Genomic DNA, 57,671 nt, shown 5'->3' with positions numbered 1-57,671 from the left:
TCGCCGGTAGTCTCGACGCGTGGCTCTGTATCGCACCTATCGTCCGGCAACGTTCGCCGAAGTCGTCGGGCAGGAGCACGTCACCGATCCGCTCAGCCGCGCCCTCGACGGAAATCGCATCAATCACGCGTATCTGTTCTCCGGGCCGCGCGGGTGTGGCAAGACGTCGTCGGCCCGCATCCTCGCGCGCTCACTGAACTGCGAGCAGGGCCCGACGTCGACCCCGTGCGGCGTCTGCTCGTCGTGCGTGGCCCTTGCTCCGGGTGGGCCGGGCAACCTCGACGTGATCGAACTCGACGCCGCCAGCCACGGAGGCGTCGACGACACACGTGAACTGCGCGACCGCGCCTTCTACGCACCGTCGGAGTCGCGGTATCGCGTGTTCATCGTCGACGAGGCGCACATGGTCACCAACGCGGGGTTCAACGCGTTGCTGAAGATCGTCGAGGAGCCGCCGGAGCACCTCATCTTCGTCTTCGCCACCACCGAGCCCGAGAAGGTCTTGCCGACCATCCGCTCGCGCACCCACCACTACCCGTTCCGGCTGCTCGCGCCGCCGGTCATGCGCGGGCTGCTCGAGAACATCTGCGCCAAAGAGGGCGTCGTCGTGGCGCCTGATGTCTACCCGTTGGTCATCCGCGCGGGCGGCGGCTCGCCCCGCGACTCGCTGTCGATCCTCGACCAGCTACTCGCGGGTGCATCCGACGAGGGCGTCACCTACGACCGTGCCCTCGCCCTGCTCGGCGTCACCGACATCGCACTCATCGACGACGCCATCGACGCCCTTGCCGCGTCCGACGGTGCATCGCTGTTCGCGACGGTCGAGAAGGTCGTCGACGCCGGCCATGATCCTCGACGCTTCGCCGTCGACCTACTCGAGCGGTTGCGCGATCTCATTCTGCTGCAAGCAGTTCCGGACGCGGCCGAACGTGGACTGGTTGAAGCGCCGGGCGACCAACTCGCGCGGATGCAGGGTCAGATCGAGCACCTCGGACCGGGCGGACTCACCCGCTTCGCCGAGATCGTGCACGAAGCGCTCGGCGAGATGCGTGGCACCACATCGCCGCGCCTGCTGCTCGAGGTGATGTGCGCGCGGATGCTGCTGCCATCGGTCTCCGCTGACGACGCCGCGCTGCTCCAGCGCCTCGAACGACTCGAGTCGGGCGTCGCTCCCGCCGGAGGGAACGCCAGCGGTGCAACGCCTTCGCCATCTGCACGCGCCGAGGGTGCCCCCACCGCGGCCCCCGCCCCGCCACCCGTCGACCCGCCCAAGTACGTCCGCCCCTCGCAGCGCAAGACGGCCGACGAGCCCGTCGCCCGGGCCGATGCGGCTCCCGCCGCCCAGGCTGATGCGGCTCCCATCGAGGCCGTGGTGCCCCCCGCTCCGCGCGAGGAGGCTGCCCCGGTCGCCGGCGGCGCTGATTCCTCCGCTGGTCGAGCAGATCGGAGCGCCAGCGAAGGCGTTACACCCGCTGGTCGAGCAGACCGGAGCGCCAGAGAAGGCGTTACACCCGCTGGTCGAGCAGACCGGAGCGCCAGCGGAGGTCGTGTCGAGACCACCCCGCCCGAGTCCGCTGCACCCGCCGAGACCACCCCGGCCCCCGAGCCCGTTCCCGCCGCGGCAGCTCCCGCCGAGCCCACGCGCCCGATGCCGAAGCGCGAAGCGCAAGCGACGCCCGAACCTGCCCCGACGCCGGAACCGGCCGCGGTGGTAGCCGCAGACGACGACATCCCGCTGCCCGACGAGCCCGTCGACGACTACGACGCGCCCGTCCCCGACGACGGCCGACCGTCCACGCCGCGCAGCGTCGAACCCGAACCCGAACCACAACCAGAACCCGAGCCGCAGACCGGCCTCGACGTCGAGACCGCGCGCAAGCGTTTCCAGGAAGTGCGCGCAGCGGTCCGTGAGCGGTCGAAGAGTCTCGAGCCGATGCTGTCGAACGCCGTCGTCGACGAGATCCGCGACAACGTCGTGGTCTTGGCGCATCCCGTCGAGGTGTTGGTCGGCAGGTTGTCGGCGCCGCACGCGGTGAACATCATGCGCGAGGCGCTGCACGAGGTCTTCGGAACCGAACTCGACGTGCAGACCATCCACAAGATCGTCGATGTGAGCGCGCCCGCGAAAAACGCAGCGGGCCAACCGGATCGGCAGCAGCGTCGTGCTCAGACCTTCTCACGGCCGAGCCGCGCTCGGGGCAGCTCGGGTGAGCAGTCCGACGCCGCCGCGGCACCCGAGGGCCCGGCTGAGCCCGAGGAGCCTGAACCGCCACGCCAAGACGACGACATCCCCGACGCGGAGCGTGCGGAGATGGTCGCCGAGGTGCAGAACGCAACCCCCGAGGGACGCTTCGACCCGAACAAGGTCGCGATGGAACTGCTCAAGACCGAGCTGGGCGCCCGGCCGCTGGAGTAGCGCGAACCTCGCGCCGCTACCAGCGGATTCGAGTCGCCTCTATGCGTCCCACCACGGGCGCAGCGGGAGATCGCTCTGACCGTACTCGTCGAGCTTGGTCGCGAGGACGTGGTGGAGCTGAACGATGTTGCGCTCGAAGCCGATTCGGCATCCGGCCATGTAGAGGCCCCACAGTCGGGCGGTACCCTCGGTGACCTCTTCGACGGCCTCGTCCCAGTGCTCGACGAGGTTGCGGTTCCAGTCGCGCAGGGTCATGGCGTAGTGCGGGCGGAAGTCCTCCTCGTGCAGCACCTCGAGCCCGCCGATGTCCTGGATCTTCGAGATGATCTTGCCGGAGCCGGTGAGCTCGCCGTCGGGAAAGACGTACCGGTCGATGAACGATCCGGCGCGTGCGTTCTTGAAGTTGTCGGGCCGAGTGATGCAATGGTTCAACATCATTCCGCCGACCCGGAGCTTGTCGCGGATGAACGAGAAGTACGCCGGGTAGTTGTGGACCCCGATGTGCTCGGTGAGTCCGATCGACGAGACGGCGTCGAAGTCGCTCTCGGTCACGTCGCGGTAGTCGCTGAACCGCACCTCGGCGAGGTCGCTGAGTCCCTCGTCGACGATCTTCTTCTGCGCCCACTCGGCCTGCTCTGCGGAGAGGGTGACGCCGAGCGTCTTGACTCCGCGCGACGCTGCGTAGCGCACCATTCCGCCCCAGCCGCAACCGATGTCGAGGAGACGATCGCCCGGCTTGAGTCGCAGCTTGTCGAAGATCAGGCGGTACTTGTTCTCCTGGGCGGTCTCCAACGACGCCTCGAGGTCGGGGTAGACCGCGCAGGTGTAGGTCATCGACGGCCCGAGGACCCACTCGTAGAACGTGTTCGAGACGTCGTAGTGATGATGGATCACCTCGGCGTCGCGAGTCTTGCTGTGCCGCAGTCCTTCCGCGAAGCGTCGCCAGCGCGGCAGTGCCTCCTGGGGCGGCGGCGCGATCGGCTTGAAATGCTCGATGCCCAGCGATCGGGCGACATGTGCCAACGTCAGAGGAGACGGACGCTTGAATTCGAGGTCGGCGGCCAAAGCGCGCAGCGCCTCGTAGGGGTCACCGGGGTGGGCACCGATCAACTCGAGGTCGCCCGAGACGTATGCGCGCGCCAACCCGAGGTCGCCGGGGGCGGTGACGAGATATGTTGTGCCACGGGCGTTCTTGAGGTTCAATCCGTACTCGGCGTCGGCGGGACCTGCCGAGCTGCCGTCGTACGCCGTGACCCTGATGCTGAGATTTCCGCCGACGAGCGACTCGAAGATCTGCGCCAGAGTCATTTTGCCCTGCGAGGTGTCCGAGGGAGAGGGAGACGCGGGTACGTTGTCCTTGAACGTGGTCATTGCCGTTTCACCGCTTTCGCATAGAGGTCGAGAAGCCGGCCGCGAGGGTCGTACCGCTTCTTCAGGAGTCGATAGTGTTCGCCACCGTAGAGTTCGTCGAACTCTTCGGGGGAGTAGAAGGATTCCGAATACAGCGATTTGTGGCCGTCGAGATCGGCCACCTCTCGCTCGATGAGCTTGTTGGCGTGTCCCGGGTCGTCGGGCGTCACGGGCACCGCGGACCAGAACCCGACGTTGACGTAGGTGCGCTTGGGCTCGAGTGGGTACAGCGGCCAGGGGCGTGCGGCGTCGGCGACAGCCAGTGCCGGCTCGCGTAAACGCAACGGGCACAACCACACCGGCTCGATCGGAATGTTCTCGAGGAACCACTCGAGGTACCCGGTGGTGTTCTCGATGGGAACCTCGATGTCTTGCACCACCCGCTCGTTGGCGGGCAAACCCTTGCGCTTGTTGAGTCTGTCGGCGATGTCGAAGCGCTGGTCGTAGCCGATCAACTTCCAGTAGAAGCTGCTGCGCAGCAACTTCTTTGGCCAGAGCCGTCGAATCTTGGGGTTTTGGGCGCCGAAGGCTCGTGAGCACCAGAACCAGTCGGTGTCCCAGCGCCAGAGGTAGTCGTGGATGGTCAGGCGGTCGCGCTTGATCCCCGATGCGTGCTGGATGGATCGGTAGTAGATGTCCATCCCCGTGTAATCGCCGACCGGACCGGCCTCGTCGGTTTGGCGGCCGACGGTCAGGTAGGCCTCGTCGGCGGTGAACACCACACCGTCGAGATAGTCGACGCGCTCGCCGTCGTAGCTACGCTCGTCGGCGATGGTATTCATTGTCGACTGCAGTGTCGCAAGATCGTGAAAACGTATGTGGCGCAACGTGACATACGGCTCAACGGCTTCTAGCTCGATCTTGAGTCTGACCGAATACCCCAGCGTCCCATATGAATTGGGGAAACCGAAGAAGAGTTCGGAGTTCTCGTTGGTCGGGGTTGCGGTCACGATGGAGCCGTCGCCGGTAAGAATGTCGATCTCGAGCACCGACTCGTGCGGCAAGCCGTTGCGGAAGGATGTGCTCTCGATGCCGAGACCCGTGACCGCTCCGCCGAGGGTGATGGTCTTGAGCTGCGGCACCACCAGCGGCGCCAGCCCGTACGGCAACGTTGCGGCGACCAGATTCTCGTAGGTGCACATCCCCGCGACGTCGGCGGTCCTGGCCGCCGGGTCGACGGAAATCACCCTGTCGAGACCCGATACGTCGAGGCCGGGATGCGGATTCTTGGCGCGTGCACGAAACAGGTTCGACGTCTTTTTCGCGAGACGGACCGTTGCTCCCGGCGGAATTGCCCGATAGCTGGCCAGAAGGGTGGCAACCCCGTCGTCGAATGCCTGTGCCCCCATCTCCAACCGTCCAGAAGTCACTTGGCTAGCCTAGGACCTGATCAGCACGCCCGCCAATCTGCCATGAAGGAGTGCCCGTCGTGGGTGAGATTTCCGCCAGTCAATCGATCGACATCGCCGCAAGTGCCGACCAGGTGATCGGGGTGCTTGCCGACTACGTCGACGCGCGTCCGGCGATCCTTCCCGAGCAGTACCGCGACTACAAGGTCATCAGCGGCGGCCAGGGCGACGGCACGGTGGTGCATTGGATTCTGCAGGCGACCTCGAAGCGTCAGCGCGACGTCAAGGCGACCGTCAGCGTCGTGCCGGACACCATCACCGAACGCGACGAGAATTCGTCGATGGTCACCACCTACAAGGTCACCCCGGCCGGTAGCGGTTCCAAGGTCACCACGACCACCACGTGGAACTCCAACGCCAGCGGCATCGGCGGATTCTTCGAGAAGACGTTTGCGCCCAAGGGTCTCGCGAAGATCCAGGCACAGTTGCTCGCGAACCTGAAGGCGCGGGTCGAGAAGTAAAGGCCAGTTCTGCGGACCGGTTCGCACGATGAGTCCGCAGGACGACGCCCGGACGCCACGACGTCGCGGTCGCGCCCGGCCCTCGCCGCTGCCGGTGCGCGACGGCGTCGACGCGACGCGCGTCGTGGTGCGCCACGGCGAGGAGCGGACCGTCGGGGAGTCGCTGCTGGCCAGCCCGTCGCTGGCCGACCTGACGCTCGACGACCTGCGCGAGCGGACTGCCGCCGGTGAAGTAGTCGACGCAGAGGGCAATCGCGCCGACCTCGACGCTCCCGCCCGTGCCAATACGTCGTATTACCTGTATCGGGATCTGCCCGACGAGATCGAGATCCCCTTCGACCTGCCGATTCTGTACCGCGACGAGAACATCGTCGTCGTCGACAAACCGCCGTTCCTCGCGACCATGCCGCGCGGGCGGCACGTCACCCAGACCGCTTTGGTGCGGCTGCGGCGTGAACTCGGCAACGACGCGCTCGCGCCCGCTCACCGGCTGGACCGCCTGACGTCCGGGGTGCTGTTGTTCACGGCCCGCCCGCAGGTCCGCGCGGCGTATCAGGACCTGTTCGCCCGACGACTCGCACGCAAGGAATACCGTGCGCTGGCACCGCTCGACGACGCGCTGCGTACCCCGGCGACCGTCCGCAATCGGATCGAGAAAACCGCTGGTGACCTGCGGGCTCTGGTCGTCGACGGTGAAGTCAACGCGGTGAGCGAGATCAGTCTGCTCGAGGATGTCGGGTCCGGCCACGGCCTCTACCGGCTACGCCCGCACACCGGACGCACCCACCAACTCCGCCTGCACATGGCGTTGCTCGGCGTTCCCATCGTCGGCGATCCGCTGTACCCCGACGTACGCCCCGACCTCGCCGAACTGCCCGATCGGGGCGACTTCACCCGACCTTTGCGCCTACTCGCGCACAGCCTGGAGTTCGACGACCCGCTGACCGGCGAATCGCGCAGATTCGTCAGCGGTCGGCACCCGGAACAGTCGCCCGTCCGGGGCGGGTGAGCAAGTGCGTACACAATCGTGTCGTCAGCGGAGGGCCATCGAAATTATTGTCGCGGCCCCTCGCTCACGTACGAGTTGTGTACGTAGTGGTGGCCGTTGCGGGCCCGGACATGGGCTCGATCAGCCGCGAATGCGTCGCTAGGCTGACATTCGTGACCATCCACGCCTCCTACGAGCGACACCCCGATCTCGGGTGCGAGGCCGTCGTCTTCATCGACGACGAATCGATGGGCTGCTTCCAGATTCAGCGCGACCTGGTCGGCGACGCCGAAGCGGGTGGCCGTGCAGGCTCTGGAGGTGCAGGCTCCGGCCGTGAAGGCTATTGCGTCACCACGGGAGCCAGTGCGCCCGTCTACGGCGGGGTGGTCGAGTGGCGTCGCGTCGACGACGACCGGATCGAGTTCGCGCTCACCCCGAAGGCGGGCAGGCTCTTCGGCGACAACGTGCTCTCCTTCCAGATCACGCCGGTCGGTGACGAGAGTGTCGACGAGATCATCGAGCATGTCGAGCGACTGCTGCGGTGAGCGCACCGACTACCCTGGTGAACGTGACTCAACCTTTTGACCCCAGTTCCCTGTTCGGCGGCGGTGACGGCGGCGAGAATCCGATGGCGGGCCTGCTCGCTCAGGCGCAGCAGATGCAGGAGAAGTTGCTCGCGGCGCAGGAAGAAATCGCGGCAACCGAGGTCACCGGTTCGGCCGGCAACGGGCTGGTCACCGTGACCGGAACCGGTACCGGCGAGGTCACCGCGGTGACCATCGATCCCAAGGTCGTCGACCCCGACGACGTCGAGACGCTGCAGGATCTGGTCCTCGGTGCGCTGTCGGATCTCGCGACCAAGCGTGACGAACTGACGAGCGCGAAAATGGGACCGCTCGCAGGCGGACTCGGCGGCGGACTCCCCGGCCTCGGCTGACACTTCATGTACGAGGGCCCCATCCAGGATCTGATCGACGAGCTGGCCAAACAGCCAGGCCTCGGCCCCAAGGGTGCGCAGCGCATCGCCTTCCACCTGCTCGCCGGTGAGAAGTCCGACATCGACCGACTCATCGCTGCCCTCGGCCACGTCCGCGACGACGTCACTTTTTGTGCGGAGTGCGGCAATGTCTCCGCGGATCGGCTTTGCCGCATCTGTTCCGACGCGCGTCGCGATGCCACCAAGATCTGCGTCGTCGAGGAGCCCAAGGATGTCCACGCGATCGAGCGGACCAAGGAGTTCCACGGTCGCTATCACGTGCTCGGCGGTGCGCTCGATCCGCTGTCGGGGATCGGGCCCGATCAACTGCGCATCCGCGAACTGCTTCGACGCCTCGCCAATCAGCCCGACGGCGTCGACGTCAGCGAGATCATCGTCGCGACCGACCCCAACACCGAGGGCGAGGCCACCGCGACCTACCTCCTGCGCATGCTCAAAGACTTCCCGGGGCTGTCGGTGACTCGCCTGGCGTCGGGCCTGCCGATGGGTGGCGACCTTGAGTTCGCCGACGAACTCACACTCGGCCGGGCGTTGTCGGGGCGGCGGGTGCTGGCCTGACCGCCATGACACCTGAACTCGATATCCAGCTCGACGAACTCGCCGCGGAAATGGTGTCAGGCATCGTCGCCATCGACGGGCCATCCGGATCGGGAAAGACCACCGTGGCGGACGCGCTCGTCGAGAAGTTGCGCGCTCGCGGCACCGGCGTCGTGCTCGTCCGCACCGACGATTTCGCCACTTGGGACGACCCCGTGGCGTGGTGGCCGGAGATGGAATCCGATGTGCTGCATGCCTTTGTCCGACGTCGCGACTACCGATACCGCCCACGGGAGTGGGTCGACGGTGAGCCACGCGTCGGCAAAAGGGTCTGGTATCGCTGGGAGCCCCTGCTGATCATCGAAGGGGTGTCGGCGGCGCGGCGTCGTATCGCCGACCGCTTGACGTACTCGCTGTGGCTCGACGGCGGCGCTCCCGACGAGCGACTCGAACGCGCTATTGCGCGCGACGGCGAGGCATCCCGGCCTCACCTCGAGAAGTGGCAGCAGTTCGAGCGCGGCTGGTTCGCCGTCGACCGCACGCGCGAGCGGTGCCGGGTGTTGGACTGACCCGCGTACCGTGAGCTCATGGCCTACCGCAGCATCGCGACACTCGACGCGGCGCTGATCCAATGCCGCGCGTGCCCGCGGCTCGTTGCGTGGCGGGAACAGGTCGCCAGGGAGAAGCGTGCGGCCTTCGCCGACCAAACCTATTGGGGCAAGCCGATTCCCGGCTTCGGTCCGGCCGACGCCGCGATGCTGATCCTCGGACTGGCGCCCGCGGCGCACGGCGCCAATCGGACCGGCCGAATGTTCACCGGCGACCAGAGCGGCGACGTGCTCTACCGTGCGCTCTACGACGTCGGGTTGGCCAACAAACCCACTGCGGTCTCGATCGACGACGGCCTGGAACTGACCGGCGTGCGGATCACCGCGCCCGTCCACTGCGCGCCACCGCAGAACAAGCCGACTCCGGCTGAGCGCGACCAGTGCGCGCACTGGCTACACAACGAAATCGACCTTCTCGCACCGACTTTGCGATCGGTTTTCGTCCTTGGCGCATTCGGTTGGCAGGCGGCGCTGACCGGGTTCGCCGGTCTCGGGTGGGAGGTTTCGCGACCCAGACCGAAGTTCGGTCACGGTGCGCAGACCGTGATTCGACGCGGCGACCGCGAACTCACCTTGTTCACGAGTTATCATGTGAGCCAACACAATACGTTCACCGGACGCCTGACGCCCGCCATGCTGCGCGAGGTACTACGCGCCGCGGGCCGCCACGCGGGGTTGCCCGTTGTCGACGACGCGAGCGCGTGACTGATCGAGCCGCTGAGGTGAGCCTTCGTATCGGAGCCGGCGGCCGAGTGGATACGATCGGCGTCAACAACGGTGTCCGCGTCGAAGCGGTGTGCAGCAGAACGGAAGTGACGGCGTCCATGAGCGAGAAGATGCGACGGCTCGCAGGTCGCGATCCCGACTCGACGTGCCGCTGCGGTCATCCCCGCGCAGCCCACGAACACTTCCGATCGGGCACCGATTGCGCCATCTGCGGGCCGGAGAAGTGCCCGCGCTTCCGCCGGGCGTGGTCTCGACAAGCTCGACCAGCGGGGTAGGCGCTCGGCCGGCGGGTGGTCTCGACAGGCTCGACCAGCGGGGTGGGCGCTCGACCTCTCCCGCCGATTGAGCAGGGCGCGAACGCAGTGAGCACCCGTGTCGAAATCAGCCTCGACACGGGGTGGTCTCGACAAGCTCGACCAGCGGCGGCGCTCGACCGGCGGGGTAGCGCTCGACCGGCGGGTGGAGCTCAGCCTCGACGCCCGGCGGCGAGCCGCTCGCGGCGCAGCCGGTCTACTTCGGGCAGGTCCAGCGGCGCTAGCGAGTCGACGCCCATCGCGCGTGCCAAGAGCAGGTCGGCGAGCTGCGGGTTCCTTGCCAGCGCCGGACCGTGCATGTACGTCCCGAGCACCGAGCCCTGCACGACGCCCTCGGTCCCGTCGCCGACACCGTTGCCGACGCCGTGGCGCACCTTCGCGAGCGGCGCGGCGTCGGACCCCAGCGTTGTACCCCCGCGGTGGTTCTCGAACCCGGTGAGTTGATCGGTCAGTCCTGGCATCACCGGGTCGGTGACCACCTCGCCGATACTGCGTGTGGCCTGCGGCGACGTGGTCAGGTCGAAGAGTGAGATGCCGTCGACGCGTTCGCCTGCCGACGTCTCGTACCAGTGGCCGAGCACCTGGATCGCGGCGCAGATGGCGAGCACGGGACGTCCGGCGGCGGCGGCCCGCTGCAGACCCGGGTACCGCGTGAGGTGCCGCGTGGCCAGCCGCTGCGCATAGTCTTCAGCGCCGCCGAGGGTGTAGACGTCGAGCGAGTCGGGCACCTCGTCGTCGAGGGTGATCTGCACGATCTCGGCGTCGACCCCACGCATGCGCGCCCGCTGACGCAGGATCAATGCGTTGCCGCCATCGCCGTAGGTGCCCATGACGTCGGGCAGGACGAGGCCGATGCGCAGCGTCGACGTACTCATTGCTGTCCCTTCCGTGCGCGCTCGGCGCGTTCGATTGCGACGCCGAGGTCGCGGAACGCCGTGTAATTGGCCAGCACCTCGACGCGTCCGGGCGGACACGAGGCGATGGCTTTCATGGTGTCGGGGATGGTGGTGTGCTCGGCGCCCGCGTAGAGCAGTCGGACCGACAGGTCGGCGGCGCGTTCGCCGGCCGCGACCACCTGCATCGTCTCGAACGCCTCGAAGCGCACGTCCCACAGCCAGGAGAGATCCTCCCCGTCGGGGACCTGACCGTTGACGGCGATGACCAGGCCGTCGGCGTCCTGATCGATCATCGAGAGCGCTTCCTGCCAACCCGCGGGATTCTTGGCGAGCAGCGTGCGCACGGAATGGTTGCCCACCTGGTGGATGCCGTAGCGTCCGGCCACCTCGCCGACGGTGCTGACGGCGGCAACGGACTTCGCGGGGTCGGCACCCATCGCGACGGCAGCGGCCACGGCCTGCGCGGCGTTGCCACGGTTGGCGCGGCCGGGCACGCTCAACGTCATGGGGGCCTCGAATCCGTCAGGGCCATAGATCTTTTCGTCGTCGACCCACCACTGGGGCGTCGGGCGGCGGAACGTCGGATCGCCCGTCGAATACCAGTCGACGCCGCTCTGAATCGACGGGTCGGTGGGGTCGCCGGAGGTGCGCGCGATCGGCTCACCGGTGCGCGGGCAGCTCACCGAGTCGCCGACCCAGCTCGCACCCGCAGCCACCCAGACGACCTTCGGAGCGTCGAACGCGGCAGAGGTGATCAGGACGTCGTCGCAGTTGGCGATCACCGTCGTATGGGGGTGGCGTGCCAGGCCTTCGCGGAGCCGTCGTTCGATCATGTTGATCTCTCCGACGCGGTCGAGCTGGTCGCGAGAGAGGTTGAGCATCACCACGACCTCGGGGTCGACGGCGTCGCTCACGTGCGGAACGTGCAACTCGTCGACCTCGAGTGCGGCGACCGGCGCCGTGCGCTGCAAGCTGAGCGTCGCGATGATGCCCGCGTCCATGTTGGCGCCGTCGGCCTGGGTGGCGACCTCGCCGAGTTCGGCCAGGGCCGCGGCGGTCATGCGTGTGGTCGTCGACTTTCCGTTCGTCCCGGTGATCAGCGCGGTCCGTTTTCCGGCGGCGAGACGCCCCATGATGTTGGGGTCGATCTTCTCGGCGACCAGGCCGCCGATCATCGATCCCTTGCCACGCCCCGCGGTGCGCGACGCCCAGCGGGCAGCCGACGCAGCTCCGAGGGCTAGCGACGTACGAAGGGGGACACGGGTGGTCGAGCCACCCGGAGCGGGGACGCGGTCGGGCATGGGGAGAGTCTTTCACAGCGCCCCACGGCGTGCCGTCGGGGCGCAGCGCCCGCGCTGGTCGGGCCGCATCCCGCTGGTCGACCCGCCCCCTCGCTGGTCGAGCTTGTCGAGACCACCCCCACTGGTCGAGCCGCATCCCGCTGGTCGAGCTTGTCGAGACCTCGCCCTCGTGCGGGTAGTCTCGCGGCCGTGAGTCGCGCCTCCAATCCCACGCTGTCCCCGCCGCTACGACCCGTTCGCTCGCTGTTGCGAGTCATCGGCCACGTACCACCGCAGGTGTTCGGTGCAGTGTCGCGATGGTGTCCGGTCAACGCTGACGGCGACCACGTCAGCGTCGAGATGCTGGCCGCGGCGGTGGCCACCGCAGTCCTCCCGGATGCCGACATGGGAGGCCCGACGATCGGCAGGGCACGCAGCGGTTTGGCGCGCGTCGCCGCGCTCACCGCAGAAAAACTCCCGGTGCTTGCCGTCGAGGAGGATTTGGAGTTCGACGGCCCGGCAGGCCCGATCCCGGTGACGCGCTACCGCGCGGGCGTGGAGAGCCGTGGGTTGATCCTGTTCTTCCACGGCGGAGGGTTCACCACGGGCAGTCGCAGGAGTCACGACCCGCTGGCGCGCAGGCTCGCCCTCGACACCGGCGCCGACGTCGTCTCGGTCGAGTACCGGCTCGCGCCGGAGAATCCCTTCCCCGCAGCGGTCGACGACGCTCTCGCCGCCTGGCGCGGTGTGGTCGACGCCGCCCCGGGCTGGGGTGTCCCCAGCGACCGGATCGTCGTGGCAGGCGACAGCGCAGGCGGCAACCTCGCGGCGGTCATCGCGCAGCAAGTTCGTGGCGAGCAGGTGACGCCGCTCCTGCAACTCTTGCTCTACCCCAAGACCGATTCCGTCGGCGAATACGGCTCAACCCGCGAGTTCTCGAAGGGCTACTTCTTGACCGCCGAGCGCATCGCTGACTTCACAGACATCTACGTGCCCGATCCTGCCCAGCGAGCCGATCCACGCGTCTCTCCGCTACTGGCACAAGACCTTTCAGGACTACCGCCTGCACACGTGGTAGTTGCTGGATTCGATCCTCTGCGCGACGAGGGCATCGCATACGCCGACGCTCTCGGTGCCGCGGGGGTGCCCGTCACGCTGCAGCGCGAGGGGGCGCTGATCCACGGGTTCGCCAACATGGCTGCGTTCAGTTCTGTTGCAGATCAAGCGATCTCGCGGTTCACCGCCGTGGCTTCCGACGCCCTACGCTGACGCGGACCGTGCATCAGTAGAGTGGTCGACGGTTCGGGGCGAGTTCAGCTGTTTTACATGGGGGATGTGGCGTGAGGATGCCGAAAAGTGGACGCTCGGTGATCGGGGCAACGGGGATCAGGACGACGGGGATCAGGGCAATGCTGATTCCTGCGGCGGCCGCGGTGGTCGTCGGACTCGCGGGATGCGGCGGAGGCGAGAGCGATTCGACGCCGCCGAGCTCCGCGACTCCCGACGCCGCGAAAGCGTCACCGCTGCAAGGTGATCAGCTCTACCTCGCGGGGCTGAAGCAGCTCAACGTGCGCTTTCCCGACGACGCCGCCGCGGTCGCAGCGGGCAGGCAGGTGTGCGCGAATCTGAAGGCAGGCGACGGCCTCCTCGACGCCATACGCAAGGTAGGCAACGGACTCGACGACGCCGAGTCCGGCCAGGTCGTCGGCCTCGCTGCACAGACCTATTGTCCCGATCAGCTCGGAAAGCTCAGCGGCGTCCAGTCGGAGAGCTGACTCAGAAGCGTTCGTCGGCCTGCGGGATCGACCCCGGTGGTGCCGACTCGTAATGACTCTGCGCCGCAGCCGGATACGGCTGCGGCGGGGTGTCGGACTCCCCGGTCGGATACCCCTGTGAGCCCGCCGGAGGCTGGTGTCCAGGCGGGGGACCCTGATACCCGGCAGGAGGCGCTTGATAGCCGGACGGTGGTCCTTGGTAGCCGGGTGGAGGTGCTTGATACCCGGCAGGAGGCGCTTGATAGCCGGACGGTGGTCCTTGGTAGCCGGGTGGAGGTGCTTGATACCCGGCAGGAGGCGCCTGGTAGCCGGGTGGAGGTCCTTGGAATCCGGGCGGTGGTCCCTGGTATCCGGGCGGTGGTGCTTGGTATCCGGCCGGCGGTCCTTGGAATCCCGGGATTCCGGCGCCAGCGGCCGGCATGCCCGGGTTGAACGAATCAGACACTGTCGCAGCGAGTTCCAGGAACGCATTACGGGTGTCGCGATTCATCTGGTCGAGGTCTATCTGCGCACCGGTCGCGAGATGGTCGTCGAACGGGATGATCTGCACCGCCCGCGTGCGGCCGAGGAAGTGCTGCGTCAGCATGCCCAGATCGATCGGCGCACCTCCCGGCTTCGACGCAGAGATCACCACGACAGCCTGCTGGACGAGTCGCTGATAGCCGTGAGCGTTGAGCCAATCCAGTGTCGCTGCGGCACTTTCGGCGCCGTCGACGGCCGGTGACGTGACCAGAACGATAGCGGTCGCCGAACTCAGGACCCCCTCCATCGCCGAGTGCAACAGACCGGTGCCGCAGTCGGTCATGATGATGTTGTAGTAGTTCTCCAGAATTCCGATGACGTCGAGGTAGTCGTCGGCACTGAAGGATTCCGATATTGCCGGATCACGTTCGGATGCAAGCACTTCCAGACGGCTCGCGGACTGCGATGTATGGCGCCGAACGTCGCCGTATCGGGTGACGTTCGGATCGTTGAGTAGTGAGCGCACAGTCGAACCGGTTTGCTGCGGGACACGTCGGCCGAGCGTTCCGAAGTCGGGGTTCGCATCGACCGCGATCACCCGGTCGCCGCGCAGCGACGCGAACGCCGACCCGAGTCCGATTGTGGTCGTGGTCTTTCCGACGCCACCCTTGAGGGAGAGCACCGCCAGACGGAAATCGCCGGCCATGGGCCGACGGATGCGTGCGACCATTTCGTCGAGTTGTTGCTGCGACTTGCTTTGGCCCAGATTGATCAGACCGCCCGACACGGTGCTCAGTGCACGACGCCATCCGGCCCCGCGCGCCGAAAACGGTATCGCTGCCTGTTGATTCGGATTGCCGACACCGGGCGCTCCGGGGAATTGGGCGCCCGGGTGCATTCCCGGCTGTTGCGCGCCAGGTTGCGGGCCACCCACGTAGGGGCCGCCGTACTGACCGGGCTCGGGATGGTGGGACCACGGGGGAGTGGGCTGCTGTGAAGGCGCACCCGGGTAGGACGTGGCGGGCGCAGGCGGGTTGGGAGCGGCTGGTGCAGGGCCGGCTGGTGCGGGGCTCGGCTGCTGTGGTTCGAAATGCTGATCGGGCGGGAGGTACTGCGCGACCGGCGGTGCTGGCGTCTGTGGCGTCTCGCCCGACCGGCCCGTGTACCAGTTGACCTGCGCGGCGGGTGGCGCGAACTGCGCTTGCGGCGGTTGGGGAGCGTCTGACGGATGCTGACCCGCACCGACCGGCGCGTCGAGACGGCTTTCGTCGTCGTCGTGGCTATCGGACTTCGGCCACGATGACGGCTGCGAGCCTTCGGCGTGCGACATCTCGTTGATCATCCCCTCGTGCGTCCCTCGGTGGGCCCATCGCCCGCCCCCTGATGCTGGTTCGACCACTGAATACTAGGGCGTCTAACAGTTGCGGTCGTGGCGACGTCCTGCGACGACGCCATGTGCAGCGGGGCGGCTATCGATGGCAACGTATCGATCGCGACGGAGCTTTCGGATGGGGAGTTGGTTGCCGCGACCCGTTTTCAGTCATTTTTGGTGGCGCTGCCGACGCCGACCTGGTCTTTTGTGGCGGGGTGGCCGTGGGAATGACTGAAATCGGGAGAGGGTGTGGTGTGGGCGCGTGATCGTGGGGCGGCGAGTACTCCTGCTGCGCATCCCGGTGATCACCAGCGCGGCTCGGCCGATCTTGGGCTGGGTCGGGAGCGTGATGAGCGTTTCGGACAGGGAGTTGGTTGCGGCGACCCGTTTTCAGTCATTTTCGGTGGTGCTGCCTACGCCGACCTGGTCTTTTGTGGCGGGGTGGCCGGGGGAATGACTGAAATCGGGAGAGGGTGTGGTGTGGGCTCTCGATCGTGGGGCGGCGAGCACTCCTGCCGCGCATCCGGCGATCACCAGGGCGGCTCCGCCGATCTCGACGTACGTAGGTTGCTCGCCGAGGAAGAGCCAGGCTGCGGTGATCCCCACGACGGGAACCAGCAGCGACATCGGCGCGACTCGGCTGGCCGGGTAGCGCTGCATCAGCGACGTCCACAGACCTGACCCGGCGATGGTCCCGAGCAGCACCACGTACGCCAGCCCAGCCAGCGCGATGAGACCTGACGTGGAGCCGAGTGTGGCCATGGCGTGGAAGCCTGCGGATGGTCCGTCGACAGCGAGGCTCAGCAAATACAGCGGGAACGGCGGCACCACCGACATCCACAGCGTCATCCGCAGGGCATCACCGGAGTTCGGCGGCAACGCGAGGCGGTTTCCGATGTTGCCGAATGCCCAGGACAGTCCCGCCAGAACGGTGAGAAGGATCGGAACGACGATGCCGACTCCGAGCGAACTGTGGCCCGCGCGGTCGACTCCGATCAGGACGATTCCGCCAACTGCCACTGCGATGCCGACGACCTGCGCCGGCACGAGTCGCTCCCGCAAGAACACGACGCCGAGTAGCACCGTGAACGGGGCAGACGTCTGCAGCACCAGCGACGCGAGGCCTGTCGGCATCCCGATGTTCATCGCGAGAAAAAGGAATGCGAACTGTCCGACGCCGAATCCGAACGCGTACAACAGAAACCATTTGATCTGCATTCGCGGGAACCGCACGAACAGCACCACCGGCACGGCCATGACCGCGAACCGGAGTGCGGCGAAGAAGAACGGAGGGAAGTGGTCGAGGCCCAGGCGAATCGCGATGAAGTTCAAACCCCACAGCACGACGACGGTGAGTGCCAGCATGCGGTCGCGCGTTGTCATGTACTCATGGTCGAGGCTGCGGGAGTGAAGCACAATCGAAATAAAATGCACTAAAGATGTAGGACAGCTTCACAAAATCGCCGCGCCAGCGCGCCGACGGCGTCGAAGGATCGCAGCCCACAACGCAAAACGCCGACGGCACCGGAAGTCGGTGCCGTCGGCGTTGAGGCAGAAGCGTATTGCCGCCTGCGGGGTATTACCGCCAGCCGAGTGCGGGAGCGACGTCGTTGAGGATCGACTCCATCACGTGGGCGTTGTATTCGACGCCGAGCTGGTTGGGGATCGTCAGCAGCAGCGTGTCGGCGGCCGCGATGGCCTCGTCTTCGCGCAGCTCCTCGATGAGCTTGTCGGGCTCCGCGGCGTAGCTACGTCCGAACCGTGCAAGCCCGCCTTCGAGGTGGCCGACCTGATCCTGGTCGTTGCGATCACGTCCGAAGTAGGCGCGGTCCATGTCGGTGGTCAGCGGGAAGATGCTGCGGCTCACCGAGACTCGCGGTTCGCGAGTGTGGCCGGCCTTCTCCCACGCATCGCGGAAGCGCTCGATCTGCTCAGCCTGCAACTTGTGGAACGGGATGCCCGTGTCCTCCGTCAGCAGCGTCGAACTCATGAGGTTCATGCCCTTCTCGGCCGTCCACTCTGCGGTGGCCCGGCTGCCCGCGCCCCACCAGATGCGGTCGCGCAGACCCTCAGAGTAGGGCTCGATGCGCAGCATGCCCGGCGGGTTGGGGAACATCGGCCGCGGGTTCGGCTGTGCGAACTCCGCGCCCTCGATCACCTTCAAGAAGACGTCTGTGTGCTGACGTGCCATGTCGGCGTCGGTCTCACCGTCGGCCGGGACATACCCGAAGTACTTGTACCCGTCGATCACCTGCTCGGGGGATCCCCTGCTGATGCCGAGTTGGAGTCGACCGTCGGAGATGAGGTCTGCGGCGCCCGCGTCCTCAGCCATGTACATGGGGTTCTCGTAGCGCATGTCGATCACGCCGGTGCCGATCTCGATGCTGTTGGTCTTTGCGCCAACCGCCGCGAGCAGCGGAAATGGCGAGCCGAGCTGGCGTGCGAAGTGGTGCACGCGGAAGTAAGCGCCGTCTGCGCCGAGCTCTTCGGCGGCAACGGCGAGGTCGATGGATTGATGCAAGACATCTGACGCCGTCTGGGCTTGCGAACCCGGAGACGCCGACCAGTGTCCAAAGGACAGGAAGCCGATTTTCTTGGTCATGTCAGATATAACCGGACCGTGGTCCATTTATTCCGTGCCGGATGTCGGAAACGGTGGTGCTGCGTGTCTCGGGATAGTTAAGCATCAAGGCCGAATGACAAGGCGTCGTCGTAGCATCGCTTCATGGACGTCAAGCGCCTGCGGCTGTTGAGGGAGTTCGCCGACCGCGGTTCCGTTGGGGCGGTCGCCGACGCGATGCACATGACGCCGTCGGCCGTCTCGCAGCAGTTCAAGGTGCTCACCAAGGAGGCGGGCGTCGAGCTGCTCGAGGCTGATGGTCGGCGGGTGCGACTGACTTCGGCGGGGCAGGCTCTCGTGCTGCGCGCCGACGAGGTGATCGCTGCGGTCGAGCGAGCGCAGGAGGAGATGGCCGCGTACCGCTCGGGTCGATCGCGGGTCCGGCTCGCGATGTTCCCCTCTGGCGCGACACTCCTCTTGCCGACCGTCCTCGACCGTGCCGCCTCCGATGCGATCGAGATCGACGCGTCGCACCTCGACGTCGGCTACCCCGACGCTCCGCCCGCTCTCGCCGACTTCGACGTCGTGGTGACACACCGAGACGAGCGCACGCCACCTGTCAGTTCGCCGCGTGTGCGCGTCACCGAGCTGATGCGCGAGCCGCTCGACGTCGTCGTATCGCGCAACTCGTCTCTTGCAGAGCGTGATTCGGTCGCGGTCACCGAGCTTGCAGACCATGACTGGATCAGCGTCGAGGGCGGCTTTCCCGTCGACGATGTACTGCTGTCGATCTCGGCCATCACAGGCGTCGCGCCGAGAGTCACGCAGCGGATGCTCGACTTCACGACCATCGAGGCACTCGTCGCGGCTGGTCACGGAATTGCCTTGATGCCGCGTCACGCATCACGCCATCCGGGAGTGAAACCACTTGAATTGCAGGGTGTTCGGGCAGCGCGCGTGTACGAGGCGCTGACCAGGCCGCGACCGCGTCGCGCGGTGACATCGGTAGTCGACGCCCTCGCTGCCGCGGCCGCTCGGTACGGCGCATGAGCGCCTTACGCCGAACGTCGACGCCGCGGAAGCGCCGCGAGCAGAACCCCTGCGGCGGTGAGCGTTCCGACGTACACCGCGACCCCCGCCCAGCCGAATGCCGAGTACATCAGGCCGCCGAGCGCACCGACCACGGAGCTGCCGAGGTAGTAGTGGAAGAGATACAGCGACGACGCCTCGGCGCGATGCTCGGTCGCCCGCGCGGACACCCAACCGCTTGCCACCGAGTGCGCGGCGAAAAACCCTGCGGTGAAAAGGAATAGCCCGACGATCACCGACCACAGATGATCCGGAATCGTGATCAACAATCCCACAAGCATGATCGACGTCGCGGCCACGAGTACCCGGCGTCGACCGAGCCGGTCGGCCAGTCTGCCGCCCCACGCCGACGACACCGTACCCGCCAGGTACATGAAGAAGATTGCCGCGACGATGCCCGCCGGCAGCCCGAAAGGTCCACCCAGAAGCCGATATCCGATGAAGTTGTAGACAGTGACAAAGCCACCCATCAGCACGAAGGCCAGGGCGAAGAGCGACAGCAGACCCGGATCGCGAAGGTGCGCAACCAGATTGCGTCCTGTCGTACGTAGGGAGACTGGCTGCGGAGTGAAGAACTGTGAGTCGGGCACCATGCGCCAGAACGCAATCGCGAATGCCAGAGACACCAGCGCGGCAATCTCGAGTGCCCACTGCCAGGACACAAAGTCGACAGCAAAGCCCGGAATGAGCCGTCCGACGAGACCGCCGATCGTCGTACCCGCGACGTAGCGGCCCATCGCACCGCCGAGCGACATGCCGTCGACCTCTTCGGCGAGATACGCCATGGCGACGGCGGGCACGCCCGCGCAGAGCAGTCCCTGCAGGGCGCGGCCGGCCAGGAGTAGCTCGATCGACGGCGCCCACGGAAGCAGTAGTCCGATGACTGAGGCGGCAACCGCGGACCCGACCATGAGACGCACTCGGCCATAGCGCTCCGACAGCGCGCTGGCCGGGATGATCGCAACTGCGAGCAGGCCGGTCGTGAGCGAGACGGCCAGAGCCGACGTCGTCGGCGAGACGTCGAAGTGCGACGAGAGTTGCGGCAGCAGGCCCTGCACGTAGTACAGCGCCATGAACGTCGTCATCCCGGCGGCGAACAGCGAGAGTGTGGCACGTCGGTACCCGGGCGAGCCGGGGGAGTGTTTGACGGGCGCTGGGCCGGTGGTCGCGGGGAGGACGGTTGCTGTCACTCCATCGAGTCTGAGCCGCGCAGTGGTCATTAGGAAATGAATGTTTGACCACTGAGTCATTCAGTAATGAATAACCACAGCTAGAATGGCCTGATGTACGACGACCTGCGCTGGTTTATCGCCATCGCCGAGGCAGAGAACCTGACTGCGGCCGCCGAGCGGGTCCACTCGTCGCAGCCGACGCTCTCGCGCTTCCTGGGCCGTCTGGAACGCGACCTCGGGGTGCCGCTCTTCGACCGCGATGGTCGACGCCTCGTGCTGAACCGGTTCGGACGTGCCTACCTCGACAGGGCGCGTCGTGCGGCGTCGCAGTTGGAAGCCGGGCGTCGGGAGATCGAGGAGATGCGCGCTCCGGCCCGTGGTGCGGTGCGGCTGGCGTTCCTACACTCGTTCGGGCTGGGGTTGGTGCCCGACCTCATCAGCCGGTTCCGGGTGGAGAACCCATCGGCACGTTTCACGCTGACCCAAGATGCGGCGGCGACCGTCGTCGGGCATGTGGTCGACGGCGACGCCGACCTCGCGATCGTCGCGCCCCGCCCGATGCGCACCGACATGGCGTGGGCGCGCGTAGCCGAACAAGAACTCGCGCTCGTGGTACCCCGCGATCACCGCTTCTCGGGACGGGAGACCATAGGTATCGCCGAGGCCGCCGACGAGGAGTTCATCGTGATGCAGCACGGCTACGGCATGCGGCGGATCTTCGACGAGATCTGCGCCGCACACGATCTCACGCCCGCGATCGCCTTCGAATCGTCGGAGCTCGCGACGGTATCCGGCCTCGTCGCCGCGGGGCTCGGCGTCGGACTGGTGCCGGTCGAGGAGTCGGCGCGCCATCCCGGCGTCGAACTCATCCCGCTCGCGGGTGAAACGCGCGAGATCGGGCTGACGTGGTTTCGCGGTCGGCCACTGAGCGACGTCGCGTCGCGCTTTCGGGACTTCGTGCTCGCGGGGAGCACAGCCGACGGGTGAGGCGAGCCGCCGTACGGGCTCCCGCTCACCCGTTTCACTCCCGCTTATTGAAATCAATAAGCGGGAAGTAAGCCGGTGAGCGCGAACCGTGGTGGGGCGGGATGATCTCGTAGGTGACGAGCCACGGGCGCAGCAGGTCGGCGAGCTGACGTCGCTCGAGAGTGGCCCAAATCCAGCGGACCACCATGGTGTCGAGGCCGCGGAGTTCGTCCTCGCGCAGCTTCTCGCGGACCACCGCGTCCTCGGGCGACTCGCCTTCGCGGAGCAGACGGCCGTACTTGGCCAGACCGTCGAACTCGCCGATCAGTTTGCCGTCCCAATCGAAGTCCGTCTCGTACGTGCCGGACGGGCAGACGAAGCGGTGTTGCTGACGCGGTACAGGCAGGTCCGCCTCGTACATCTGTGCGCTGCTCCATGATTCGCCGACGCTCTGGGAGAGGCCGTTCGCGAGGGGAAGTGCCCGCCGAGCGTGTTGCGCACCGCGTCGACGTCGAGAGCCCAGGATCTCCGACATCTTCGCCCGGTCGGCGCCCAATGCCAGAGCCGCCTCGAGGACGGTCATTGCCTGGGCGAAGTCGCCGCTCGACGCGACGTCGACCGCTGTCCGCTCGATCGACGTGACCCGGATGCCGTCGACCTCGGTGACCTCGTCGTCGCTGAGCGGCGCCCCGTGCAGGTGGCGCAGACTGCGGACCGATCCTCCCGATCTGCGGCCGGTCGTGATGTGAACGTGCGAGAGATTCGGTTTGAGCATGCGCAGCCCGTGCATCGTCGCCGCCGACACATGACTGAGCACGTGCGGCGTGTCGCCGCTCAACTCCGACGTGACGACTGCGATCGAGGTGAGCCGGTGCAACGCTTGGGCACCGGCATGGCCGTCGAATTGCGCTGTGCGCGGGACCAATACACCGGGTACCAGCCTGATCAGCTTGCCACGATCGACTGCGGCGCAGAGCTCATTGTCGCTGAACGCCGCTGTCTTCGCGGCGCCGCGTCGGATCAGGCCGAACTCATCGAGCGGGTAGCCGGGGAGACCGATGGTGGAGTCCGTCATGCAGCTTCGACGCCGCGCCGGGCCGCGCGGTTCCGTTCTGCCACGATTCAGGTCGACGTCGACCTTCTCGCTCACCCATTTCCCTCGCGCTTATTGAATTCAATAAGCCGCAAGGAAATCGGTGAGCGGGAAGCACGCCCCCGGGGTCAGATCCGCTCGGACACCCGCCGAGAGGCCAATTGCACTGCCTCCCAAACGGTTGCGAACGGCGGGGCGTACGCGAGGTCCATCTCGGCGAGATCGTCGACGGTCATCTCGCCCCACAGCGCCGCGGCGACGGTGTCGATCCGCTTACCCGACTGCGCTCCGCCGACGATCTGAGCGCCGAGGATGCGGCGGGTCAACTTGTCGGCGGTGAGTAGCACGGTGATCGGGGTGGCCTCGGCCATGTAGCCGCTCGCGGTGTCGCTCTGGGTGATCAGCGTGAGGGCGTCGTGACCGAAGCGCGCGGCGACCTCGGTGTTCATTCCCGTACGTGCGATCTCCAGATAGGTTGGGCCGGAGGAGAACCGGGTGATCGCCGTCGCCAACACCCCTGCGAATCGTTTACTCTCGTCGCCGCCCAGATTGAAACCGCACACCCGACCCTGCTTGTTGGCGTGTGTTCCAAGCGGTGCAAAGATTCGCTCCCCGGTCATCCGGTCGAGAGACTCGCAGCAGTCTCCCGCCGCCCAGATGTCGTCGGCGACGCGCTGATGGTCGTCGGGTAGGTATCCGCCGTGAACGCCGATCGGCAACCCTGCCTCGGCGCCCAGCGAGGTCGACGGCCGAACGCCCAGCGCAAGTACCACGACGTCGGCTTCGATTGTGTCGCCGGAAACCGTTGTGACGGAACGTATTCTGCCACCCTCGGCGTTGGCGCTCGCGACGACGGTATCGGTCAGGACGGTGACGCCTGCGGCGCGCATACCTTCTTCGATGCGGTCGCTCATCTCCGGGTCGAGCTTGCTCATCACCCTGGTGCGCGTGGCGAGAGTGGTCTGGAATCCGCGCTCCGCCAACGCCTCTGCCATCTCCACGCCGATGTAGCCGCCACCGACCACGACTCCTCGACGGCCGGAGCCGGCAATCAGATCGAGCCAGTACCGCGCGTCCTCAAGGGTCTTCGCCGGATTGACACCGTCGATCAGCGTTCCGTCCGCGTCACGCGCCCAGTCCGGGACCATCGCCGAGGCGCCGGTGCACAAGACGAGTTGGTCGTAGGCGACCTCCGACGACTCGTCGAACTCCGACGTCACCGAGACGACCTTCCGATCGCGGTCGATTCCGGTAACCGTCGTTCCCATGCGGAGGTCGACGCCGAGTTCCCGGTGTTGCGCGGCGCTGCGCGCAACGAGATCGGTGTCGGAGTCGACGAGGCCTGCGACGAGGTACGGAATGCCGCATGCCGAGTACGACGTATCCGACGTCTGCTCGAGCGCGATCACCTCGACGCTGCGCCCGGTGACCTCTGCTGTCCGAAGTGCCTGATGAGCGGCACTCATACCGGCGGCGTCCGCGCCAACGACGACGATGCGTTCCACCCGCGTCACGCTACTCGCGTTCGACGATCCGCCGCGCCGGCAAGGGTCAGAGATCGGCGCCCGCGACCTTACCCATGACAACCCCGATCCCCGCGACGACGAGCGGCAACGCGACGAGCACCGAGACCAGGAGAACTAGCATCTGCATGCCTCAATGGTCCGCGCGGTTGCGCGCGTTGTCGCTGTGACCAGGCAAATCGTAGTCGGCCTCACAATTGGTACGGGTGACGCAGTTTTGGTCGGCAGACAGTGATTCGACGCTATCGATGTGGTCGAGATGCGGCGTCCGATCAGGCATTGCTGTCTGGAGATGCGCGCTTGACGCGCTGCACAGCGGGCGGCGCCCATGTCCCGTCGAGCACCTCGGCGCGAGGGGCGTACAGGCGCATCGTGACGCCGAGCGCGGCCTGTGGCGCGGGAAGCCAGTTGTCGGTCTTCTCGCCACCCGGATTCTCGTGCTGCAGATACAAGACGAGCGAGCCGTCGTCGTTGAACCGCAGTTCGTCGCGATCGCCCAACGCGAACCGGTCGAGTTCATTGGCGACCTGATAGCCCTCGGCGTCGTACATGGTGACCGACCAGAAGGCATTCACGGGTGGAAGGCCATCAGCGGGAAACGTGATTGTGTAATCGTTGTGCCCGTCGAGTGGCCGACCGTCGGCGTCGGCCACGACGACTGGATAGATCGCATCCTCGGGAGGGTTGGCACCCAACCCGATCAGCGCGAGCTGTGCTCGCTGAAAATAGTCGTTGCCGTAGACGCCAACCGATCGCGACATGATCTGCCAGCCGTTCACGCGATCACCGAGGCCGGAGATGTCAGGCAGCTTCTTTCTCGCCGACGCGATGCCCGACTCGAGTGCCGCGAGGCCTGCCTCGTCGAATCCCGATGTGTCGAACTCCAGTCCGGGGACGATCCCGATTGCTGCGATACGCGCCAGCACGGACTGATCCGTGAGGTGCGGTGGCGTAGTCGTCAGAACCTCAGCTGCGAGCCTGAAGAACTCGGGAGCAGACAGTTCCGCGACGATGCGCAGTGGTTCGGTGTCCAGGTCGATGGGAGTGCTCGACTCGGGTCGGGTCGGGCCGCCCAACGGGGTGATGGTGAAGCCGTCCTGGAACTTGCCGACGGCGTCGTAGTCGCTCGGGCCGTTGGTCTGCGACCGACCGATGGCCCACACGTACGGTGTCGGGGCCTCGATGATCAGGGCATCGTCGGGGACATCGCCGTCAAATCCCGGTGGTATCACCATGATTCGCGTGCCTGTGTTTCCCGTCGTACGGGATCCCGGAACCGCGAACACGTCGGTCCACATGTCCAGTAGTGGCAGCATGTAGTAGCGACCGTCGCTGTCGGGAAGTTCGATCAGGACTGCTCCACCGGTCAGGTCGAGCCAGGCGGATGAGTACAGCGTGTCGAAATTCGGACGGACGATAGCGCGGAAATCCGCAGTCGGAAACGCCCGCATGTGGTGGAAGGCGTTCGAGGCTCCGAAGCCCGGTTTGCCCGAGGATCCTCGTGCTGTTTGTTGTCGACGGCTGACCTCCATGATGACGAGGGGATACATATAGACGTAGGCCTCCGCTGCCAAGCTCGCGGTATCACCGGTAAGGGGTTTCGATGTCGTCATGGTCTAAGACTCGACGATCGACCCGTGATTTCAGTCATTCGAATCGTATGAGCGCTCATCATCAGGGCATGTATCACCCGATACGGGTGATGTAGTCGCATCGTATTGATGCCAGCATCGGGAATATGACCGAAACCTCTGCCGATGTGCCCGTCGATGTGGAAACGGGGCCTATCGATTACCTTCTCGTCGAATTTCCCGCCGATCACAATCCAGACGGCTCGGCGTTGATACACCTGCTCGATCTTGTCGATCGCAATGTGATCAGCGTGCTGGATCTCGCAGTGATCCGACGAGACGGCGATAGTGTTGCTGCGCTTGCGGTCTCGGATCTCGACGTCGGCGCTGATCTGGACGCCAATGTCCTCGCAGACGCGTCGAGCGGACTGCTAGACGATCAGGACCTCGCCGACGCGGCGTCGGTGCTGGCGGACGGCTGCCTCGGCGTTCTCGTCGTCTACGAGAACGTGTGGGCTGCTCCGTTCGCCACTGACCTGCGGCGAGCCGGCGCTCAACTGGTCGCGTCCGGGCGGATTCCCGTCAATGCCATTCTCGAGGCCCTCGGCACAACCGACGGACCGACGTCGGGCTGACCGCCGGGCTCTGCCTGAAGCGTCATGCCCAGTCCGATCGATTCACCTAAGAACCACTCGAGTGAGAAAGTGCAGGTACCAGCCATGCCAGGACTACTACGCGGGGTCGCCCGAACGGCCGCGGTCGCAGGGACTGCAACCGCGGTGTCCAACAGGGTGTCGCGTCGTCAAGGCGAGCGGTGGGCCAGACGGTCGGCCGAGGCAGCACCCCAGGCCTACGCGGCCGCGCCCGTCCAGAACCCGCAACCGCCGGTTCCCACCGAACAGACAACAGCGCCGGATGACCGAATCGCTGCATTGACGAAACTCGGTGAGCTTCGAAGTTCAGGTGTTCTCACCGAAACGGAATTCGAATCGGAGAAGCGACGTATCCTCGGTCTCTGAGAATCGGCCGATCCGTCAGTGTTCATTTCCAACCACATCGTTAACAGCCAGATCGATAACAACGAGTAGGAATTTCATGACCACCTCATCACCTTCCACGAAGCAGCGTTGGGCAGGCGGGCTATCCATTGTCAGTGGCTGCGTGCTGCTCGTCGTCGGGATACTGGAGTTCCTCCAGGGTGTCTCGGCCATCGCGGCTGACAACGTCTTCGTCGTAGGAACCAACTACATCTATAAGTTCAACCTGACGACGTGGGGTTGGATCCACCTGATCATCGGCCTCATCGTCGCTGCGACGGGTATTGCGGTGTTTTTCGGAAAGACATTTGCACGGGTGCTCGCGATCGTGCTCCTGTCACTCTCCGTGATAGCCAACTTCCTCTGGATTCCGTACTACCCGTGGTGGTCGATCACGCTGATCGCCCTCTCGATCGTCGGAATCTGGGCGTTGGCGGCGTGGAGTCCTGAGACCGACGAGATCTGACGCAGCGCAAGGAAGGTGACGGCGATGACGAGCGTGGTCGATCCCGCGGACGCGGCGACGTGCTATGACGGCCCTGGCCGCAGGACCCGTGCCGAGAGTGTCTATCTGGGGCTGCAGGCTCGGGAGCGGTTGCCGCTCAGCGGAATCGGCGACCTCGGTGACGAATCGGGCCGTGACCCGATCGGTCTACTCCAAGATCAGGCGCGCACCCGGGTTCCGGAACTCGTTCCGGTCAGATACGGGCGAATGGCTGTGTCTCCCTTCACCTTCTACCGCGGGGCCGCGCTTGTCATGGCCGATGACCTGGCTCGAACCGAGAATTCGGGCCTGACCGTGCAACTGTGTGGCGACGCGCATCTGTCCAATTTCGGGTTGTTCGCCACGCCTGAGCGCAAACTGGCGTTCGACGTCAACGACTTCGACGAAACCTACCCTGGGCCGTTCGAATGGGACGTGAAGCGCTTGGCCGCGAGTCTCGTGGTTGCGGCACGCGGCAACGGATTCGACAACAAGACCGCCAAGCGGATCGCCGGTGCATGTGCCCGTGAGTACAGGGAGTCCATCGCGTCGCTCGCGGGACTCGACACGTTGGACGGCTGGTATCGACGCGCCGAGCCCTCTCGAAAACTGGTGAACATCCGCGATCTCATCGATTCATCGACCGCGAAGAACGTGCGAAAGCAGATCGACAAGGCGTGGACGCGTGACGGCCTGTCTGCGCTCAAGAAGCTGACCACCACCGTCGACGGTGAATTGCAGTTCGTCAGCCAACCTCCGCTCATCGTGCCCATCGAAGAACTGTGGGACGCGGAGGTCACAGCGCGTCTGTACGGTCAGCTTGCCGATCGTGTCGACGCTCTTCGCGCGACGCTCGCTCCCCACTACCGCGTGCTGTTCGACAGATTCACATTTGTCCGCATGGCGCGCAAGGTGGTCGGGGTCGGCAGCGTGGGAACTCAGGCGTGGGTTTTGCTGATGGTCGGACGAGACGAATCCGATGTGCTGCTGCTCCAGGCGAAGCAAGCCGAAAAGTCCGTTCTCGCACGGTATCTCGATGGTCCGAAATATGACAACGAGGGCAGGCGGGTGGTGGAGGGACAGCGCCTTACGCAAGCTGTCAGCGACGTGTTCCTCGGGTGGTCCGGAGGTCCAGGAGCTGATGGTGTTCGGCGTGATCTCTACCTCAGGCAGCTTCGGGATGCTAAAGGCTCCATCGTCGTGGAGGGTCTGGACCCACGGGGTCTCGAGGTCTACGGGCGAGCGTGCGGTCGAGTCCTCGCCTACGGTCACGGCCGGTCGGGCGATGCGGTTGCCATAGCGAACTATCTCGGCGACGACGACGAATTCGACAGGGCTATAAGGCGTTTCGCATCGCGCTATGCGAAAAGGAATGACGAGGATCATCGCGTGTTCGTCGACGCGATTCGGGCGGGCGCGGTTGCGGCTGTCGCCGACGAGCGGTGACGCGCATGCCCGAGACGGTCGTGAGCGCGGAGGGCGAATCGGGACGCGGTCTCGACGCAGACGAACGAGCCGAACTCGAACGTCTGCGCGTCGAGATCGCCGAGATCAAGTCGGGGCAACCGTCGGATGTCGGCAAGGAGTCCACGCGTCGGCGGATCAACTGGCGAATGATCGGCGTCGTCGCGCTGGTCATACTGTGTGCGGTACTCACGCTGCTGTCGGTCACCACGCGGTACGTCAGGAGTCAGATCCTCGACACCGATCACTACGTATCGACCGTCGCACCACTGGCATCGAATCCTGCTGTGCAGCAACAGGTCACCAACTCGATCACGAACGAGATCAATCAGCAGGCGAACATCGAAGAGGTGACGTCGAATGCGCTCAACGAACTGACTCAACTCACACCGGCCGATCGTCCGCGGGTGGATCAGGCGATCACCGGACTCGCTCCGGTGATCAGCGCACAGGCGGAGAGCTTCATCCACAACACGGTGGCGCAGTTCGTCGGCTCTGATCAGTTCGCTGCGCTGTGGACGACGGCCAATCGCGAAGCGCACGATGCTGTTGTTGCGGCGGTGACCGGTGATACGCAGCATGGCGCGGTGAATGTCGACACGACCAACGGATCGATCAGCATCGAGCTCGGGCCGATCATCACCCAGGTGAAGCAGCGGCTGAGTGCGCAGGGGTTCGCCTTCGCCGACAAGATCCCCGTGGTGAACAAGCAGTTCGTGGTCTGGCAGTCCAAGGAACTCGCTCGGGCGCAGAACCTCGTGAGGTCGCTCGACAAGGTCGCCACCGTGCTGCCGTGGCTTGCGATTCTTGTCGCTCTCGCTGCGATCGGACTTGCGGGCGTCGGTCGCCGTATCCGAACCCTGACAGCAATCGGGATCGCGGTCGTCGGCGCGATGCTGGTGTTGGCAATCGGGATCATCGTCGGTCGCACGATCTACCTGAACAACGTGCCTGCAGACGTCTTGTCTCCCGCCGCCGCCCAGGCGATCTTCGACACAGTGATCAGTCCGCTGCGCACTGCGCTTCGTGCGGTGGCGGTGCTCGGACTCGTCTTGGCACTTGTGGGCTTCTTCGCAGGAGGAACTCGTGCCGCGGCCGCCACTCGACGTGTCATCGCCGGGGGATTCGAAACGGTCGATCGTCGTCGAAAGCAACGCTCGGCGTCGATGGTGGAAGCCCAACTGTGGCGGCTGCGGTACGTCGTGCGTCTCGGGGTCCCGATAATCGCTGCGTTCGTCCTGATGTTCTGGCACTACCCGACAGGCATGGTCGTCTTCTGGGTGGTGGTCGTCGCGTGCCTCATCCTGGCGGCTTTCGAATTCGCCATCGCTCCCGCGCGCCGCGGAGTGGCCGCCGGGAGTGTTGTTGCCGAGGATATTGTCGCCGAGAGTGCCGGTCCTGAAAGCTCCGAGATCGTTGTCACCGATACCGTCGTGACCGAGACCGTTGGCGATGACGCGGCTGCAACCGTAGTCGATTCGACTGACAGTCCCAGAGCGAAATGAACCGCACGTCGTAGGGGGTCAGCACCTCGTGCGCGACCTCGCGAGGAATATTCGCCCGTCGCATTCGCGCTGGTCGTCGTACCATTCAGTGCATGAAAGGCGCGGTACCCTCCCCACGAAGCGGTCAGGACGGCGAGGGTGAACCCGACGCACTCGAAGTAGACACAATCGCGGCAGCTCCGCCGATTCTGAGTCTGCGTTTCGCGCCACCGTCCTTACCTCCCGGGTTTGTGGTGCGTTCTCGCATCGACGAGATGCTCGACGCTGCACGGGGCGGCGACGTGACCTTGGTGTGTGCCGGGGCCGGGTACGGGAAGACTCTTGCTGTCGCGGCTTGGGCGCAAAGCGTACATCGGCTCGATCGGACCGCATGGCTCGCCGCGGGCGAAGGCGTAGGCGTTGCGGCGTTTTGGCATGACGTGATCGTGGCACTTCGAATGCTTCCGGTCGTGGCCGACGAAGCGCGGATCGCCGAGTTCATGCCCGGCCCCGCATTCGGGGATTCTGACGTGGCGGGTCTGGTTGATGCCCTGTCGTCTCTACCAGAGACCGTGACGCTGGTGATCGACGACTTCCATCGCCTCACGTCGGTGGACCTTCTGAAGTCGATCCACCGAGTGATCGAGTGTGGCGTTCCGACAGTGCATCTGGTTCTCATCTCACGCGTGGAACCGCGAATCCCGTTGCGCCGTCTGCAGGTGATGGGAAGGCTTCGCGAGATCGATGCCGCCGTACTGGCGTTCACGCCAGGCGAAGCTGAAGATCTGTGTGCACGCATCGGATTCGAGCTGGACCCGGAGAGCCGGGAGCGTCTGATGAACCGGACGCAAGGCTGGCCCGCCGGAATCCGGTTGGCCTTGCTCAGTGCCACAGTCGAATACGGAGGCGATGTGCATGCGGCACTGACGGGCTTCGGCGGCGGTGGCAAGCTGGTGGCGTCGTATCTACTCGAAGAGGTACTTGCGAGGGTGGCCAGCTCCGATCGAGAGTTCCTGCTCGCCACGAGTGTGACGCCCGTTGTCTGTGCCGATCTCGCGCAGGCCTTGACCGGACGTGCCGACAGCCGCGCGATTCTCGAACAATTGGTTGAGCGAAACGTGTTGACGGTGCGATTGACCGGCCGAGCCGGATGGTTCCGCTATCACCCCCTTCTACGCGAGTTTCTCCGCGACCGACTCACTGTTGAACGCCCACAGGAGATTTCGACGCTCCATCGGCGTACGGCACAGTGGTACCTGGACAGCGGTGAGCTCATCCCCGGGATCAGGCATCTGGTCGCGGCGGGCGACTGGCTCGCGGTGGCGAAGGTGGTGGGAAAATCGGCACTACCACTCATCCTGACGATCCACGCGGGTGAGCTGGCGGCGGCGTTGGCTCCTGCGCTCGACGTCGTCGAACGCGATCCGCGACCGGAGGTGCTTCTCGCGGCAAGTGTTGTGGCGCACCATTCTCGGGACTTCGTAACCATGCGCCAGAACGCCTTGGATGCTGAGACCGCGCTGTTGGCGAGCGGCGTCGAACCACCTCGATGGGCCCAGGTCATCGTCGCGCTGGCGCGGATGGTCGCAGCTCGGGTCTTCACACCCGTGGAGCTGTACGAGAGTGCGAACGAAGTGCTGACCGTCGCGACCGGGGCATCGCGCAACGAGTTGCCCGCGGTAGGTGCATACGCGGTCATCGGTCGGACCAACGTGGCCATCAGCCTGGTTCTTCGCAGCGAATTCGGCCGTGCTCGTGTGCATTTGGAGGACGTGCGGGTCGAGGCCGATCGTGCCGGGGTGGGACTCACCTCGGCTGCGGCGAATGCCTACCTGGCTCTGCTGGATGTCATCGCAGGTGACCTTCCGGAAGCGGGACGTCGGAGCGACATGCTCGCGAAACTGGGTGTTCGACGCGGTTGGACACAGCAACCCCAATTGCTTGCGGCCTACGCCGCCTCCGCTTTGGTGTACCTGGAGACCGACGAACTCGACACCGCAAGCGAGCGTGTCGACTTCGGTCTCGACCTCGTCCGCCACGGGTCTGATCTGCCTGCCGCTGTGATCCTTCAGATCGCGGCCGTGGGCGTTGCACTCGTGCGGCGGGAACTGCATACCGCGCGAGCGGCGGCGAGTCGCCTCCGTGCGCTGAGCGCGAGTTGCAGTGGGCTCCCTCTGCTCGACCACTGGGTTGCGGTCTCGCTGGCCCGCGTCGAATTGCTCTGCGACGACGTCGATTCCGCTGAGAAGGTCCTCGCCGAGTTGCAGGCATCGACCTCTTCTTCATCGAGGGAATTCGGTTCCGAACTCGTCACCATCGCACGTGCGGAAGTCCTCCTCGCGCAGCATGAACCACGCGCCGCGTTCGACCTGTTGGGTACGCCGGCCCGCTACGCGGCGCACCGGACGCTCGTTGTCGAGGCGGCGCTGTTGTCAGCGATTGCGGCGGACCGGCTCAGGTTGGACTCGATTGCCTTGGAGAGATTGGGGCAGGCGATCGATGCGGCGGCTCCCATCGGCGCGATACGGTCATTCGTCGCACGCAGCGAAGAGATCGCGGGTCTGCTGGCCCGCTATCGACATCTGAACGCAGAACCGTCAGAACTCACTCGGGCAATTCTCGTGCGACTGAAGGTTGCCGATGCGGCGGCAACGAATGTGCCTGCGACGCCATCGGACCCGCTCACCGAACGCGAACTCGCTGTATTGCGTTATCTGCCAACGATGTTCAAGTCTGCGGAGATCGCTGCTGACCTCTACGTCTCGGTCAACACCGTGAAAACTCATCAGCAGTCGATCTACCGCAAGTTGGGGGTATCGACACGCCGCGCCGCCGTCGACCGCGCACGCGAATGGCACCTCCTGTAGCCGCGCAGTCCACGTCAGGTGCGTCCCGCCGCATCCTCGTCGACCGGTTTGGCACGCAACTCGGGCGCGTTGGCCACGACGAGCCACGCGGCCAGCGTCGCGAACAGGAGCGGAACCAGCAGATCCAGTTGCGGCACAACGGCAAGCCCGAGAAAGAGGCTGATCCAGCCGTTCCGTGTTGCCGCGACGACGATCCCGACGATGCTCGCGGCCACCGTGATCGTCAACGGAAGCGACTGCCACATCACGTGCATTCCGAATCCCGCTGCGGCACCGGCGAAGACGGACGGAAAGATGCGGCCTCCACGGAAGCCGCCCGCGCTCGCCAACAGCATGGCGCACATCTTGATGCCAGCGAACGCGAAGAAGCCGAGGGCGGTCGTGGTCCCGAGGCGGTCGGGCAGCTCCTTCATCTGATCGAGGCCCTTGAACAGCGTGATCGTTCCGCCGAGGATTCCGAGGCCACCGAGGACCGCTCCCACCAATGTCAATCGGACGATGGGATCTCGTAGCGAGCGATGCAGTACCCGGTGCAGGGGATCGAACACGAATGCCGCGACCACACCGCATGCGGCGATGACGACGGCAACCCCGACGGCGATCAAGGTGTCGACGATGCTGCCGATTTTCTCCTCCGGTAGGTCGATCGACATCGTGAGATCGGTGAAACGCAGGATGACGAACGACCCGGTAGCTGCCGCAACCAGGGGTAGATACAGCCGATTCCACAGCGGGATTCGTTGATCGCCGGGATTGGCCTCCGACAGCATGAGAGCAGCGGCGACCGGGGTTCCGAACAGCGCACCGAATGTTGCGGCGGTCGACAGACCCATCCACTGGTCCTGGTCGATCTTCGGAATCAGGCGTGCGCCGACGGCAACGACGATCGCCGCATTGATGATCATGATCGGGCTCTCCGGACCGAGGCTCACGCCGCCGGCCAGCGCAAGGATCGCCGCGATCGCGAGGCCGGGGGTTGCACCGACCGAAATCGGTTTCGACACCAATTCCTGCGTCGCGGGATCGCCTCCGGCGTGGCCGGGGGCGAATCGGATCACCGCTCCCACCAGCAAGCCCGTGACGGTCAGTACGAGAAGAATCCACCACCAGGTGCTCTGCGTGATGCCCAGCCACGACGTCACGGTGTGCCAGAGGAAGTGTTCGAGGGTGCTGGCGACGGCCGAGATTCCCCACAGCAGCAGGGCGCACACGACACCCACGAGTAAGGCGACGGGCGTGAGCGCGAGGAGCTTCCCGACGGGTACCCGCGTGGAGTCCTGCTGCCCGGGTCCGGTGGCTGCCTCACTCATGACTAAAACTGTCGCGCATCCGAAGTCGCCTCACACCGCGAAACGCAGACTTTCACTGATCGAGTGAGGGGAATCGGTCGGCCCGCGCCTGTGCGACCCACGCACGTCGTCGGGCAAGCTGCGTACGCTGTTCGACGCTGGTCGCGACGGTCGAGACGTGAGTGAGTGCCGCGTCGAGTCTGGCGAGCATCATTGGCGAGCCGAGCGAGGCCGCGATGACGTCGTCGAGTCCGACGACCAGCATGTCCGTCCACGACGGCCGCGGGACCACGAGCCTGAGACGACCACCGCTATCGCGCCAGCGTCGCGCACTTTCGTCGATGGACATCGCGGATACCAACAGAAACTCGATCTGGTCGACCGCTTGCACCGCGGTCGCGGGATCGTTGATCGCAGGAGACATGGCCCGGAGTGCGATATCGGCGATGAGGCGGAAGGCCAGGAGCGGGTCGCCGTCGAATGTGCGTTCTGGCCCGGTGTCGAGCGCGGCGAAGAACGCTCCGTTATCGATCTTCCCGGAGGCGTTCTCGCCGTTGCTCTGTGCGGCAGGACCGTGCACGTGGGCGAGCGTCGCGCTTGCGCGCAGGGTCGACCCGACCGCCTGCTCCATGACGATCACGGCGTCGGCGGATTCGGCGAGGTGAATGAGTCTCTCGACGTGTAATCGCTGCAGCACCAACGGATTGCGGGACCACTGGATGCTGCGTGGTTCGTCCGCAGGGTCGATGCGTGGCTTCGGGTCGAGGTTGTCGCTCGTTGGGTACGTCGCGACAATCGATTGCTGACCGTGTTCGCAGATCGTCGTCAGCACCGGCGAGATCTGTGTTGCGGCAAGGGCGTTGGCGAGTACCACGCGCAGGAGCACCAACACGACCAACGTTCCTACGACTGCCACGAGCGGAACACATGCCGAGATCGTGTCTCGGCTCCCTGACGCAAGGATCGCGGTGATGCAGAAGACGATGACGCTCATCGCCACGGCCGCTGTTCGCCAGACGATGGGAGCGTCGCGGAAGAGTGTCAGACGGGGTGTGAAAGTGGTTGCCACCCATTGGACTACGAGAAACAGCAATGAGAAGATCACCGCGAGGGTGCCGAACACCGCGCCACCGAGGCCGATGAGAACGGTGGCGACCGACGACGTCGAGATCTGTGGGCCGACCCCGATGCGAGTCAGGCCGATTGCTGCTCCGGCGCCGAGCAGCACGCCGATGGTCTGAGTCAGGCCCGCGCGGGCACGCCTCCCGAGAGTGTCGAAGGCGCTCATCGGCCAGGGTCTTTGGTGCGGCGTCGAACTGTCATCACACCGACCACCTTCGCGAGGGTCCCCCAAAGCTGCCGTCTCACAAACTACAGGGTGAGGCGCGCCTGCAAGGGGCGAACGGGACGACAGGGCGCAACGGTGTATACCGGTTGAACTGCGGCCCCGGCGCACGTCGGGTACGAGTGTCGCGCAGACGGAATGGGCCGAAACCTCGCGCGCGGGGATCGCCCGCTTGACGAGAGTTTCGGCCCATTGCCTGACACAGCGACGGCGGGGGTCACCCGCGTCACCGTGAGTTCATCGGTGAGAGAAAGGTTTACGGCGCCCAGGTACGTGGGGCGGCATCGGTCTCCGCAGGAGCCGAAGCACTCACGCGGTAGGCGCGATTGACTGCGGACACCACGGCACGCAGGCTCGCCGTCGTGATCGACGACGCAACGCCGACGCCCCATACGGTTTCACCGTTGACCTCGGTCTCGACGTAAGCTGCCGCGCTGGCGTCGCCGCCCGCGGTGAGTGCATGCTCGGCGTAATCCAGTACGCGGACGTCGAATCCGACGGTCGACAGCGCGTCGACGAATGCCGCGAGCGGCCCGTTGCCGCTGCCCGCGATCTCCTTCTCGACGCCGTCGACCTTGACCACAGCGGTGATGTGGTCGTCGCCGCCATCGACCTCGGAGGCGTCGACCTTTTGGCGCATACGCTCGAGCGGGCGGACCGGATACAGGTATTCGTCGGCGAAGACGTCCCACATCTCCTTGGGCGAGACCTCGCCGCCCTCGCCGTCGGTGATCTTCTGGATCTCGCGGCTGAACTCGATTTGCAGGCGTCGCGGCAGGTCCATGCCGTGGTCGGCCTTCATGATGTAGGCGACGCCACCCTTGCCCGACTGGCTGTTCACGCGGATGACGGCTTCGTAATTGCGGCCGACGTCCTTGGGGTCGATCGGCAGATAGGGCACCTGCCACAGGATGTCGTCGACGTCGGAATCGGCGGTGTCGGCGTCGACCTTCATCTGGTCGAGACCCTTGTTGATCGCATCCTGGTGGCTGCCCGAGAACGCGGTGTAGACCAGATCGCCGCCATAGGGGTGGCGTTCGGGTACGCCGAGCTGGTTGCAGTATTCGACGGTGCGTCGGATTTCGTCGATGTCGGAGAACGAGATCTGCGGATCGACGCCGCGGCTGAACATGTTCATGCCCAGCGTCACCAGGCAGACGTTGCCGGTGCGCTCACCGTTGCCGAACAGACAGCCCTCGATGCGGTCGGCGCCCGCCTGGTAGCCGAGTTCCGCTGCGGCGACGGCGGTTCCGCGATCGTTGTGGGGGTGCAGGCTCAGGATGATCGAGTCGCGGCGTGCGAGATTGCGGCTCATCCACTCGATGGAATCGGCGTAGACGTTGGGTGTCGCCATCTCGACGGTGGCAGGCAGGTTGATGATGAGCGGCTTTTCGGGTGTGGGAGCGATGATTTCGCTCACCGCGTCGCACACCTCCTTGGCGTAGCTCAGCTCCGTGCCGGTGTACGACTCGGGCGAATACTCGTAGCGCCAGTTGGTGTCCGGGTACTTCTGCTGCTCGTCGAGCACCTTGTGCGCGGCGTGTGTCGCGATCTCGGTGATCTTCGACTTGTCGGCACGGAAGACGACACGACGCTGCAGCACCGACGTCGAATTGTAAAAGTGCACAATCACATTCGACGCTCCGCGGCACGCATCGAAGGTGCGCTCGATCAGCTCGTCGCGGCACTGCGTCAGCACCTGGATGGTGACGTCGTCGGGAATGGCGCCGTCTTCGATGATTTCGCGAACGAAGTCGTAGTCGGTCTGGCTAGCAGACGGGAAACCGACCTCGATCTCCTTGTAGCCCATACGCACCAGCAGCTCGAACATGCGGCGCTTGCGTGCGGGACTCATCGGGTCGATCAGGGCCTGGTTGCCGTCACGCAGATCGACGGCACACCACATCGGTGCCGCGGTGATGACCTTGTCGGGCCAGGTGCGATCGGGGATCGAGATCTGCTCGACCTCGTCGGCGAACTGCCGGTAGCGGTGGACGGGCATGGCGGAACTGCGTTGCGGGTTCCAGGAGGGCTGCCCTGCGGGTATGGGGCCGGACGGCTCGACGATGCGGCTCGGTCCCGAGGTGAAAGTGTCTGCTGGTGCCATGATGGTCAATCTCCGAAGTAGGTCTCAGATTGGGGAGTGACCGGCGCGTGATGAGGCCCCGCGACGGAGGGCCGGTCGTGTCAGACCCCGCCGCGGCAACCGAGAAGGAGTGCACGCTGCATGCGAGTAAATGTACTCCCCGGGCTGGTCGTCGATCAAATGAGGTCAGTCGATCGGTCTCTCGGTCCGCATTGTCCGAACCCGCATGTCAGGGGTCCTCGGGTGTGTGGACGAGGGTGCGATGCATGCGCAGGGTGCTCCGGATTCCGGGAGCGATCGGAGTCGACGGGTCGGTGCGGTAGCACCAATCGAGTGCTTCGTATCCCACCCGACACAGCGCGATGTGGCGCGGCCACCGCGGCGTGGCCCAGTCCGGTTCGTCGCTTGCGCTGTCGGTTGCACTCATCTCGGCCTCGAGCAGCGCCCACTGCAGGTCACGCCGTGCGGCGAGCATGTGTGGTGAGCCGATCGGCGAGAGCGGCGTCGTCGAGGAGATGGTCGACGTTGTCGAGGACGTCGGTGTCGGCGCGTGCCCACGTGTGTCGGTGCGCGTGCGGAAGCAGCCACAACAGTGCCGCGACGGCCAACCCGACGCCGAGCAGCGTTTCGAGGAAGCGGTCTCGCACGGGGATGGTGATGTCGGAGTCAGGGTTGCCCATGAGCATGGCGAGAGGAGTGATGAACGAGACCGCGACTCCGTAGTTGCCGACGATCGTCAGCTCGATCAGCACGTTGAGCACCGCGATCACCACGATGAGCCACAGTGTGGTGAGGCCGAGGTGGTGGAGTCCGACGAAGATCACCAGGCCGACGATGGTTCCCGCGAGTCGGTGGGTTGCGCGGATGACGCCCCGGATGCGGTCGGGGCCCAACTGCAGCACCAGGACGGTGCCGAGGATTGCCCAGTCCGGTCGCGAGAGACCGATCGCGAGCGACGCCACGCCCGCGACCAGCGCGGTGAGTGCGACTCGCGCAGTGGTGACGCGTGCATGGCTATAGCGGCGAAGTGCCGTGGACAAGCGGTGTCGCACCGATGGTCGACGCAGCGGCGGCGACAGCGGACCCGGCGGTGCCACGTGGAACTGATGCAACGACGTCCAGAGTCGTTGGGCGAGTGGAGTGTCGGTGGCAGCGGCGTCGTGCAGGACGGTCCACGCGTTGAGCGTCGACATCGCCACACCGTGCCGATGTGCGGGATCGGTGGACTGGTTGTCGGCGAGGTAGGCGTCGATCGTCTCGATCGCGGCGAGCGTCGCCGCAGTCTGTGGCCCTTCCGGACGCCACAGCGCCGGTGCCATTCCGACGATCAGTGAACTCAATCCGCCTGCGCACGTCGCGACGACCAGCGCGGAAACGTCGACGCCGTGTCCGGTCACCACGGACGAGATGCAAGCCGTGAGCACGAAGAAGAACGGACCGGGCGGACCGAGTCGCATGGCGTTGACGGTGAACACCGTCGCCGACGCCCACGCCACGAGAGCGACGACCACCGTCAGCGCGACCGCGGTGTTCGGGTGGGGACCGGCGAAGTGGCCGAGGAGCCCGAACAGTGTGGCCGCGGCAATCAGTACGGCGGCCGCGAGCACGATCGCCCGCCACCGCACTCGGTACGGGCGCTTCTCGCCGTAGAGCACGGCGAAGGCGCCGAGCGCCGCGAGTAGCGAGTCGCGCTCGAATCCGACGGCGAGCAGGACGCACGCGGGCACCGCAAACGCGAGACCCGCTCGGATGGCCGCGGGCCAGCGCCCGCGAACGTCGGGGATCGCGAACAGTGCGCGCCTGACGTGCAGGCGAGGGGGAGGCTGTGGTCTGAACGGTTCAGCTGGTGTTGGCGAGTCAGAGCCGGGCACCGGTCAACCCTACGGCCGGGTCGGTCAGGGGGTGTAGCGCAGCCAGTCGACCTTCATCGTCGCCGGGTTGGGCGTGGCAGAGTTCGTCGGACCAGGCCAGACACCACCGATGGCCAGGTTCAGGATCGGGTACATCGGCTTGTCGAAGACCCACCGCTGGCCGGCGGTGAGGTCGGCACGATTGACGGTGTACACCGACTGCCCGTCGAACAGGAACGTGATCGAGGTGGCCGTCTTGCGGACGCCGTAGGTGTGGAAGTCGGTGGGGTCGATGCCCGTGATGTCGGAGCCGCGCTGGTACTTGCCGTTGGCGCCGTCGGGAAGCGGGATGGCGTCGGGCAGGATGTCGCGCAACGACCCGGCGTCGGCCGAACCGAAGCCGCCGGAACCGGTCGGACCGTGGACGCCGATGTGCACGAAGTTGTAGCTGTTGATGTGTTCGGCGATATCGATCTCGCCGGACTCCGGGAACCCGACTTCCCAGATGTCGGCTCCGAGTAGCCAGAACCCGCTGTGCAGGCCCGCGCCGGTGGGAAGTGAGAGCCGCGCGGAGATGGTGCCGTAGGTGAATTCGCGCTTGTCCTTGGTGTTCAGCCGGGCCGACGTCCACCCGCTACCGGAGTTCTTGGCCTCGATGAGGAGATTTCCGCTTCCGTCGAGGCGTGAGTTCTCTCGACTCGACGTGTAGGTCTGCTTTTCGTCGTTACCCCAGCCCCCGCCTCCGGTTTCGTAATTCCACAGGGCGCTGTTGGGAGCCGATCCGGCCGCACCGTTGAACTCGTCCGAGAATGCCGTGTCTGCCGCATGGGCGGCCGGAGCGGCCGTGGTCACGGCAGCACCGATGCTGCCGACGGTCAGGGCTGTCACGATCGCACGACGCATGAGTTTCACAGGCTAGGCTTACCATAGTTTGCGGCCCGCCACATTGGGGTGTTCTGTCGGATTAGCGACGAAATAGGATACTTTGGCGCCGACTGAAAGTCTCTTTGCCTGAGCATTACTGGGCGTTCGCACTGTGAATTCTCAGGCGGCACTTAGCTTTTGAGCGTTTGCTTCGAGGAGCCGCCGGAAGGTTGGCTGCGACACTCAACCGCGAGTGTGTGCCGAGAAAGGTAGAGACATGTCACGTTTGTTCACCGGAGCGACGGCACGTCGCATCACTGTCGCGTTGGCCGGTGTCGGCGTCGCGAGCGCGATCGCGACGGGCGGAGTGGCGAACGCCGCTCCGGCCCCGCATGAGGCAAAGCCCGCACCCGCGCAGACAACCCCGGTGCCCGGCACCAAGTGCACGTTGGCCGGAGTCGAGAAGGCGTTGGCCAAGGAAGACCCCGCGCTGTGGAAAGAGATCCAGTCTCATCCGCGCGCCAAGGAGCATTTCGAGAACACGATCGTGCTGACCCCTGCTCAGCGCAAGCAGCAGCGTGAAGAGATGCGCAAGAAGCACCCGGAGCGCGCCGAGATCAAGAACTTCCTGCGCGACCATGGCATCGCCAAGAAGGATCGCAGCGCGCACCGGGCCGCGATCAAGAAGGCGCTCGAGACCTGCAGCGGATAGAGGCGCTCAGCTAGCCGCGAACGGCTCGCCCCAGTGGCCGGTGAACGCGACCTCGTCGAGGGATAGCCGTTCGCGCGGCTCGGCGTCGCGCTCGCGGATCTCGCCGGGCAGCGTCGAGGGGTCGGCGAGATGTCCGACGGCGAGCATCGCGAGCGGCTTCTTGTCGGCGGGTATGCCGAAAGCCCTTCTGGCGGAGTCCTTGTCGAATCCGGCGAGTGGATGTCCGTTGAGGCCGAGTGCGCCACACTGCAGGATCATCTGTGCCAACGCCAGCCCGAGGTCGACGCCGCCGTAGAGGTCGGGCTTGGGGTCGGACGGATCGTCGGTGGTGCACAACAGGATAAGTGCACCTGCGGCGGGCGCCCACGTCGTGTTGCCCCGGTTGAGCGTGGCGGTCAGCGCGTCGAACGTCGTATCGCCGCGTAGACCGACCACAAACCTCACCGGCTGCATGCGTCCCCACGTGGGTGCCCACCGTCCGGCGTCGAGGATCTCGGTGACCTCGTCGACCGAGACGGTGGCCTCGGCGTCGTAGCCGCGAGCGCTCCAGCGCTGACTGATCAGTTCATGCACCGCGCCAACGGTACTGGAGCCCAACGGTATGAGGAGCAGCGTGCGTGGGAGCGGGCTCCCGCGACAGGGCTAACTGTCTTGCGCGGCAGGCAGTTCGGGATCCACCGACTGCTCGACGACGCGCGGTGTACGCATCACGACCGCGAGAATTACGCCGAGCACACCGAGCGCGATCACCGACGCGAGCGACGCCGCGTGGATGCCGTCGACGAATGCCTGCTTGGCCGCGGTGGCGAGTTCGGCGCCCGCGGGACCCATCTCGTTGGAGCGGTGCAGAGTCTCGCCGAGGGTGTCGCCGAATGCCCAGCCGTCGCCGTGTTCGCGGAACATCAGCGTTGCGAGCGAACCGAGCAGAGCGAGGCCGAGCGCGGTTCCCAGCTCAAAGCTGGTCTCCGAGATGCCCGACGCCGCACCGGATCTCTCCGCGGGCACCGAGCCGACGACGACGTCGGACACCAGCGAGAACTGGATGCCGTAGCCGATACCGGCGATCGAGGTGAACACGAGGTAGACCCACAGCGGGCTGGACGTCGTGAGCCACAGGAGTCCCAGGTTGCCCGCGGCGGCGAGTGCGACCGACCCGACGAACGCCGTCCGCATGCCGACACGCGCAGCGATGCGCGTCGCACCGATGGAGAACACCGCGACGGCGATCGCCATCGGCAGTCCGGCGAGTGCGGCGTTGAGGACGTCGAAGTCGCGCACCGACTGCAGGTAGACGCCCGTCAGATACGACATACCGCCGAGCGCCATCATGCCGAACAATGCGACCGTCACGGCGGCGCTGAACTGCACGTTGCGGAACAGTTTCAGGTCGAGCAATGGCGCTGTGGTTCGACGCTGGTGCATGAGGAAGAAAACGAACATCACGACACCGAGCACGCCGACCGCTGCGACAGGGAGGGTTGCACCTTCTGACGCCATCGTCTTGATCGAGTAGACGATCGGCAGGATCGCAAGCAGGGAGAGTCCGACGCCGATGAAGTCGAACGGTTCACCGGTGCCTGCGCGGTACTCGGGGATCAGCTTGGGTCCCAGGAGGAACAGCACGGCGAGTACCGGCACGTTGATCAGGAAGACGACGCCCCACCAATAGTGGTGCAGCAGAACGCCTCCGACGACGGGGCCGATGGCCGAACCACCCGCGAACGCGGCGGTCCACACACCGATGGCCCGGCCGCGCGACTTGGCGTCGGGAAACATGTTGGCGATCAGCGACAGGCTCGACGGCATCAGCGTCGCACCACCGATACCCATCAGCGCGCGAGCAGCGACCAGGACGCCCGCGGTGGGAGCGAACGCGGCGATGATCGAGGCGATGCCGAACATCGCGGCACCCAACAGCAGGATGCGTCGACGGCCGACGCGGTCGCCGACGTTGCCCATCGTGATGAGCAGTCCTGCGATGAGGAACCCGTAGATGTCGAGAATCCACAACTGCTGGGCGGCGCTGGGATCGAGGGCGTCGGTGATCGCCGGGATCGCGAGGTAGAGGACGGAGAAGTCCATCGACACCAGCAGCACCGGAAGAGTCAGCACGGCCAGTCCCCACCACGCGCGTCGATCGGCACCCGGATTTTCGCGGGAGCGCTTCTCGGACGGACGGATGCGGACGGACATGACTACTGCTCTCCTTCGATAGGTCTGAATGCGTCGACGGTCTTGTGCCTTCGGGCACCCGCGTACGCCGTACGCATCGACGGTACGGTGATGAGTACGCTGTACGCAAACAATTTATTCCCGAGACGTGAGGAGAGTCGGTGGCCGACGAGCGTGCGCCCAAGCTCACCACCGAGCTGATCGTCGACACCGCCATCAACGTCGCCGACCGGGACGGGCTGCCCGCGCTGTCGATGCGACGCATCGCTGAGGAGCTGGGCGTCGGCGCGATGTCGCTCTACCGGCACATCTCCGACAAGGACGCGCTGCTCGAGGCGATGGCTGAGGAGATCGGTCGTCGATTTCCCTATCCCATCGACGAGGCGGGGCCGTGGTCGTGGCGTGAACGGGTCGCGATCGCCGTCGACATCGATTGGCAGCTCTATCGCCGCCATCCGTGGGTGGTGCTGGCGTACTCGGCGCCGCGCTACAGCTTTGGTGTCGACGCGCTCGAGGGCCTCGATTGGCTTGCGGCGGGCTTCGCCGAACTCGGCGTCGACATCACTACCGCAACCGAAATGGCACTCACGTTGTGGAGCTACGTCAATGGCGTCGCGCTCGCGCAGGTCAGTGAACAGTTGCTCGACGCATCGCCCGGTGAACATCCGAGTGGACTCGCCGACCTCATCGCCGGTCGGGTCACCTCGCGGTTGCCGCATCTGTCCACGTTGTCCGATGCTGCCGACGCCACACGGTTGAACGATCCGCGCGCGCTGCTCGACGCCGGAGTCGACTATCTGTGCGCGGGGTTCGAGGCGAGAGCGGCGTCGTCGAAATCGTAGGTGAGGTCGACGACGCCGCGTCGGATCAAGTGAGTGATGTCTCGACCGGTCGCGGGCGCGCCTCACCCTGGGTGAGTGCCATCAGCACGCCGCCAGCCGTCAGCAGGATCGCAGCGACCAGTACGGTGACGGTCATGCCGTGGGCGAATGTGATTGTCGACGTGGGCATTCCGCGTGTTGCGGCCCCGAAGACGGCGACCATGATCGCCAAACCGACTGTGCCACCTAGCTGTTGTGCGGTGTTGACCAAGCCCGACGCCGCACCGGCATCCTGAGGGTCGACGCCGCGTAACGACGCCGTGGTCAGCGACAGGAAGGCCATACCGCCGCCCGCGCCGACGAGGATGAACGGCCCGAGCAGTGACAGGTACGGAGTATGAGCGTCGAGAGTGCTCAGCCAATACAACCCGGCTGCCGCTGCACCGAATGCGATGAGTAGCAGGGTGCGAGTACTCAAGCGTGGCACCAGAACTCGCGCACTCAACTGTGATGCGCCGAAAGTAGCCGCCGTCATCGGCAGGTATGCCAATCCGGTTTCGAGCGGGCCGTAGTGCAGCACCTCCTGCATGTATTGGGTGAGGAAGAACATCATGCCCATGAAGCCCGCGACCATCACCAATCGACCGGCGAATGCAGCGCTCCGCGGCGTCGAGGCGAAGAGTCGTAGCGGTGTGATCGGTTGGTGTGCGCGGTCTTCGGCGTAGACGAACGCGCCGAGAAGCGCGGCGCCTGCGACGAGGGCGATGACGGTGATCGTGCTGCCCCATCCGTGCTCGGCCGCGTTGACGAGGCCGTACACGATGAGACCGATTCCGGCAGTAGACAATATGGCGCCGGGTAGATCGAAGGAGCCGCGCTCGCGTGTGGTGCGCGGTAGTGACAGTGCACCCGCGACGATTACCACGAGTCCGATCGGCACGTTGACGAAGAAGACCCAGCGCCAGTCGAGCCACTGTACGAGCGCTCCGCCGGAGACGAGGCCAAGCGAGAATCCACCGATCGACACGGCGGTGAACAGCGCCAGTGCGCGCGTGCGCTGCTGGCCGTCGGAGAATCGGGTCATCAGTAGTGCCAGTGCAGCGGGTGCTGCGATCGCGGCACCGACACCTTGCAGGGCGCGGGCAACGAGGAGCATCGTCGAATCGGTTGCGAGACCACCGAATGCCGACGCCGCGACGAACAGTCCGAGGCCGTCGAGGAAGGTGCGGCGTCGACCGAGAATGTCGCCCAGGCGTGCGCCGAGTAGTAGCAGCCCACCGAAGGTGAGCGTGTAGGCGTTGAGCACCCAGGAGAGATTCGACGTCGAAAAGCCAAGGGAGCGTTGGATATCGGGTAGTGCGACGTTGACGATGGTGGCGTCGACCACCACCATCAACTGGCATCCGAGCACGGCGACCAGCACCAGGGCATCGGTGTTGATGCGCGAGCGTAGGCCTGAGCCCGAAGGCGTCGAATCTGCTGTGCGATCAATGGAGGAAAGGGACATGTGGCCGCTCTTTTCGGATGAATGGATCGGCGGAGCAGTGCACTGAATTCGGCGTGAGTCTGATCGGGCTCACCCACGCCGGTGTGGAGTACACTCACTGGAGAAACGGAAGCTTCCTCCGATTAATATACGGAGGGTTCCTCCGCTTTGCAACTGTTTTGTCTGCGGGCGCTGCTCCATCTGTGTGCGCGGCGTCGTCGGTGTCGTTCGGGTCGGAAGGTAGGAGTCGCCGTGGCTGGGGAGTCAGTGGTCGGGGCCGCGAGTGGGAACGATGCGCGGCGCACTCTGTCCCGACGGCCCGCCCGCGCCGATGCCGCACGCAACTACGACAAGCTGATCGCCGCGGCCGCGGACCTCTTCCACGCCGAGGGCGTCGACGTCGCGCTCGACAAGGTCGCCGCCGAGGCCGGCGTGGGCATCGGGACGCTGTACCGGCACTTTCCCAATCGTGCGGCGCTCGTCGAAGCCACATTTCGGAGCTACTCGGACTCGATCATCGCCGACGGTTGGCGCCTGCTGGAGTCAGGGCCCGCCGACGTCGCACTTGCCGGGGTCTTCGAGGCGTACATGTCCACCGCGAGCACCAAGCGCGGCATGAAGGAGGCGATCCTCGCGGCCGTCGGCGACGAGGCTCCGGTCTTCAGCGAGGCCCGCGACCAGTCACGCGAACTGATGGCCGCGACGCTCGAGAAGGGCCAGCGCGAGGGCGTGTTCCGCGAAGACATCGAGCCGTCGGACATCTCACGCCTGGTCGGCGGACTGTCGATGACGTGCGTCGCCGAGGACACACCCGAGACGCGCCGACGCATGGTCGGCCTCGTGCTCGACGGCCTCCGCCCGCGCGGCTGAGCGTCGGCCGGGTGCAGAAAGTAGGGGAAGGATTCTTTCCGCGACTTCCTTCGGTTTCGGCGAGAAGTGTCGCGGGGAAACGTGCAGAACCCGGGGAAGAGTCGAGCGGCCGGGCCGAAACCCGAGGAAGAGCCGCAAGCGCCCGGCCGAAGCCCGAGGAACAACCCCGAGCCCCGACCTCACATCGCGTGCGGGTAGACGGTCAGCATGTGCGCGCCGAACCAGGCGCTGCCGATGACCATCGGGACCACGACGGCCACGCCGACCGACGTCCGCTGCTTGGCCAGCGCGATCGCGAGCGGAAGCAGCAGCACAAAGGCGGGGAGTAGCAGCCGGGGGCGGCTGATCATCAGTCCGCTCGACAGCATGATCGACGCCACGACGAGCGTCCCGTAGACGACCACCGGCCACGGCAGGCGCGCCCAGAATGCGACGACGACCATGATCAACGTCGCGATGATGATCCACGCGGTGGCGACGGAGGCAACCTCGCCGGAGTTCACCAGCGCGTCGTTGACGAAGTTGAAGGTGACGACGCCGCCGTCGATCCGGGTGTCCCAGCCCTCGGTCTGGATACGAAACCAGCCGGTCGGGGAGCCCGTGTGTGCCCAGACGACCGCGAGGTAGCCGAGATATCCGAGTGGACTCAGCACGATCGCCAGCCACAGGTAGGCGCCACTTCCGCGTCGTGATCGCCACGATCGCGCATCCCGATCACGCACCAATGTCAGCGCCGCGGCCACCATCACGACGCCGATGATGACGACGGCCGTCGGGCGCACGGTCCCCGCGAGGCAGGCCGCCACGCCCGCGAGCAGCCAGTTGCGTTCGATCACTCCCACGAGCGCCCACACCGTCAACGCGCAGAACAACGCCTCGGTGTAAGCCATGTTGAGCACGATCGCCATCGGCGTCGCGGCCAGGATCGCGACAAGGTAGAGCCCGACACGTTCAGGATTGACCGACACCCCGCGCGTCAGTGGCGAGCGGTTACCCATCGCACGTACGCAGTCGGCGCCCAGCCGAGCGGCTCCGACGGCGGTCAGGCAACCGAGAACGACGTTGAGCGAGATCGCCGCACCAAACGGCGTGATGAACGGAAGCTTGGCGATCCACCCGACCAGATACGGATACCCCGGAAAAAAGGCGTACGCGGTGTCGGCGGTATGCAGACCGCGGGCGTCGGTGAGCGAGTACGGCACGTCGCCGTAACCGTGCTCGGCAATCGCGAGCATCCACTTGCCATCCCACGCCGACAATGCGTTTCCGACGCTGGTCTCGCGCAACTGCGCGAACCGACCGAGCACAAGCAATCCGACGATCCGGATCGCGATGAACACCCCGATAGCCGTCACCCAGTAGGGCAGCGAGTCGTCTTCGACGGCCGGACGTGAGGTGGCTTCGATCTCCTCCCGCCCGTCGCCGGCTGCGGGCCGCTCAACCCGGCGGACTCGACGCGGATTCGCCCCGGGCCGACCCGCGGCAGGCGCGTCGGCTCGATCAGCGGACGTCGCGCCGGGTGCGACGCTGGTCTTCCGGGAGCGGCGTTGTCGGCTCGCCTTCCCGACCTCGGTCTCGCTGGTCACCTCAGCGATGTTAGGGGACGCGTGTGGTCTGCAGCACGTGGAAGCCGTCCCGCCACCACCACGACGTGGAGCCCGCGGGCATCGTCGGTAAGGTTGTCTCGGCAGTCAAGCGGAAAACCCGACGTCGAGCCCTGCCGGGAGGTTATCTACGTGGCACTCGTGGTGCAGAAATACGGTGGATCATCGGTTGCGACAGCTGAGCGCATCCGTCGGGTCGCCGAGCGCATCGTGGAGACCAAGAAGCAGGGGAACGACGTCGTCGTGGTCGTGTCCGCGATGGGAGACACCACCGACGAACTCCTCGACCTCGCGCAACAGGTCAACCCGGCCCCACCGGCTCGCGAGATGGACATGCTGCTCACCTCGGGCGAGCGCATCTCCAATGCTCTCGTCGCGATGGCGATCAGCTCGCTCGGTGCGCAGGCGCAGTCGTTCACCGGCTCGCAGGCGGGTGTGATCACCACCAGCAGCCACGGCAAGGCCAAGATCATCGACGTCACGCCCGGTCGTGTGCGCAGTGCGCTCGACGAGGGCAAGATCGTGCTGGTCGCAGGTTTCCAGGGCGTCTCGCAGGACACCAAGGACATCACGACGCTCGGCCGCGGCGGATCGGATACGACGGCCGTCGCGTTGGCCGCGGCCCTCGAAGCCGACGTGTGCGAGATCTACACCGACGTCGACGGCGTCTACACCGCCGACCCGCGCATCGTGCCCGACGCCCGACGTCTCGAGACCGTCTCCTTCGAGGAGATGCTCGAGATGGCCGCGTGCGGCGCGAAGGTCCTGATGCTGCGGTGTGTGGAATACGCCCGCCGATACAACGTTCCCGTACACGTGCGCTCGTCGTACTCGACCAAACCCGGCACCCTGGTTGCCGGCTCGATGGAGGACATTCCCGTGGAAGAAGCGATTCTCACCGGTGTCGCACACGATCGCAGCGAGGCCAAGATCACCGTCGTCGGCCTCGACGATCAGCCCGGTTACGCCGCGAAGGTGTTCCGTGCCGTCGCCGACGCCGAGATCAACATCGACATGGTGCTGCAGAACATCTCGAAGGTCGAGACGGGCAAGACCGACATCACCTTCACACTCCCGCGTGAACTCGGGCCGCTCGGCGTCGAGAAGCTCACCAAGCTGCAGGAGGAGATCGGCTTCACCGAGGTCCTCTACGACGACCACATCGGCAAGGTCTCGCTGGTGGGCGCAGGTATGAAGAGCCATCCCGGCGTCACGGCGACGTTCTGCGAGGCGCTGAGCAACGTCGGCATCAACATCGAGTTGATCTCGACGTCGGAGATCCGAATCTCGGTGCTGTGCCGCGACACCGAACTCGACGACGCCGTGCGCGCACTGCACGAGGCCTTCGACCTCGGCGGAGAAGAAGAAGCCGTTGTCTATGCAGGAACGGGGCGCTGAGCCATGGGCGTACGTATCGGAGTTGTCGGAGCCACCGGTCAGGTCGGTGGCGTCATGCGAACCCTGTTGGCGGAGCGCAACTTTCCCGCTGACGAGGTGCGATTCTTCGCCTCACCTCGGTCGGCGGGTAAGAAACTGCCGTGGGGTGACGGTGAGATCGTCGTCGAGGATGCTGCGACCGCAGACCCGACCGGCCTCGACATCGCGCTGTTCTCGGCAGGTGCCACCATGTCGCGCGAGCAGGCACCACGGTTTGCCGCCGCGGGCGTGACCGTGATCGACAACTCGTCGGCGTGGCGCAAGGATCCCGATGTGCCGCTGGTGGTTTCGGAGGTCAACGGCGAGCTGGCGAAGAATCCACCCAAGGGGATCGTCGCCAATCCGAACTGCACCACGATGGCCGCGATGCCGGTTCTCAAGCCGCTGCACGATGCGGCAGGGCTGCAACGACTGATCGTGTCGTCGTATCAGGCGGTGTCGGGCAGTGGGCTCGCAGGCGTCGATGAGCTCGCCACCGAGTCGCGTGCGGCGATCGACGACCTCGAAAAGCTTGTCTACGACGGCTCGGCGATCGACTTCCCCGCGCCGGTCAAGTACGTCGCGCCCATCGCGTTCAATGTGTTGCCGCTTGCCGGAGCGCTGGTCGACGACGGTTCTGGTGAGACCGACGAAGATCAGAAGCTGCGCAACGAATCTCGCAAGATCCTCGGGCTTCCGGAGCTGCTCGTCAGTGGAACCTGTGTGCGGGTGCCGGTATTCACCGGGCACTCGTTGTCGATCAACGCCGAGTTCGCACAGCCGCTGTCTCCCGCCCAGGCCAACGAGATCCTCTCCGGTGCAGCGGGAGTGGAGCTGACCGACGTTCCGACCCCACTCGCTGCGGCCGGCAAGGACAACTCGCTCGTCGGTCGGATTCGACAGGATCCCGGCGTGCCGGACGGTCGAGGACTCGCGCTGTTCGTGTCGGGTGACAACCTGCGAAAGGGTGCAGCTCTCAACACGATTCAGATCGCGGAGCTGCTCGTCGGGTAACAGCCCGGCCACCTAGGTCCCGCACCATCACACCTGATCCGACAACCGCCGATTGGTGAATCACGATGTCAACTCCCACAGACGCTCCGGCGGTTGCCGACAGACTCGGCCACTACTACAAGATCGACGAGCCCTATCTGGTCGGTCGCGAGAAGGTGCGCGAGTATGCGCGCGCGGTCCAGGACCACAACGCCGCACACCGCGACGAAGAGGCTGCTCATGCACTCGGCTACTCGGGACTTGTTGCGCCACTGACGTTCACGGCCATCCCCGCGATGGGCGCCAACCGGGCTCTGTTCGAGTCGGTCGTGGTCGGTTACGAGACCTACGTGCAGACCGAGCAGGTCTTCGAGCAACATCGACCGATCGTCGCGGGTGACGAACTGACGACCGACGTCGAGCTGTCGTCGATTCGACGCATCGCCGGTCGCGACCTGATCACCGTCACCAACACGTTCACCGACGCCGCGGGCGAGGTGGTGCACACCATGCACACCACGGTCGTCGGCGTGACGTCCGACGATGTCGACCCGGGCATCAACGACGCGGTCCGCAGCATCATGGTGCACGACGTGAACGTCCTGTCGTCCGACGATTCGGACGCCGCGTACGTGAAGACGGTGCGACCCGAAGGCGCGCAGGTCATTTCGAGTGCGGGCGCCCAGCGGGCTCCGGGCAGCCTCGACTTCGACTCGCTGACGGTCGGCGACGCGCTTCCGGTGCGGCACGCCCGCCTCTCGCGCGGAGACCTGGTCAACTATGCGGGCGTCTCCGGAGACGGTAATCCGATCCACTGGGACGAGTCGATCGCCAAGCTGGCCGGTCTTCCCGACGTGATCGCTCACGGAATGCTGACGATGGGGCTCGGCGCGGGCTTCGTGTCGGCGTGGTCGGGCGATCCGGGCGCCGTGACGCGGTACGCGGTACGCCTGTCGCAGGTGGCGGTCGTGTCTGCTGCTGAGGGCGGCGACATCGAGTTCAGCGGCAAGATCAAGTCGCTCGATCCCGAGACACGCAGCGGCGTCGTCATCATCGTGGCGAAGTCGGCTGGTCGCAAGATTTTTGGCCTCGCAACAATGAATGTGCGCTTTGCGTAGTTTCCCGTAACACGCCTGCGCCCTGGATCACACCCGTGACTTACTGTGCGGTAGGTTACGTCCATGACACGAATTCGGGGATTCATCTCAGGTAGGCGGATCGGTCGTGTGACACGACGGTCCACGGTTGCGCTCACGACGGGTGCGTTGGCTCTTGGTGCTGCGACGGCGGCAGTCGGACCGGCGAACGCCGCCGACTTCTACACCCCGCCGTCGCAGTTCTCGGCGACTCCGGGGTCGATCATCCGCAGCGAGCCCAGTCCGCTGCTGCTGCAGATTCCCGGCATCAAGAACCAGTGGCCGGGCACGGCGACGCGGATCATGTACACCTCTCGCTACCAGGATGGAACGCCCGCGGCGGTCACCGGGACCGTCGTCGAACCCACTGCGCCGTGGCGAGGCAAGGGTCCGCGACCAACCGTCGTGCTCGGCCCGGGAACCATCGGTCAGGGTGATCAGTGCGCTGGCTCGAAACTGATGAGCCTTCCCGTCGCGATCGACCCGAGCAAGCCGAGCCTCGCGCTGAACTACACGGCTCTCGAACTGAATCTCTTGCTGATCAACGGCGTGCGCGTGGCCATCACTGACTACATCGGCATGGGCACCCCGGGAATTCACACCTACGTGAACAGGGTCGAGTCCGGCCAGGCGATGCTCGACGCGGCGCGTGCGGCGCTGAAGGTCGAGAAGGCGCCCGCCAACGCGCCGGTCGGCTTCTCCGGTTACTCGCAGGGTGGTGGGGCGTCGGCATCGGCGGCCGAACTGGCCTCGAGCTACGCTCCTGACCTGAACGTCAAGGCATCGTATGCGGGTGCACCGCCCGCGGACCTGTCGAAGGTGATCGACCAGATCGACGGTACGTTCATCGTCGGCGGAATCGGTTATGCCATCAATGGTCTCGAGGCCCGCTATCCCGAACTCAAGACCGTCGTCGACAAGGAGACGACACCCCGCGGACGTCAGGTGCTCAAGCAACTATCGACGCAGTGCATCGCCGATACCGGGCTGAGTTTCGGATTCCAGCGCACGAGTTCGTGGACACGCGACGGAAAGTCGTTGTCTTCGGTCATCAATCGCTACCCGAACGTCAAGAAGATCGTCGACGAGCAGCGGATCGGCAGGCTCAAGCCGAACGCGCCGGTCCTGCTCGAAGGTGGCCTCAGCGACGACGTCATTCCGTACGGCCAGGTGGCCACGCTCGACCGTGACTGGCGTGCTCAGGGAGCCGACGTTCGCATGATCACCAACACGATCCCGCCGATCTTCCCGGGTCTCGTGGTCAACCACGCGCTGCCGATGGTGTTCACGCTGCTGCCCGCCACCAACTTCTTGCTCTCGCACTTCGACGGCTGAGTTATCGAACGAAATCAATTCCACAGGAATGAACTACGGCCCCCGCAGTCATGCGGGGGCCGTAGTTGTCTGTGCGGCAGGTTGATTCATGAAGCGGACGGCGCAGGTAGCTCCGAGTCGCTCCGGACGCGCTCCGTGGGGGCAGAGGCCCGAGGGCGTCGGACGCCGACGAACGAACCGATCGTGAGCAACGCCGAGGCCACGTAGGCGGCGGTCGCATACGGAAGCGGCCCGATCCGTCCGCCATTGGGTGCCACGCCGTCGACGGCCGCGAAGTAGTCGGGCAGCGCACTGATCCACAGCACTGCCGCGACGACCAGGTACACCACGCAGCAGACCACCGGGAACCACTCCCGCGCAAGCGGTTCGGAGAGGAACGACGGATCACTGCGGCGTGCTCGGTAGGCGCCCCAGAACGCCGCGACGGTGACGACAGCCAGGATCGCCACGTAGGTCCACGCCGAGACGGCTCGACCGACCAGTAGCGAACCGCCCAGCAGATCGAGGATGGTGGGGGGAATTGATCCGACGAAGAGGACGGGCCAGACGAGCACACTCGTCAGTGCGACGTCGCGGACGATGTACCAACCGCCCCGGTGCGGGACCGTGCACAACCAGCGCGTCACCAGGGCGATGCCGAACGGCAGCATGACGCTGAACGCGCTCATGTTCAGCAACGGAATGCCACTGAACGACGGGTGCGCCGTGGAGACTTCTTGGTTCCACACCCACCACTTCATCTGTGGCCCAAGGCCGTCGACAACCTGGTACAGGCAGTGGAATACGAAAGCCACGCAGGCTGCGGATACGAAGATGTTGTAGCGCTTGAAGATTCCGGTCCGCTGGACGAGCGTATACGCCACGTACAGGTAGACCGGGTACATCGCGATGATGTAGAGCGGTAAGCGGTCGTAGAGGAACTGCACCGTAAACATGTTGTGCGCGAAGGTCAGTCCGAGTTCGTCCTCGATACCGAACCACTGCGGAAAGTAGGCGATAGGCTCGACGAGGAGCAATGCGAGAATCCCGCTGCACCACACCACCAGATTCGACGCGTCGCGCGTGGTGCGATACCAGCGGATGGCGTGGACCAGACACGCGACGAGTCCGACGACGAGCGTCGCCTCGATGACGGGAAGGGTCCAGTTCGCAAGGTTCGCCGGATTGGTGAACGTGACGAACGCATTGCCGTCGCATCGGACTCCGGTCAGCGTCTCCGACAGTCGGAGGTACTCGGCTGTACAGGTCTGCATTGGTGCACCTCAGGCTCGTGAAGGGGCGTGGCCGACATGCTCGATCATACAAACAAGTCTTCTGTGTATGACCGGATTCGAAATACCCGCGTGCGACGATTGACCGATGAGAACCCGAGGTTGGGGCGGCGACCTGCCGCGCACCGAAGACGAAGCACGCGAACGCATCGTGGCGGCCGCGATGCGGTGCATCGATCGTTCGGGTCCTGGCAAGGCAACTCTCGCCGATGTCGCCGCCGAACTCCAGGTCACCAGGCAGACGGTCTATCGCGTGTTCCCGACGACCGCCGAACTACTGACCGCAGTTGGTGAAGCAGGTGCCACGCAGTTCCTCGACCGCCTCACCGATCACGTCGCCGGCATCACCGATCCGCGCGATGCCCTTGCAGAGGCCATCGTCTACACATTGGGGCGACTGCCCGACGAACCGTACATCGGACTTCTCGTTCAGGTGGGGGAGAACGAACTCTTCAGCCGTGGCGCAACATCCTCTCGCGCAATGGAGTTCGGCGCGTCGGTGTTGCGACGATTCCCGATCGACTGGGCCGAGGTGGGAATCGACGACGAGAGACTCGAGGGACTCGCCGAGTTCATGCTGCGCGTGCTGATGTCGTTTCTGCAGTACCCCTCGGACCCACCGCGTACGCCGGAGCAGTTGCGTGTCTATCTTCGACGCTGGCTCGGGCCTGCACTCGATATCGCGGGCACAGCCGATACGTGATGTCACACGGCGAATCGTCCGGCGAATGCCCTCAGTGGGAGATCGTTGCTCGTGATGATGCCGGGCCTCGCCTCGACCACTGAGCGGATCGAGTTGAGCGCCGGCAGACCGGTCACGGTCATGCCGATGGAGGCGAAGTTCTCGGGCTTCGACAAATCCATTCCCGGCTTGGGGAAGATCATGTGCTTGCTGTAGATACTCGGATCGCCGGTGATCTGAGTGATGTAGCAGGCCTTGATATCCCACGCGGGATCGGTGTGCGGTGTCATCTGCCACTCGAGGTGGGTCTCGATCCGCGGGACACCGTCGACCATGCCCTGGTATTTGATGTAGTTGGCGCCCAATGATCCCTTGGGTAGGAAGTACCAGCCGAGATCGACGTCTTTGGTGCACGCGCCGAGTTCGTAGGAGTACTTCACCTCGTCGAGCTCGAGCCCGAATGCGTCGGCCATGAGGTAGACGGAGTCGGCAAAGACTGCGGTGTACTTGTGCAGTGACTCCGGAATCGTCGGATCATCAACCGGCAGACCGTATCCGACGGCCTTCCAGGTGTCGACGGAGTGATGGCACGAGACGTCGACCGATTCGGTGACGGTGACGTTCTCGATCGCGGCGACGTCGGCGCTGTGGACGATGCCGAGGATCTGACACAGTCCTGGGTTCATACCCGTGCCATAGAACGTCGACCCTCCGCGTTGACAGGCAGCCTCGATGACCTCGCTGACCTTGCGCCCGGAAGGGTGCTGCCAGTTGGTGTCCCGGTGATATCCGGTGATCCAGTCGGCAGTGGTCACGACGTTGATGCCTGCCTCGAGCACCTTCTCGTAGAGGTCCTCGTCCGGGAAGACACCGTGGAATGTCACGACGTCCGGCCGTGCTGCGATGATCTCCTCGACGGACCCGGTGGCCGTGATGCCGATCGCGTCGATGCCAACGATCTCGCCGACGTCGCGTCCGATCTTGTCGGCCGTGTAGCAGTGCAGACCGACGAGTTCGAGGTCTGGGTGGGAGGTGATTCGTCCGATCATCTCGGTGCCGAGATTGCCTGTGGCAACCTGGAATACGCGAATCGTGCGGGAACTGTTCATGGGCTGGACCTTTCGTGTGGACATGGTTCGCGACGCTGGTGCGCTCAGGCTGTTGCGGCGGTGGCCGACGGGTGCAGCGGCACTATTGCACCGCTTTCGGGACGTGTCGGGTCTCGCCCGTAGGCCGAGTCGCCCTCGGGATAGAACTGCACCGCCCAGTTGCGTAATGCGGTGAAGCCCTTGAACTCTCGCTGCGAGAGCGCAGGCGGATCCGAATAGCGCTGGTGCGACCAGATTTCGACGTCCCTGTCGAACTGGTCGATGACCAGGTCGCTCATCACCTTGCCGTACTTGGTCAGCTCGGTGGCGTCTTCTTCGCCCGGCTTCTTGCCGATCCAGACGGTGAACCGTACGTCGCACGTCGATCCGTCGACCGGGGTGACCGCAGGCATCGTGCGGTTCTCGACCATCCCCCACGACTTGGTCACGGAGCACCCGAGTCCAGCGTTCACGGAATAGACGCCGCTGGAGGCGGATTCGAGGGTGGCTCCCTGTTCGAACGCGATGGTGAAATCGACGTAGGAGACCGGTCCGTGGAAATCGTGCCGGGTGAACTCCGGCATGAACGGCGTCTCGTGGACGAACTTGAAATGGGCGAAGTCGACGCCGTTCTCCATGATGTACTGCGGATGGAGCTCGAGCCGCTCGTGGAACAGTGTCCCGCCGGGGATGGGTGCGTAGTAGTTGTCGGCGTCCGATGCGTCGTCGCCGAATGCGGTGAACACGTCCGGCACCTCGAAATACGGTGGGCGAGAGGCGGTGTCGAACCAGATCCACACGGCATGGTTGCGCTCGACGGCAGGGTAGCTGCGAATTCGCCTGCCTCTGTTCGGTCTCTTCTCGTACGGGATGCAGACGTTGCGACCCTGCTCGTTCCACTGCCACCCATGGAATGGGCAGACGAGGTTCTCGCCCTCGACGCGACCGCCGTACCCGAGATGTGCGCCGAGGTGCTCGCAATAGGCGTCGAACACCGAGATCTTTCCCGACGCCGAGCGCCAGGCGACCATGTCGCGGGAGAAGTAGGTCATGCGGTGGACGGCGCCGACGGCGATCTCGTGCGACCAGGCGACCTGGTACCAGCCAGTCGGTTCCATCGACAGCGGGGTCTGTGCCATAGGAAGAACCGTAGAACCCTCTGTGAAAGAGTGCAAGAGGGTTCTGTGAAAGTCCGCGCGAATGGCTAGACTCTGTCGTCATGAGTGAGGCGACGACCACCCCCCGGCGCGCGAACAAACGTGGTCAGGCCACGCGGGACAGCATGATCCGTGCAGCAATCGCCGCGCTGGCGACGGGCGATCCGACAGCGGTCTCCGGTAACCGGATCGCGCGGGAGATCGGTGCGACGTGGGGTGTGGTCAAGTACCAGTTCGGCGACATCGACGGTCTGTGGGCCGCGGTGCTCCGTCACACCGCGGACCAGCGCGGCGACCTCCCGGCCAACGTCAAACCCGACGGGACTCTGCGAGAGAGGGTGTCCGCGTTGATCGACGCGATGTTCTACGGACTCACGACGCCGGAGGCGCGGGCCATCGAGACCCTGCGGGGGGCACTACCGCGCGAGCATGCCGAGCTGGAACGCGAATATCCGCTCACCGCAGCAGAATTGGCGTCGTGGAAGCCGAACTGGGACGCGGCGTTCGAGCGTGCATTTGCCGACCTCGACCTC

Annotated in this window: 51 protein-coding genes (1 of these 51 cut by a window edge); 27 read left to right on the top strand and 24 right to left on the bottom strand. The window is 65.4% G+C overall.

Translation table 11 applies throughout. The features are described 5' to 3' along the window. The first annotated feature begins 19 nt into the window (after nt 1-19). Nucleotides 20-2,416: a DNA polymerase III subunit gamma and tau gene (locus ACRVY7_RS06080; RefSeq protein ID WP_431816358.1), complete on the top strand. Its 2,397-nt coding sequence runs from the start codon at nt 20-22 to the stop codon at nt 2,414-2,416. A gap of 39 nt (nt 2,417-2,455) precedes the next feature. Here ACRVY7_RS06080 and ACRVY7_RS06075 read toward each other — a convergent pair whose 3' ends face one another. Both ACRVY7_RS06075 and ACRVY7_RS06070 read right to left on the bottom strand, forming a co-directional pair. Next, nucleotides 2,456-3,787 carry a class I SAM-dependent methyltransferase gene (locus ACRVY7_RS06075; RefSeq protein WP_064865129.1) on the bottom strand — a complete coding sequence of 444 codons (1,332 nt, stop codon included), beginning with the start codon at nt 3,785-3,787 and terminating at the stop codon, nt 2,456-2,458. After that, entirely contained in the window at nt 3,784-5,175 is a 1,392-nt protein-coding gene (locus tag ACRVY7_RS06070; RefSeq protein WP_431816409.1) for an FAD-binding oxidoreductase, read from the bottom strand. The genes ACRVY7_RS06075 and ACRVY7_RS06070 overlap by 4 nt, the downstream gene beginning before the upstream one ends. Nucleotides 5,176-5,255: 80 nt before the next feature. Between ACRVY7_RS06070 and ACRVY7_RS06065 the strand changes: the two genes are divergently transcribed. From ACRVY7_RS06065 to ACRVY7_RS06035, 7 genes are all read left to right on the top strand, one after another. Next, nucleotides 5,256-5,696, top strand: a complete 441-nt coding sequence (locus tag ACRVY7_RS06065) for an SRPBCC family protein (RefSeq protein WP_049700628.1) — start codon at nt 5,256-5,258, stop codon at nt 5,694-5,696. A gap of 28 nt (nt 5,697-5,724) precedes the next feature. Further along, nucleotides 5,725-6,705 carry a pseudouridine synthase gene (locus tag ACRVY7_RS06060; protein WP_431816357.1) on the top strand — a complete coding sequence of 327 codons (981 nt, stop codon included), beginning with the start codon at nt 5,725-5,727 and terminating at the stop codon, nt 6,703-6,705. 152 nt (nt 6,706-6,857) lie between these two features. Then, nucleotides 6,858-7,229 carry a hypothetical protein gene (locus tag ACRVY7_RS06055; RefSeq protein WP_431816356.1) on the top strand — a complete coding sequence of 124 codons (372 nt, stop codon included), beginning with the start codon at nt 6,858-6,860 and terminating at the stop codon, nt 7,227-7,229. A gap of 23 nt (nt 7,230-7,252) precedes the next feature. Then, nucleotides 7,253-7,621 (top strand): YbaB/EbfC family nucleoid-associated protein, encoded by a 369-nt coding sequence (locus tag ACRVY7_RS06050; protein ID WP_431816355.1) that lies wholly within the window; start codon nt 7,253-7,255, stop codon nt 7,619-7,621. Nucleotides 7,622-7,627: 6 nt separating this feature from the next. After that, nucleotides 7,628-8,239 (top strand): recombination mediator RecR, encoded by a 612-nt coding sequence (gene recR, locus ACRVY7_RS06045; protein ID WP_005208030.1) that lies wholly within the window; start codon nt 7,628-7,630, stop codon nt 8,237-8,239. Nucleotides 8,240-8,244: 5 nt separating this feature from the next. Continuing rightward, nucleotides 8,245-8,787, top strand: coding sequence for a uridine kinase family protein (locus ACRVY7_RS06040; RefSeq protein ID WP_049700507.1), 543 nt, complete (start codon nt 8,245-8,247; stop codon nt 8,785-8,787). Nucleotides 8,788-8,805: 18 nt separating this feature from the next. Further along, entirely contained in the window at nt 8,806-9,531 is a 726-nt protein-coding gene (locus tag ACRVY7_RS06035) for a uracil-DNA glycosylase (protein WP_431816354.1), read from the top strand. A gap of 487 nt (nt 9,532-10,018) precedes the next feature. On the opposite strand, the gene ACRVY7_RS06030 is transcribed toward ACRVY7_RS06035, so the two are convergent. Continuing rightward, entirely contained in the window at nt 10,019-10,741 is a 723-nt protein-coding gene (locus ACRVY7_RS06030; RefSeq protein WP_049700510.1) for a type 1 glutamine amidotransferase, read from the bottom strand. Further along, on the bottom strand, nt 10,738-12,063 hold the full coding sequence (locus ACRVY7_RS06025) for a MurT ligase domain-containing protein (RefSeq protein WP_431816353.1): 1,326 nt from the start codon (nt 12,061-12,063) through the stop codon (nt 10,738-10,740). The genes ACRVY7_RS06030 and ACRVY7_RS06025 overlap by 4 nt, the downstream gene beginning before the upstream one ends. Nucleotides 12,064-12,252: 189 nt before the next feature. Here ACRVY7_RS06025 and ACRVY7_RS06020 point away from each other — a divergent pair, with 189 nt between their 5' ends. Further along, complete coding sequence (locus ACRVY7_RS06020; protein ID WP_431816352.1) at nt 12,253-13,311, top strand: alpha/beta hydrolase; 1,059 nt, start codon at nt 12,253-12,255, stop codon at nt 13,309-13,311. Nucleotides 13,312-13,388: 77 nt separating this feature from the next. Then, a complete protein-coding gene (locus tag ACRVY7_RS06015; protein ID WP_431816408.1) occupies nt 13,389-13,817 on the top strand; it encodes a DUF732 domain-containing protein in 429 nt (142 codons plus the stop codon). Between the two features lies 1 nt (nt 13,818). Here the strand turns inward: ACRVY7_RS06015 and ACRVY7_RS06010 are convergent, their stop codons facing one another. From ACRVY7_RS06010 to ACRVY7_RS06000, 3 genes are all read right to left on the bottom strand, one after another. After that, entirely contained in the window at nt 13,819-15,609 is a 1,791-nt protein-coding gene (locus ACRVY7_RS06010; RefSeq protein WP_431816351.1) for a nucleotide-binding protein, read from the bottom strand. A gap of 432 nt (nt 15,610-16,041) precedes the next feature. After that, a complete protein-coding gene (locus ACRVY7_RS06005; protein ID WP_431816350.1) occupies nt 16,042-17,034 on the bottom strand; it encodes an EamA family transporter in 993 nt (330 codons plus the stop codon). A gap of 196 nt (nt 17,035-17,230) precedes the next feature. After that, the gene (locus tag ACRVY7_RS06000; RefSeq protein ID WP_270484705.1) at nt 17,231-18,253 is read right to left on the bottom strand and encodes an LLM class flavin-dependent oxidoreductase; all 1,023 of its coding nucleotides are present in this window, start codon (nt 18,251-18,253) and stop codon (nt 17,231-17,233) included. Between the two features lie 123 nt (nt 18,254-18,376). On the opposite strand from ACRVY7_RS06000, the gene ACRVY7_RS05995 reads away from it, so the two are divergent. Continuing rightward, nucleotides 18,377-19,261: a LysR family transcriptional regulator gene (locus ACRVY7_RS05995; protein WP_049700517.1), complete on the top strand. Its 885-nt coding sequence runs from the start codon at nt 18,377-18,379 to the stop codon at nt 19,259-19,261. A gap of 5 nt (nt 19,262-19,266) precedes the next feature. On the opposite strand, the gene ACRVY7_RS05990 is transcribed toward ACRVY7_RS05995, so the two are convergent. Next, a complete protein-coding gene (locus ACRVY7_RS05990; RefSeq protein ID WP_431816349.1) occupies nt 19,267-20,520 on the bottom strand; it encodes an MFS transporter in 1,254 nt (417 codons plus the stop codon). A gap of 63 nt (nt 20,521-20,583) precedes the next feature. On the opposite strand from ACRVY7_RS05990, the gene ACRVY7_RS05985 reads away from it, so the two are divergent. Beyond that, nucleotides 20,584-21,459, top strand: a complete 876-nt coding sequence (locus tag ACRVY7_RS05985; protein WP_431816348.1) for a LysR family transcriptional regulator — start codon at nt 20,584-20,586, stop codon at nt 21,457-21,459. Between the two features lie 34 nt (nt 21,460-21,493). Here ACRVY7_RS05985 and ACRVY7_RS05980 read toward each other — a convergent pair whose 3' ends face one another. The 3 genes from ACRVY7_RS05980 to ACRVY7_RS05970 all read right to left on the bottom strand — a co-directional run bounded on the left by ACRVY7_RS05980 (nt 21,494) and on the right by ACRVY7_RS05970 (nt 25,667). Further along, the gene (locus ACRVY7_RS05980; RefSeq protein ID WP_431816347.1) at nt 21,494-22,513 is read right to left on the bottom strand and encodes a type IV toxin-antitoxin system AbiEi family antitoxin; all 1,020 of its coding nucleotides are present in this window, start codon (nt 22,511-22,513) and stop codon (nt 21,494-21,496) included. A 146-nt stretch (nt 22,514-22,659) separates the two neighbouring features. Beyond that, on the bottom strand, nt 22,660-24,036 hold the full coding sequence (locus tag ACRVY7_RS05975; protein ID WP_431816346.1) for an FAD-dependent oxidoreductase: 1,377 nt from the start codon (nt 24,034-24,036) through the stop codon (nt 22,660-22,662). A 290-nt stretch (nt 24,037-24,326) separates the two neighbouring features. Next, a complete protein-coding gene (locus ACRVY7_RS05970) occupies nt 24,327-25,667 on the bottom strand; it encodes a DUF1254 domain-containing protein (protein ID WP_431816345.1) in 1,341 nt (446 codons plus the stop codon). 125 nt (nt 25,668-25,792) lie between these two features. Between ACRVY7_RS05970 and ACRVY7_RS05965 the strand changes: the two genes are divergently transcribed. From ACRVY7_RS05965 to ACRVY7_RS05940, 6 genes are all read left to right on the top strand, one after another. Continuing rightward, nucleotides 25,793-26,260, top strand: coding sequence for a DUF6325 family protein (locus ACRVY7_RS05965; RefSeq protein ID WP_431816344.1), 468 nt, complete (start codon nt 25,793-25,795; stop codon nt 26,258-26,260). 84 nt (nt 26,261-26,344) lie between these two features. Next, the gene (locus ACRVY7_RS05960) at nt 26,345-26,644 is read left to right on the top strand and encodes an SHOCT domain-containing protein (protein ID WP_049700523.1); all 300 of its coding nucleotides are present in this window, start codon (nt 26,345-26,347) and stop codon (nt 26,642-26,644) included. A 76-nt stretch (nt 26,645-26,720) separates the two neighbouring features. Then, entirely contained in the window at nt 26,721-27,128 is a 408-nt protein-coding gene (locus ACRVY7_RS05955) for a DUF7144 family membrane protein (RefSeq protein ID WP_049700524.1), read from the top strand. A 24-nt stretch (nt 27,129-27,152) separates the two neighbouring features. Next, nucleotides 27,153-28,592 (top strand): DUF2252 domain-containing protein, encoded by a 1,440-nt coding sequence (locus tag ACRVY7_RS05950; protein WP_270484694.1) that lies wholly within the window; start codon nt 27,153-27,155, stop codon nt 28,590-28,592. A gap of 5 nt (nt 28,593-28,597) precedes the next feature. Next, entirely contained in the window at nt 28,598-30,115 is a 1,518-nt protein-coding gene (locus tag ACRVY7_RS05945) for a hypothetical protein (RefSeq protein WP_431816343.1), read from the top strand. Between the two features lie 92 nt (nt 30,116-30,207). Next, entirely contained in the window at nt 30,208-32,961 is a 2,754-nt protein-coding gene (locus tag ACRVY7_RS05940) for a winged helix-turn-helix domain-containing protein (protein WP_431816342.1), read from the top strand. A gap of 14 nt (nt 32,962-32,975) precedes the next feature. Here the strand turns inward: ACRVY7_RS05940 and ACRVY7_RS05935 are convergent, their stop codons facing one another. The 6 genes from ACRVY7_RS05935 to ACRVY7_RS05910 all read right to left on the bottom strand — a co-directional run bounded on the left by ACRVY7_RS05935 (nt 32,976) and on the right by ACRVY7_RS05910 (nt 40,434). After that, a complete protein-coding gene (locus ACRVY7_RS05935; protein ID WP_270484687.1) occupies nt 32,976-34,271 on the bottom strand; it encodes an ion channel protein in 1,296 nt (431 codons plus the stop codon). A 52-nt stretch (nt 34,272-34,323) separates the two neighbouring features. Then, nucleotides 34,324-35,538, bottom strand: coding sequence for a DUF2254 family protein (locus tag ACRVY7_RS05930; RefSeq protein WP_431816341.1), 1,215 nt, complete (start codon nt 35,536-35,538; stop codon nt 34,324-34,326). A 313-nt stretch (nt 35,539-35,851) separates the two neighbouring features. Next, entirely contained in the window at nt 35,852-37,702 is a 1,851-nt protein-coding gene (gene leuA / locus ACRVY7_RS05925) for a 2-isopropylmalate synthase (RefSeq protein WP_431816340.1), read from the bottom strand. Between the two features lie 208 nt (nt 37,703-37,910). After that, nucleotides 37,911-38,156, bottom strand: coding sequence for a hypothetical protein (locus tag ACRVY7_RS05920; protein ID WP_431816339.1), 246 nt, complete (start codon nt 38,154-38,156; stop codon nt 37,911-37,913). Next, entirely contained in the window at nt 38,137-39,552 is a 1,416-nt protein-coding gene (locus tag ACRVY7_RS05915) for an FUSC family protein (RefSeq protein WP_431816338.1), read from the bottom strand. Before ACRVY7_RS05915 ends, ACRVY7_RS05920 begins: the two co-directional genes overlap by 20 nt. A 24-nt stretch (nt 39,553-39,576) precedes the next feature. Next, nucleotides 39,577-40,434 (bottom strand): glycoside hydrolase family 16 protein, encoded by an 858-nt coding sequence (locus tag ACRVY7_RS05910; protein ID WP_431816337.1) that lies wholly within the window; start codon nt 40,432-40,434, stop codon nt 39,577-39,579. A gap of 238 nt (nt 40,435-40,672) precedes the next feature. Between ACRVY7_RS05910 and ACRVY7_RS05905 the strand changes: the two genes are divergently transcribed. Then, nucleotides 40,673-41,107: a hypothetical protein gene (locus ACRVY7_RS05905; protein ID WP_049700530.1), complete on the top strand. Its 435-nt coding sequence runs from the start codon at nt 40,673-40,675 to the stop codon at nt 41,105-41,107. Between the two features lie 6 nt (nt 41,108-41,113). Here ACRVY7_RS05905 and ACRVY7_RS05900 read toward each other — a convergent pair whose 3' ends face one another. Then, nucleotides 41,114-41,680 carry a nitroreductase family protein gene (locus ACRVY7_RS05900; protein WP_431816336.1) on the bottom strand — a complete coding sequence of 189 codons (567 nt, stop codon included), beginning with the start codon at nt 41,678-41,680 and terminating at the stop codon, nt 41,114-41,116. 69 nt (nt 41,681-41,749) lie between these two features. After that, nucleotides 41,750-43,300: an MFS transporter gene (locus ACRVY7_RS05895; RefSeq protein WP_431816335.1), complete on the bottom strand. Its 1,551-nt coding sequence runs from the start codon at nt 43,298-43,300 to the stop codon at nt 41,750-41,752. A 140-nt stretch (nt 43,301-43,440) separates the two neighbouring features. Between ACRVY7_RS05895 and ACRVY7_RS05890 the strand changes: the two genes are divergently transcribed. Then, nucleotides 43,441-44,121, top strand: a complete 681-nt coding sequence (locus tag ACRVY7_RS05890; RefSeq protein ID WP_431816334.1) for a TetR/AcrR family transcriptional regulator — start codon at nt 43,441-43,443, stop codon at nt 44,119-44,121. Nucleotides 44,122-44,146: 25 nt separating this feature from the next. On the opposite strand, the gene ACRVY7_RS05885 is transcribed toward ACRVY7_RS05890, so the two are convergent. Next, complete coding sequence (locus tag ACRVY7_RS05885; protein ID WP_431816333.1) at nt 44,147-45,607, bottom strand: MFS transporter; 1,461 nt, start codon at nt 45,605-45,607, stop codon at nt 44,147-44,149. 231 nt (nt 45,608-45,838) lie between these two features. Here ACRVY7_RS05885 and ACRVY7_RS05880 point away from each other — a divergent pair, with 231 nt between their 5' ends. After that, nucleotides 45,839-46,456 carry a TetR/AcrR family transcriptional regulator gene (locus tag ACRVY7_RS05880; protein ID WP_431816332.1) on the top strand — a complete coding sequence of 206 codons (618 nt, stop codon included), beginning with the start codon at nt 45,839-45,841 and terminating at the stop codon, nt 46,454-46,456. Between the two features lie 179 nt (nt 46,457-46,635). On the opposite strand, the gene ACRVY7_RS05875 is transcribed toward ACRVY7_RS05880, so the two are convergent. Further along, nucleotides 46,636-48,042, bottom strand: coding sequence for a hypothetical protein (locus ACRVY7_RS05875; protein ID WP_431816331.1), 1,407 nt, complete (start codon nt 48,040-48,042; stop codon nt 46,636-46,638). Between the two features lie 150 nt (nt 48,043-48,192). Between ACRVY7_RS05875 and ACRVY7_RS05870 the strand changes: the two genes are divergently transcribed. The 4 genes from ACRVY7_RS05870 to ACRVY7_RS05855 all read left to right on the top strand — a co-directional run bounded on the left by ACRVY7_RS05870 (nt 48,193) and on the right by ACRVY7_RS05855 (nt 52,940). Then, on the top strand, nt 48,193-49,458 hold the full coding sequence (locus tag ACRVY7_RS05870) for an aspartate kinase (protein WP_005209522.1): 1,266 nt from the start codon (nt 48,193-48,195) through the stop codon (nt 49,456-49,458). A 3-nt stretch (nt 49,459-49,461) separates the two neighbouring features. Next, complete coding sequence (locus tag ACRVY7_RS05865; protein WP_049700535.1) at nt 49,462-50,490, top strand: aspartate-semialdehyde dehydrogenase; 1,029 nt, start codon at nt 49,462-49,464, stop codon at nt 50,488-50,490. A gap of 65 nt (nt 50,491-50,555) precedes the next feature. After that, nucleotides 50,556-51,587, top strand: coding sequence for a fused (3R)-hydroxyacyl-ACP dehydratase subunits HadA/HadB (locus ACRVY7_RS05860; RefSeq protein WP_049700536.1), 1,032 nt, complete (start codon nt 50,556-50,558; stop codon nt 51,585-51,587). 63 nt (nt 51,588-51,650) lie between these two features. Next, nucleotides 51,651-52,940 carry a lipase family protein gene (locus ACRVY7_RS05855; protein WP_431816330.1) on the top strand — a complete coding sequence of 430 codons (1,290 nt, stop codon included), beginning with the start codon at nt 51,651-51,653 and terminating at the stop codon, nt 52,938-52,940. Nucleotides 52,941-53,026: 86 nt separating this feature from the next. Here the strand turns inward: ACRVY7_RS05855 and ACRVY7_RS05850 are convergent, their stop codons facing one another. Further along, nucleotides 53,027-54,193: a hypothetical protein gene (locus tag ACRVY7_RS05850; RefSeq protein ID WP_431816329.1), complete on the bottom strand. Its 1,167-nt coding sequence runs from the start codon at nt 54,191-54,193 to the stop codon at nt 53,027-53,029. A gap of 106 nt (nt 54,194-54,299) precedes the next feature. Between ACRVY7_RS05850 and ACRVY7_RS05845 the strand changes: the two genes are divergently transcribed. Continuing rightward, nucleotides 54,300-54,914, top strand: coding sequence for a TetR/AcrR family transcriptional regulator (locus tag ACRVY7_RS05845; protein WP_431816328.1), 615 nt, complete (start codon nt 54,300-54,302; stop codon nt 54,912-54,914). A 2-nt stretch (nt 54,915-54,916) separates the two neighbouring features. On the opposite strand, the gene ACRVY7_RS05840 is transcribed toward ACRVY7_RS05845, so the two are convergent. After that, nucleotides 54,917-56,002 carry an NAD(P)H-dependent amine dehydrogenase family protein gene (locus tag ACRVY7_RS05840; protein WP_431816327.1) on the bottom strand — a complete coding sequence of 362 codons (1,086 nt, stop codon included), beginning with the start codon at nt 56,000-56,002 and terminating at the stop codon, nt 54,917-54,919. A 44-nt stretch (nt 56,003-56,046) separates the two neighbouring features. Next, the gene (locus ACRVY7_RS05835; protein ID WP_431816326.1) at nt 56,047-57,120 is read right to left on the bottom strand and encodes a Rieske 2Fe-2S domain-containing protein; all 1,074 of its coding nucleotides are present in this window, start codon (nt 57,118-57,120) and stop codon (nt 56,047-56,049) included. A gap of 80 nt (nt 57,121-57,200) precedes the next feature. On the opposite strand from ACRVY7_RS05835, the gene ACRVY7_RS05830 reads away from it, so the two are divergent. Then, nucleotides 57,201-57,671 carry the 5' portion of a TetR/AcrR family transcriptional regulator gene (locus tag ACRVY7_RS05830; RefSeq protein ID WP_431816325.1) on the top strand. Its footprint extends 147 nt past the window's final position, so only the first 471 of its 618 coding nucleotides appear in the window; the start codon lies at nt 57,201-57,203; the stop codon falls past the right edge of the window.

The sequence above is a fragment of the Gordonia jacobaea genome (assembly GCF_965344965.1).
GTDB lineage: Bacteria > Actinomycetota > Actinomycetes > Mycobacteriales > Mycobacteriaceae > Gordonia > Gordonia jacobaea.
The sequence above is the reverse complement of the archived record's forward strand: the minus strand, read 5'-3'. Positions and strand labels throughout refer to the sequence as shown.

Coding starts and splice junctions, on each gene's coding strand:
- ACRVY7_RS06005 (WP_431816350.1), bottom strand. CDS start 17,034: ATGACAACGCGCGACCGCATGCTGGCACTCACCGTCGTCGTGCTGTGG.
- ACRVY7_RS05990 (WP_431816349.1), bottom strand. CDS start 20,520: ATGACCACTGCGCGGCTCAGACTCGATGGAGTGACAGCAACCGTCCTC.
- ACRVY7_RS05905 (WP_049700530.1), top strand. CDS start 40,673: ATGTCACGTTTGTTCACCGGAGCGACGGCACGTCGCATCACTGTCGCG.
- ACRVY7_RS06025 (WP_431816353.1), bottom strand. CDS start 12,063: ATGCCCGACCGCGTCCCCGCTCCGGGTGGCTCGACCACCCGTGTCCCC.
- ACRVY7_RS05945 (WP_431816343.1), top strand. CDS start 28,598: ATGCCCGAGACGGTCGTGAGCGCGGAGGGCGAATCGGGACGCGGTCTC.
- ACRVY7_RS05865 (WP_049700535.1), top strand. CDS start 49,462: ATGGGCGTACGTATCGGAGTTGTCGGAGCCACCGGTCAGGTCGGTGGC.
- ACRVY7_RS06000 (WP_270484705.1), bottom strand. CDS start 18,253: ATGACCAAGAAAATCGGCTTCCTGTCCTTTGGACACTGGTCGGCGTCT.
- ACRVY7_RS05980 (WP_431816347.1), bottom strand. CDS start 22,513: ATGACGGACTCCACCATCGGTCTCCCCGGCTACCCGCTCGATGAGTTC.
- ACRVY7_RS05860 (WP_049700536.1), top strand. CDS start 50,556: ATGTCAACTCCCACAGACGCTCCGGCGGTTGCCGACAGACTCGGCCAC.
- ACRVY7_RS06030 (WP_049700510.1), bottom strand. CDS start 10,741: ATGAGTACGTCGACGCTGCGCATCGGCCTCGTCCTGCCCGACGTCATG.
- ACRVY7_RS05965 (WP_431816344.1), top strand. CDS start 25,793: ATGACCGAAACCTCTGCCGATGTGCCCGTCGATGTGGAAACGGGGCCT.
- ACRVY7_RS05895 (WP_431816335.1), bottom strand. CDS start 43,300: ATGTCCGTCCGCATCCGTCCGTCCGAGAAGCGCTCCCGCGAAAATCCG.
- ACRVY7_RS05845 (WP_431816328.1), top strand. CDS start 54,300: ATGAGAACCCGAGGTTGGGGCGGCGACCTGCCGCGCACCGAAGACGAA.
- ACRVY7_RS05955 (WP_049700524.1), top strand. CDS start 26,721: ATGACCACCTCATCACCTTCCACGAAGCAGCGTTGGGCAGGCGGGCTA.
- ACRVY7_RS05855 (WP_431816330.1), top strand. CDS start 51,651: ATGACACGAATTCGGGGATTCATCTCAGGTAGGCGGATCGGTCGTGTG.
- ACRVY7_RS06040 (WP_049700507.1), top strand. CDS start 8,245: ATGACACCTGAACTCGATATCCAGCTCGACGAACTCGCCGCGGAAATG.
- ACRVY7_RS05960 (WP_049700523.1), top strand. CDS start 26,345: ATGCCAGGACTACTACGCGGGGTCGCCCGAACGGCCGCGGTCGCAGGG.
- ACRVY7_RS05935 (WP_270484687.1), bottom strand. CDS start 34,271: ATGAGTGAGGCAGCCACCGGACCCGGGCAGCAGGACTCCACGCGGGTA.
- ACRVY7_RS05985 (WP_431816348.1), top strand. CDS start 20,584: ATGTACGACGACCTGCGCTGGTTTATCGCCATCGCCGAGGCAGAGAAC.
- ACRVY7_RS05835 (WP_431816326.1), bottom strand. CDS start 57,120: ATGGCACAGACCCCGCTGTCGATGGAACCGACTGGCTGGTACCAGGTC.
- ACRVY7_RS05885 (WP_431816333.1), bottom strand. CDS start 45,607: ATGTCCCTTTCCTCCATTGATCGCACAGCAGATTCGACGCCTTCGGGC.
- ACRVY7_RS05910 (WP_431816337.1), bottom strand. CDS start 40,434: ATGCGTCGTGCGATCGTGACAGCCCTGACCGTCGGCAGCATCGGTGCT.
- ACRVY7_RS05950 (WP_270484694.1), top strand. CDS start 27,153: ATGACGAGCGTGGTCGATCCCGCGGACGCGGCGACGTGCTATGACGGC.
- ACRVY7_RS06010 (WP_431816351.1), bottom strand. CDS start 15,609: ATGTCGCACGCCGAAGGCTCGCAGCCGTCATCGTGGCCGAAGTCCGAT.
- ACRVY7_RS05995 (WP_049700517.1), top strand. CDS start 18,377: ATGGACGTCAAGCGCCTGCGGCTGTTGAGGGAGTTCGCCGACCGCGGT.
- ACRVY7_RS06060 (WP_431816357.1), top strand. CDS start 5,725: ATGAGTCCGCAGGACGACGCCCGGACGCCACGACGTCGCGGTCGCGCC.
- ACRVY7_RS06035 (WP_431816354.1), top strand. CDS start 8,806: ATGGCCTACCGCAGCATCGCGACACTCGACGCGGCGCTGATCCAATGC.
- ACRVY7_RS05850 (WP_431816329.1), bottom strand. CDS start 54,193: ATGCAGACCTGTACAGCCGAGTACCTCCGACTGTCGGAGACGCTGACC.
- recR (WP_005208030.1), top strand. CDS start 7,628: ATGTACGAGGGCCCCATCCAGGATCTGATCGACGAGCTGGCCAAACAG.
- ACRVY7_RS05930 (WP_431816341.1), bottom strand. CDS start 35,538: ATGAGCGCCTTCGACACTCTCGGGAGGCGTGCCCGCGCGGGCCTGACT.
- ACRVY7_RS06075 (WP_064865129.1), bottom strand. CDS start 3,787: ATGACCACGTTCAAGGACAACGTACCCGCGTCTCCCTCTCCCTCGGAC.
- ACRVY7_RS05840 (WP_431816327.1), bottom strand. CDS start 56,002: ATGAACAGTTCCCGCACGATTCGCGTATTCCAGGTTGCCACAGGCAAT.
- ACRVY7_RS05940 (WP_431816342.1), top strand. CDS start 30,208: ATGAAAGGCGCGGTACCCTCCCCACGAAGCGGTCAGGACGGCGAGGGT.
- ACRVY7_RS05920 (WP_431816339.1), bottom strand. CDS start 38,156: ATGCTCGCCGCACGGCGTGACCTGCAGTGGGCGCTGCTCGAGGCCGAG.
- ACRVY7_RS05970 (WP_431816345.1), bottom strand. CDS start 25,667: ATGACGACATCGAAACCCCTTACCGGTGATACCGCGAGCTTGGCAGCG.
- leuA (WP_431816340.1), bottom strand. CDS start 37,702: ATGGCACCAGCAGACACTTTCACCTCGGGACCGAGCCGCATCGTCGAG.
- ACRVY7_RS06070 (WP_431816409.1), bottom strand. CDS start 5,175: ATGGGGGCACAGGCATTCGACGACGGGGTTGCCACCCTTCTGGCCAGC.
- ACRVY7_RS06015 (WP_431816408.1), top strand. CDS start 13,389: ATGCCGAAAAGTGGACGCTCGGTGATCGGGGCAACGGGGATCAGGACG.